The organism is Leptospira noumeaensis, assembly GCF_004770765.1.
In the GTDB taxonomy this organism is placed as follows: Bacteria; Spirochaetota; Leptospiria; order Leptospirales; family Leptospiraceae; genus Leptospira_A; species Leptospira_A noumeaensis.
This window is the reverse complement of the sequence record NZ_RQFK01000026.1, coordinates 576,714-634,384: the sequence shown is the minus strand read 5'-3', so window position 1 is coordinate 634,384 and position 57,671 is coordinate 576,714. Positions and strand designations below refer to the sequence as shown.

Sequence of the window (57,671 nt, the reverse complement as noted above, 5' to 3'; positions counted from 1 at the left end):
CTGGTTCTTGTTCCAAAACTATATTGGATGAGATCGGTGATATCGTTACGAAATACGCTTAAGGATAGTGTCCAAAATTTATAAGGAGTGTATTCGATGTCTGCATTGACGGTGGTCGATTTTTCGGGCCTAAGTTTGTCATTTCCATCTACCACATACCCAACACCTGGGTTTTCAAAGCGTAAATATAATTCTCTAAAGGAAGGAGGACGAAATCCTTTTCCGTAACTGGCACGAAACACTAAATTACTAGTGATATCTACTTTGGTTGCAATTTTTGGAGTGGTTTGTCCACCGAATTGGGAATCCACATCATGTCGAACCCCAGGAACGAGTCGCCAAACAAAACCTTGCCGCCAAATCACCCATTCATCTTGGATAAAAGCAGCTCGTCTTGTTCGGTAAGCATTTCTTCTTTGGAGCCTGTCGGATTGTAATTCTTCCGAATAGGATTCCACCCCAGCGGTGACCATATGATCATTATTGATTTCGTGATCAATTTGAGCGACACCTTGGGAAGAAAACTCATTGGTAATTTCTGTTACATCGAGTTCATTCGAATTTCTTTGATCCAACTTATAGTGGTTTTCCCAACGAGAAAAATTTCCTCGAAAAGAAACCATATTTCGTTTTCCATAAGTATACTCAAGTGCACCTAACCCAAGAAAGTCGTTTGTTAGATTGGTTCGGTCAAAAACACCACCATTGGATCTAGAATCAATCCCTGCTTGGTTTCTGTTTAAATAATTAATTCCAGTTTTTACTTTTAATTGGCCGTCGGGATTGAAGATCATGTTTCCACCAACGTTGGCATCTTGGAATGCATTTCCTGTAGTGGATGGAGTTTTTGGATCTAAGTCGTAAGCCGCTGATTGGTTGAATCCTCCAAAAAAATTGGAAGCAACATATTCATTTCTAAACCCAACATCGGCGATCATATTCTTTTCACCTTGGGAACCAAAATTGGTTTGTCTTCCGTTTCCGTAAGTAGTTCGGAATTGGTAATGTTCTGGTTTTTCAGCTTGTTTGGTGATGATATTGATCACTCCACCAATGGCATCGGCACCATATAAAGAAGAAGAACTTCCTTTTACAATTTCAACTCGTTCGATATTTTGAACTTTGAATCGAGTGAGGTCAATTGTATTGTTCAATCGGCCTGCAATTCGTTGTCCATCTACAAGAAACAATACATACTTAGAATCAAGGCCCAACATTTGGACCTGTGAACCACCAAAAAAAGGAGTTACATTGATTCCCGTTTGAGTTTCTAGCACCTCACCTAAGTTACGTGCTCCTGTTTGTTCGATTCGTTTGCGAGAAATGACTTCTGTAGCTACAGCCGAATCTTTTAAACGGCGTTCCCCACGAGATCCTGTAACAACAATTCCATTTTTATTGTCTAAATCTTTGAATCGATCAACTTCCTCTTGTGGAGTTGTTGGATCCCCATTTCCTGTTTCTGAAACAGGTGCGGTAGTGGTTCCTGTGGATTGAGGAGTTTCCTTTGTCGGTTCCGGTTCTTTCGGAACTACGGTGGTATTTTGTGTTTGGTCAGTTGTTTTGCTATTTTTTCCCGTATCTTTCGGACGTGTTTGGGAATGTACTTCACCAATAAAAAGTACAAAGAGGCAAAGGATGGGAAACAAAAATTGGATGAAAGAATGCATTAGGGAAGTTTTTTCCATCGGATGGTCGGATAACCAGAAGTTCCCGCATCACTATAATAATTTTCAATATGAACGGCGTAAGTAGAAAGACCAGTTCCTCCTCGAATGAGAAAGATATCAGGTTTAGGGGTTAAATTCCCAATCGTGTAATAATACCATTCGGTGACGATTGCATTTCCAATATAAGTGGCTCCAGCTCCACCAATCCCTTGTGTGGTAGTGGCAACATCAACCGTAAAACTGGAACATCCTTGGCTTGCGGCAGAAGTGGAACTAGCAGTACCGAAATCAGTTGTATTACTTGTACAAGCACCACCCAGACCAAAACGGTTGGTTTCACCGGAATTTGTGGCCACCTTGTATCTGTTAAATGCAATGTCCCAGGTAAGGGAGTCTTTTTCTGAAAAAGGAATTTGTTTGTTTCCTTCGAACTGAAAGTAAATATAAAAATCTAAATTGGTCGCATTGAACCTAGTTGTATAACTTCCATCTCCATTGGACTTGGAAAATACAATTTTATCCAAAGCATTGGGATTCCCTGCATTGACCAGGTTGGTGATCAATTGATTTACAAACAAATCTTCGTCGGACAAGGCAGATTCCTGCCTTGCACAAAAGGATGTTAGTAATACAAAAAACCCAATGCTAAGAAAACGAATCACGATTATGGGGTAAATGTGTAAGTAACCGCTGCGGATTGACCGTTTCTTGGAATTGCGTAGATAAATACGTAATATCCACCTGCACCGGAAGTTCCATTAAAAGTTAAAGTAGCTGTTTGGTTTGTGATTTTATAGGAACTTGGAAATTCGCTATTGGAATCAGTGGCACCCGTAATGGAAAAATTCGCAGGCGTTGCAGCAATATTGTCAGTGGTCAAAGGACAAGCTGTCGCTTTATAAACGATAATGAACGCGCTACCGTTAACAGTCAGAGTCGTAGAAGCATCAGAAGTTAGTTTCATAGCAGCTGTAGTATGACCGACGATTGGAACTGAACCTAATTTAGAAAGAGTGGCACCGGTAGTCCCCGTGATGTCAGTTGTCCAAGTATTGATTGTTGCCTTTCCAGAGGCAGAAACAGAACAGTCACCGGAAGAAGTTGTCAATGCTGCAAGACCAATCAAGAGAGTTGTGTCTTTGTCATCGTCCTTTTTCTCACACTGAAGGGTAAGTCCAGCTACCAAACCTAATAGAATGATTAATTTTGTCTTATTTTGAAGGGATTTCATAGAACCTCGGTCTTTTTTATCCAAACTTGAGTACTAGTAATGAGAATCAAATTCATTTTACTTAGAATCTAAATTTTTTAAAAAACTGACAAAAACAGGACAGATCCCTTGGGAATGTCCGAACTTTGGTCTTCAAAATTTTTTTACACTGATACAAGATGGTTTGTATTCATCCGCGAGCATGGTTTCAAAAAAATCAATTGTAAGGAAAACGTTTTTTCGTCTACTATGCCAAGGTCATGTCACTCAAACAAATTACTATCTATATTGAAGAGTCTGATCATGAATTTTATAATCGCATACTACGTGACATAACAAACATTGAATCATGTAACGTTCATAGCTTTCATTCCATCTTAGATATCAAACCGGGAACCATTAAGGAGTCTGCTGTCTTCTTATTTTGGAATGATCCTAAAGTTCTAGAGAAACAAAAATTCATTTTTGAACAATTTCCAGAATCTCCCTACATATTACTCTCAACAACACCATTAACACCGGATGAATTAGAAAAATCTGCTCATCCAACGTTTCTACACCTTGCCGAACCAACCTATTCTGTAGGAATTTTGGATTTAATATTAAACTTTGCAGAACGACTCATTGAAGATATGAACCGTTCGATTGCTTATGATAAAATTAGAGAAAAGGTAATCGTCCTTCAGAATGTTTTTGAAGAGTCATTAGATATATTAATGCAGATCGATCCTGGAACGAATCAGATCATCAACGCCAACAAACAAGCAGTAGTTGTATTAGAGTATCCACTTGAAGATATAGTGGGGAAAGAATTTTCTTTTTTTATGCCTCCAGTGGAGGTAGATGAGGATGAAGAATTTGAAGGTAACCTAATCGAAAGTACCGCCTTAAAAACTAAATCTGGAAAGTTTATACCAACAGAGTCTTCTTTTCGGTTATTTCCAGTGAATGGTAAAATGGCGATTTGGGCAACGTTCCGTGATATCACAGAAAGAAAACGATCCCAAGAACAAGTAAAAAACCAAAAGGCTTTTTATGAGTTCATTTTGGACAACTTGGACTCTGACATTGCGGTGTTAAATTCCAATTATCAATATGAATATACAAACCCAGTTTTTTTATCGAACAAAGAAATTCGTAAATGGTTATTTAAAAAAACAGATGTCGAACTTGCAGAAAAATTAGAACTTCCCGCAGAGTTTCATGAAAAACGAAAAAAATATTTAGATGTAGCTGCCAAAGAAAACGAAATTGTTCAATTTGAAGAACTCATCCAAGATAGTAACGATAAAGTAACGTATTTATTGAGAAAATACATTCCAATTGATGATGCAGAAACTAATAAAAAAAGGTTTATTAGTTTTGGTGTTGATATTACTGAAAGAAAATTATCTGAAGAAAGAATTACGTATTTAGCTTACTATGATGCGTTAACAGGATTATCGAATAGAACTTTATTTATTGATCATGCAAACCAAGCACTAAAAAATCATAAGTCCACTGAGACCTTACTTGCTTTTTACTTTTTTGATATCGATAACTTTAAGTTTATCAATGATAGTTTGGGGCATACCAAAGGTGATATTCTTTTGCAAATGGTTGCCGCAAGACTCAAACGAGTGATGACCGAGGTTGATACTGTTGCTCGGTTTGGTGGAGATGAGTTTGCCATTTTAAAAGTAGATGTTTTGAATAAAAGTGCCGCAGCCGAATTTGCACAAAAAATTTTAGATATTCTAAGCCAACCATTTCATATCATGGGTCGTGATTTATTTACCACCATTAGTATGGGGATTGCTCTTTCTCCCAACGATGGAGTTTCAACTTCTGAATTGTTAAAAAATTCGGATATGGCAATGTACAAAGCCAAAGAACTCGGTAGAAATAATTTTAAATTTTATACCAATGAACTCATCCTTCGTTCTGAAAAAAGATTATACATTGAAAATTCATTACGTAAGGCGATTCAAAACGAAGAACTAATACTTTTTTTCCAACCAAAAATATCGACTGTGACCAATCTAGTTTGTGGTGCGGAAGCCCTCATTCGTTGGAAACATCCGGAACGAGGTTGGGTTCCTCCTGTAGAATTCATTCCTGTTGCGGAGGATTCAGGTATTATCGAAAGAATTGGTGATTGGGTTTTAGAAGAAGCCTGTCGGTTAAAAAAGGAATGGAAGAGCCAGGATTTTCCCAGTTTTCCAGTAAGTATCAACGTAAGCGGAAAGCAATTAGCGCGCGCTAATTGGTCGCATCGTGTCCAAGCAACAATTGCCCAATTTGGTATTCATCCTGAGGAAATCGAGTTGGAATTGACCGAAAGTTCCATCATGGAGAATCCAGAAAAAAGTATCGAAGCTTTTGAATATTTGGCAGGTCTTGGAATCAAGGTATCGATTGATGATTTTGGTACAGGATATAGTTCTCTGAGTTACCTGAAAAAAATCAATGCAGATGTTCTAAAAATTGATAGATCGTTTGTGATTGATTTGGAAATCAACGAGGATGACCGAGCCATTTGTAAGGCCATTATCAATATGGCGCACTCTTTGGGTATGGAAGTCATTGCAGAAGGTGTAGAAAACCCTGTTCAAAGGGATTTGTTGCATGATTTGGGATGCCATATGATCCAAGGTTATCTTTATAGCAAACCTCTACCTGCTGAAGATTTTGTTACTTTCGTTAAAAATTTTAACGAATCTGCTAAAACAAAATAGCCGAAGTTTAAAGAGATGATACGGTTCTTATCTTTTATAGTTTTAATTTTATCTTTTGTTCGTGCTGTTCCTGCGGAATCGCGCGAGGTGAAAAAAAAATCAGTTAAAGTATCTTCTTCCAATTACTTTGTAAAAAAAGAAGAAAAGAATTTTTCGCTCCTGATGGAAGCAAGAAGATTTGGAAGGGGAGAGGTGATTTTCCTTCGATTAACTCCAAAAGATAAAAAATGGATTAACGAATCCTTTAAAGTTAGTTGGCTTGGAAAAGATGTGATCCTCACCAAAAGAGAAAAGAGTATGGTTGCTTTTTTACCTGTTTCTCCTGATACACCGGCAGGAGCTATGACCCTCGAAATTGTATCAAAAATCTTTTTTGTCAAACGAGGACAAAAACAATACCAAATCATCTTAGAACCAACCAAGTTTCAAGTAATCAAAAAAAACCAACAGATCAAAGTGGATGAAAAGTTTGTAACAAAAGAACTTCCTAAAGAAACTTTAGATTTTATCCAAGAATGTAAAACGGCAAAAGAAGCTGCTTTTGCGAAACAAAGTCCGTTACAATTTGCGAGTAACTTCAAAAACCCATTGGAAAAAATCTTTATTACTAGCAAGTTCTATGTTAGGCGAGATTATAATAACAAACAAGGTAGGCCGCATGGTGGTGTAGACTTTCGTGGAAAAATAGGAACACCAATTTTTGCGATCCAAGATGGGGTGGTGGTTCTTGCGAGAAAAACTTATTACGAAGGAAATTTTACCATTGTAGATCATGGGAATAAAATCTTTTCCTTTTATATGCACCAGGATGAGATTAAGGTGAAAGTAGGTGATGTTGTAAAACAAGGTCAGATCATTGGGGCTGTAGGAACCACAGGAATGTCTACGGGACCTCATCTCCATTTGGGTGCCAAAATTAATGACACACTTGTGGATCCACTTTCTTTGATCGCCTTACAGTCGATTGCCGAATCTAATTGAAGCTAAAAATTCACGAATGCCTTGTTCGTGAATTTCTCCTTTTTCTAAATTCTCAGTAATGTGTAGTAAAAGTTTGTCGTGGTTAGAAGTTTCCACTAAAACAAATCCAGTTTTCGCATAACGAGGTCTTAGTAGATCATAAAAAGTCCAAAACTTTGATGTGATAATAAAAGGTTCCAATTCTTTTTGTTGGATTTCCTGGATATCTTCGATATCTCCCTTACTCACTTCTATTTTTAGAAATTCAGAAAATTCTGAGACAGCTTGGTTTTCTTGAAATCCTAAATAATCAGGAAAATAAAAGATCCGCACAAAAGGATATCTGTTGGCATCATGATCACTAAAAGCAAGAAGCCCTGCAATTTGACCTGCACCCGTTTTATTCTCCATAGTTAAATCTTCTGGTTTGAAAAAATAAAATCCTTCAGGTAGAGTAAATCCAAACTGCAATTCCTGGTTCCAATATTGGTTATTGTCTGTGACTTCCCAACCATTCATGTCCTTTTCTTCAATTTGGTATTTGTTTTTGAAGAGGAGATAAGCAGATAATTTTTCTGCACCTTGTAAAGCTTTGAAAGCAATGAGTGCGTTACTAGCAATCAGACAAGCTGCAATCAAAAGGCGCGCATACTCCTCGAGATGGAGGACACGAATGAGAAATGCAATGGCCACAAATATAACTAGGAACACGGCTCCGGCTTCAAAGACCAGAACCTCAGCCAACCATAAAGCGAAAATAAATAATACAACAACACCTAACTCGATGAATGGGTGAAAAGTTTCTGCCCAATAACGATTGATGACATACAAACTCCCATAAGTGATCAAAAGCCCAACGACCAAAGACACTATGCAGAGAACAAAAATATAATGCCATGGCAAATGGGATTCATGATAAATGAAAAAAGGAATGGCAATGATTGAATATAAAATGAGTAAGTTTCTTGGGGATTTGGGAGCCAAGAATTTGATAAAGAAACCACTTGCATGATTTTTGATTTTAGTTAGTGTTTGGAACATGACGGCGATTACAGACTTCTTTCAAAAAATCCAAAACCAAATTGTTGAAATCCAAACTACCATCAACCAGATCAAAACCAGTTGGGAGAATTTTCAAAAGTTTTGGGATTTGTTTTTTACTTTAGTCCCTTGGGAAGTTCTCCTTTTACTTATCTTTTCTGTCATCCTCCTTTCCGTTTTCAATTCAGTTTCTCCCAAAACTCCGAAGGCCAATCTCACCATTGCAATTTTGTTACTCTCTGCTCTTTGGATCTATTTTTGGGGTTTGTTTTCGAAAGAAATCTCTTATGGAAAGGTAATCTTCGCTTCGCTCTACATTCTGATTCCCTTACATGCCATCGGTCTCGGCCAATGGGTTTATGGATTTGGAAAAAAACTCTATTGGAAAAAAAGACGGATCCAACCAAAAATTTGGGAATCTGCCCTCCACCAACTTTCTTCGGATTATCATAAGCTGGTAGGCAATGCCCATTTGTTTCATGAAAATATCCAAGAGAATCGAAATTCTTTGTTAGAAGAGATCAAACGGATGGAAGAATCGATCCAAGGAATCAAATCTTTACTTTTGCAAGAGAAACAAACAGATACTAAAAATCCAGAGGCAAAATAGAAGAAAAATCTAGTACTAGGATTTTCATCTTGGATTACAAATTTCTCGTGAGTATTTTTTCATTCCGTTTGGTTTCATCGAAGGATTAAAGTTCTATTTCCCCACAACTTGTGGATAAAATCCTAGTACAGTTTGTACATCATGGTCATGCGCTGGGATGATTTGCAGTTCTGGATTTTTTTGCCATAAATGGTGCACACGAGAAATTTCTTCTCCAAGACTTTTGGTATCAAAATCTACGATCCATCTAGCACCTCGTGGTTTGTGTTTTTTTTCTGTAAAACCTTCTTTTCGCCAAACAATGTCCCCTGTGAGAAAATAAACTTCTCCATTTTTCGTATGTAAAAATAATCCTACCGAACCTTCGCTATGACCTTTCATAGGAACAAATACAACTGTTCCATCTCCATACCAATCGATACTCTTCGCATAAGACGCATAAGGTTGATTCATAAACTTTAAATGGCTCCAAAGGACGGAATCGCCATCAAACTGAGAAGGGATATATCCTAGTTCGATTTTTGGATTGTTCAATTCATTTGGCAAACTATGAATTTTAGCCAATGGAAAGTCTTTGAGTCCACTGGCGTGGTCCCAATGGAGATGGGAAAAAAATACATCTTGAACGGAATTTGAAAGAACACCATGGGAATCCAATTGTTCTTTTGCCGTTTGGAATGGTTTGTAATCCATTAAAAGTTTTAGATACAAAGGAAAAACTTGAAACTGTTCTTTGACTTGGGTTCCGAGACCTGTATCAAATAAAAAATTTCCTTTGGAATGTTGGATGTAAAAAGCGGAATGGGCAACCGTTACAGTTTTGAATACGGAACCACCTTCTACGACAAAGGCTTCTAATGTAGTCGCCTCTCCTGTTTTGAGAATGGAAAAAACGACATTGGATTTCGCAATTGGTTTGGGGATGAGTCCAGATTCTTTTTGTTCATCAAATACAAAAGGGGGAACTGTTTCTTTTGGGTATCCAAGAAAATAAAGAAAAAAACCGATTCCTATTATTAGGCCAATGCTTAGAAATATTTTTGATTTAGATTTGAGTTTCAATTTTGATTTGTCCTATAAAAAATTAGTTTGGTTTGAAAAGTAATTCAGCAGTTTTTGCGGCCACTCGTAATGGTTCTGGTGATTTTTGTAATTTAGAAAGTAACAAGGCACCTTCCCATAAAGAGAGTAGAGAAAGAGATAGATTTTTTGCCAAACGATTGGTGTATCCTTTTTCCACCAAGTATGTTTCAAAGGTTTTTAACCAAAGTGAATATACCTCAGCACAAACATTCGATACACCAGGAACCGACCCAGAAGTTTCCATAGCAGTTGTGGCAATGGGGCATCCTTTTTTATAACCACTGGAAACAATTCGGTTCTCTAAAGCATGAAACACTTGTTTAATGGCTTGTGCTGGTGAATCCGCTTCCGCAAGAACTGATTGGAAGAACAAATTCAATTGGTTTCCCGAATGGAGGATAGCAAGGTTTGTGAGTTCGTCTTTTCCGCCAGGAAAGTGGAAATAGAGAGAACCTTTGGGTGTGCCAGTTTCCTTTCCTAGTTCGATAATCCCGGTGGCTTCATACCCAGATTCCTCCAAAAGACCAGCCATAACCTCAATCATTTTCTGTTTGGTTTCGATTCCTTTTTTGCCCACAAAGCCAATCCATTACAAAATAATAGACCGGTCAACATAAAAATATGGTATTTCCTAAACACCATGTTTGACCCAAAACATGGCTTTGACAAATCCCTATTTTCAAAGGCAGAAGGAGAAGGGCTAAACCTAAAGTCTCTATTTTTCTCCAAGAATAAATCTCATTGTTTTTTTACGTCTCGGCCGATAAACTAAGTAGTACGGATTTCGGGAAGAAGTATGATCAATAAGAAGCCATCGCTCACAGGAAGACAAAAGGCCGCCATCTTTTTGGTTGCGGTTGGAAACGAAGTGGCCTCCGAAATCTTCAAACATCTTCGTGAAGACGAGATCGAACAAATCACGTTCGAAATTGCTCGTTTAGATAAAATCACACCAGAAGACAAAGAGAAGGTGCTTGTTGAGTTCAATGAACTCATGATGGCCCAAGAGTTTATCACCAATGGTGGTATCGACTTTGCTCGGGGACTTCTCGAGAAAGCCCTCGGTAACCAGAAAGCCATTGATATCATCAACCGGCTCACTTCGTCTTTACAAGTAAGGCCCTTCGACTTTATCAGAAGGACTGACCCGGCCCACCTCCTCAACTTTATCCAGGGGGAACATCCGCAAACCATCGCCCTTATCCTTTCTTATTTGGATCCGCAAAAAGCATCCAATATCTTATCGAACCTTCCACACCAGATCCAAGCGGAAGTGGCCAAACGGATTGCTACGATGGACCGGGTATCACCGGACGTACTCCGCGAGGTAGAACGGGTGTTAGAGCGTAAACTATCCACTCTTGCTTCTGAAGATTACACCTCTGCGGGGGGTATTGATTCTGTGGTGGAAATTCTAAACCTTGTAGACAGGGGAACAGAGAAAACCATCATCGAAGCCTTGGAAGAGGAAGACCCCGAACTTGCCGAAGAAATCAAAAAACGAATGTTCGTATTCGAAGATATCGTTTTACTTGATGACCGTGCGATCCAAAAAGTAATGCGTGAAGTGGATAACACTGACTTGGCGAAAGCACTTAAGTCGGTGGATTCTGAAGTACAAGATAAAATCTTTAAAAACATGTCCAAACGTGCGGCAAACCTACTTCGGGAAGATATGGACTTTATGGGTCCTGTCCGACTCAAAGACGTGGAAGATGCACAGCAAAAGATTGTAAACATTATCCGTAAACTGGAAGAAGCGGGCGAGATCGTTGTGGCTCGTGCGGGAGAAGACGAACTTGTGGTTTAATCCACAAGTTTTTCTTTTAGAACATTCGAATATTGGAAAAATCTATTTGTTGCGATTGCTGAACTTTCCCCATTTAGGAGGAAATTCGATGAGTGCATCTTTGGCGGAAATTTCGTTTCGTTCTAATTTTTGATTTAGAGTGATGAGTTTGTGTAGGTTTCCCATCGAGAAGGATAATTCTGTAATATCAAAATCATCCAAACGAACTTTGGAATTTCGGCAGAAAAGTTTGAGTTCCGATAGAATCAAAGTGACACGTGCATTGGCATAACGGGCCACAATTTCCTCAAATTCTTCTTCGTTAAAAAATTCTTTTTCTAAATCGTAATCGAATTCTTGTTTAATGAGTTCAATCAGAGAAAGTCCCAGTTCTTTGGCGACCAAAACGACATAATCAAATTTTGATCGGATCCAATCATCGGATTCTAAGAGTTCTAGCGCCGAACGAGGTATATCCAATTTCTCAGATAATTCAACTCGTGTTAGCTTTCGTTTCTCGCGATAGGTTCTAAAATAGTTCTGTTTTTCCATGTTGTAAAAAAAAATTCAAAAATACCGTTAATAACGGTCTGAAAAGGCTCCAAAAACGTTCTTAACGTTCTGGATGAATAAGATTCGCATGGAATGGATTGACTTACAGCAGGAAAGAACCGTTAGGCTCAAGTTACGCTAAATTTCCTTTCTGGAGTCCACCACCGAGGTTACCCTAGGCGGTGGACTCGTTTTTTCCACCCTTTTCTTATTTCGATCATTCGAATTCTCTAATTTTACAGCCTTTCCGGGGTAAAACTCTGTCCATTTCTCCGTAATTCTCCTAGATTTAGAAAAAGACAGAGGTTTCTTTTTGAATCGGGAGTATAAAAATTTCTTTATCACCGTCGTAGATGCGTAAGATGGAATCCTTTAGAAAGGATCGAAAGGAAACCATTGATGAACCAAATCCGGAAATTTAGAATCAGTTTAATCATTATTAGTTTGATTGGCTTTTATTTCACTAACTGCGCTACGGTGGAGACCCCAAAGCGATTGCGTAAAGGCTTGGATTTACAAGGCCATCGAGGTGCGAGGGGTCTAAAACCAGAAAATACTTGGCCTGCCTTTGAAGAAGCGATCAAATATAAAATGGTTACTTTGGAACTTGACACCGTTCTTACTAAGGATAAAAAAGTTGTCATCCATCATGATTCGGATACAAACCCAGTGATCTGTCAAAATGCAGATGGAACCGAACTTAAAAAAACTTCTCTTTATGAATTAACATTAGCTGAATTACAATCTTATGATTGTGGATCTAAAAAAAATCCTAATTTTCCGAAACAAATTCCTGTGCCTGGGACCAAACTTCTGTCCTTAGAAGAATTTTTTGAAAAAGTAATTTCTTACGAAAAAAAATCAAAGGAAGTTTATGAATTTAATATCGAAACCAAATTTCCTGATGATGGATCTGCTCCTGATAGTTTGGTAAAAGAACATACAGAAAAACTAATTCAAATCATTGAAAAGTATAAAGTTGTAGAACGTTCTACGATCCAATCTTTTGACCTTCGCACCTTAACTTTTTCCAAAACTAAAAATCCGAAAATAAAAACCAGTGCTTTGTTTGTTCCGACCTATTTTCAAGGTTTTTTAATGACAATAGGATTTGGAAATGGATACCGAGATACAATTGTTTCCGTAGCAAAAGAGAAACAAGCGGACATCATTTCTCCATACTTTTTGTATGTAACTCCTAAGTTTGTAAAAAATTCGCATGACAAAGGTTTGTTTGTAATTCCGTGGACAGTCAATACAGAAAAAGAAATGAAACGTTTGGTTTCTTGTGGTGTGGATGGAATTATTTCTGACTATCCAGATTTGTTGGATGGAGTGGTTCGCAAAGAACCTTAAATTCCCCAAACCACTGTACAAAGTGAAGAATAGAGAGAGAGGTAATTCGTTGCCTCTTTTTCGATTCGATAGATGTCAGAAATCTCACCTGCACTTGCAGCAGATTCAATACTTGCATTTCCTGAAGTGAAAAAGAACCCATAACGTTTTACACATGATTTTCCTTTTTTTAAGGGAAGTTTTGGTAAGTTACGTTCAGACAAACCCAAGGAATAGGAAGCATACAAAAAACCCGTAGGTCCTAGTCCTTGTGGTTGGCCTAAATTAATACAATTGCAAATAGATAGAGTTAAGGCGATGGAAACCAAGATTACGAATGATTTTGTTTTAAATTTGGAATTTAGTTTCATTCGTTACCAGAGATTTCGACACAGAGGTTTGCATAAATTCCAAGAATGGCGAGTGTTGTCCAATTGGTTTCGGTAACATTTTGAATTTTGGATCTAGACTTTAAAAATTCCAAAGAAGCATCTCCAAAAGAAACAAGGCCAAGTACAGAGTGTACGCAAGAAGTGGCTCGTCTTTTGGATGATTCTCCCGTTCCAAAAATTCCAATTTTGGTTTTTGTGTACAAAAATCCCCGGGGCCCAAACCCAGGGGAAGCGCAGTTTTCAAAAAACAAACTAAAAAAAACCACAAGAAGAGTAGAAAAGAAAAAAGTTCGATTCAAAAAATTTCCTTAGTTTGTGATGAGATCTTTATGTTTGTTTTTCATCTGGATGCATTTTTTCTCTGAATCAATTTGTTTCAAAAGAGTTTTTTTGATCGTTGCAGGAAGTTTTGGATGGTTCCCGGTAAACTTTTTTAAAATAAGTAAGGTTTCGTCTGTGCAAAAATCTGGAGCCAAACTTTTAGCAAAGGCATCTAAATAATTTTCATCTTCACCTCGATTGAAGCGGTCGAGGGCATCAAAATAGGTATCTAAAAAACCTAATTGGATGTCTTTTTGGCTTTCGGGGAATAAAGAATAAGAAACCACTCGAAGCGTAGAAGATGAATATTGACTCGACTTAGGGTTGAGAAGGATTTTGATCCATTTGTCTTTTACAGTGCGATTGGGTTCTGCAGCTTCGGCCGCCAAACTAGAGTTTACTCCTCTACTAGAAGGATCTACTTTTTTCTCACGATCGATGATGGATTGGATTTGGGTTCTGTCTGTTTCCAAGGAACTTAGTTTTACGATTAAGTTCCATCTTAAGTCTTGATCGATTTTTAATCCGTTCACGGAGAGTTTGTTTTCCAAAAAGTCGTATAATCGTTTTTTAGCCGTTGTGGAATAAGTTGAATCGATTAAGGAAACAAATAAATATCTTTGTTCATCACTTCCCGGTTTTGATTTATTTAACTCTTCCCAAATAAAACTTTGTAAGGAATCAAAATCACGAATTCGTTTTTCTTCAGGAAACCAATAACGACTGGTGATATATGTGGAACCATTGTCTCCAGCCACACGTGATAAAATCCATCGTTTGATTTTAGTATCAGATTCTTTTGGATACAAACGAATGGCAGTATCTTTAAATTCATCAAAGGTAATATTTGCTAACTGGACTTGTCTAAAATAATCAGTCCACAAAATGAGTTTTCTCATTGGGTCTGTATCATATTCTAAAACATATTCCAAATTTTCTTTATTTGGTTCTGTCCATTTCCAAATGGCAAAGTCATGATCTTCTGCATTGATAAAACGATAATCAGGACAAGTTTTTACAGAAAAAATTGCGTTGGAAGAACGACCAGAATAAACTACAGGAAATTCTTCATAACTAAGTAGTTTGTTTGGTTTATCAAAATAATAAAGTCCCAGTATGGTTTTATGGTCTCTAAGTTTGTTATCCAAACCAGGAGCTGATTGTACAATTTTCCAATACAATTGGTTGTCTGCACAAATCGTCGTTAGTTCCACTTGGTTGGTACCTTTGGTTTCCAACCAATCTTTGGACCATTTTTTCATTGGGAAACCACTCGCAAATTCCAACTCTTTTAAAAAGTCAGTCAGTGTAGAATTCGAATAAGAATATTTACGAAGATAATTTTGTACACCGCGTTGGAAGGCCTCTTCGCCAATAAAATATACTAATTGTTTGAGAACAGAGGCACCTTTTCCGTAAGTGATTCCATCAAATTGGGTGAAGGCTTCTTCCGTGTCAGAAACTTTTGCTTCTACAGGATGGTTCGTAATATAACTATCTTCATCGTAAGCCCATTGTTTCATTTTTTCAAAAAAACTAATCCAAGTTTCTTTGAATTCTGAATTTTTTGCTTGGGCTAGGCTCGCCATATAAGTCGCAAAACTTTCGTTAAGCCAAAGTCCATTCCACCAACGCATCGTAACAAGATTTCCAAACCACATATGTGCCATTTCGTGTAAAACAACATCAGAAAGATTTTCTCTTTGGGATCTTGTCATTGGTGCTCGAGAAACAAATCGTTCCGAAAAAGTTACGGCCCCAACATTTTCCATGGCTCCAAAGTTAAATTCTGGGACGATGATTTGATCATATTTTAAGAAGGGATAGGGGATTCCAAAATAAGAATTAAAAAAAGCAAATCCTTCTTTGGTAAAAGTAAACCAGTCTTTTGGATCTACATACTTTGCGAGAGATTTTCTAACAAGTAATCTTAGAGGGATGGATTCAAAGTTATCTTCCCAAACTTGGTAAGGGCCTGCGTGGAGAGAAAAAACATAAGTCGAAATTTTTGCTGATTCTGGAAAGGAGTAAGAAATTTCCTCTGGGTTTGTTCCTTTGGATTGCCCGTTGGGAAGAGTAGTGGATATGACTCTCCAGTTTTTTGGTGCAGTTGTACTGAGTTTGAAAGTGGCTTTTAAATCAGGTTGGTCAAAACAAGGGAACATTTTGTTTGCATGGAATGCTTCGAATTGTGAATACAGATATACTTCTTTATCATCGGGATCAGTGAATTTATGTAGACCGTTTCCAGTTTTGGCATAAGGAGTTTCAAATTCAACAGTGAGAGTGTTGTTACCAATCATTAGATGGTTTGCAGGCAATTGGATATGACCATTTTCGTAAGGGAGGTTTGTGAGATTTTCTTCGTTTAAAACGATACTTTTGATTTTCCCTTGGTAATAATCCAGTCTCAGGTCTCGGAGTTTTTTTCCCAAAAATCGAATTTTGACCTTTCCTGAAAAACTATCTTCCGGAGTTAAATGGACATCTAATTCGTAGTGTATGTCTTCTATAATTTCGAACCTAGTTTCTGCTTCTGATTGTGTTAGGTGGTAAACTGGTTTTTTCAGACGACAATCCAAAAGCAAAACAAAGGGAATTAAGGTAAAAATTTGTAAAAGTTTTTTCATAGAAGCTCCGTCTCGTTATGGTTGAAAATTACGATATAAAATGGCCCAATCGATCGACTTTCGATTTTTCCATTCTGGTTCGCTAAAGTATTTGCCACCAATCGAATTTAGGATCATTTCCATATAGTCTTCGCCTGGATCAAAGTCTTTTGCGTTTAGGAAAATAGAACCACCCCACTTTTTCTTGGCTTGGGTATGGCTAAAAACACCTGATAAATCTTCCACTTTTTCATTCGAAAGAGGGATTTTATATTTTGATGTGAGTTCAATTACAAGATCTTTCACAGTTTGGATTTGTTCCGGTTGTTTGAGTAGTTCTTCTGTGTCTTTGGCAACAATTTCGATTTGGATACAATTATCGTTCGTGCCGGTAGCAGCCGCTGCTCTATCTTCTAAAACATCAACTAGTTGGTAAGCCTTTCCGTTATTATCGATCATGATAGATGCGGTTAGGTTACGAGCTTCCAGTGTACGAAGGGATTTAAAGTATTCCGAAATGGCAGTGTAGTGTAACACCACACAACTTGGTTTGATTTTTCCTCGGAAAGTGTATTTCACGCGATATTCTTCAGGAGGAAATCCTTTCTCATCTTTTTCAATCTTTGAAAAAACAATTTTTTCTGCTTTGGTTATCCCTCTTCCATTGGTAGGTTTAAAAGTTTCTTTTAAAATATCTTTGTTTTCTTTTTTTAAAACCCAACCAGTTACAAAACGATCTTTCCAATCATCTTCCTCGTAATATTTTCCATCGATTTCAGAAAGAATTTGTTTGAGTGCGAGTTCACTTCCACAAGGAGAAAAATCAACAAATCCGCCAAACCGACGTTTGGTTTGATTATGAGTGAAAACTCCACGTTTAGAAATGACATCATAATTGGATTTGGGAATGTCGAGTTCTTCGGTTAAATAAGAAATGATTTGGTTTAGAACGTTACGTTGTTTGCGATTGTTGTAGAGAGTTTCTTGAGTGCCTTCATAGATAATATGAATGGATTCTAAGTCAATTCCTGGAGCGGCCGACCATTCGTGATTTAAAAATTGCGGATCTCCAAAGATATTTCCTTCCGAGTCCACATAAACATGAAACATAAATTGGTTATCAACGGAAAGTTTGAGAAAATCAGGGAACTTACGTTTTCCCGAATTGTGTAGGATGATGGCGGAAACTGATTTTGGGTCTCGTGATTTGGAGAGAGAACTCCATTTAACATTTTTTACCGACTCCAGTTCGTTATAAGGTACCAAACCTTGGATGCGCATGGACGGAAAGTCGGGGGCCCTTCGAAAAATACCAATACATCCAGTAAAAATAAGGAAAATGAGTGATAATTTTACAAGTTTCTGACACAATGGGTTCAAAAATAAAACAAGGACAAGTGACTTGGAGCCGTATACACCCTTTATCCTATCGCGAAATCGTTTCTTAAAGTTTTCTCTCAAATGTTTTGCCTTAACTGCCGTTTCGATTCAGGGAGTGAATTGTGGTCCTGGACTCTCCACACCTGTTCTCCGGGGAATTTCCCCAGAACAATACCACAGTTTTCGTAGTTTGCAAGAAGTCTTCTTAAGCGACAACCCCATTCCGAATTTTGATTTAGGACTTGCATTGGATAATTATGTGTACGGCCATCCTTATCCCATCGAAACAGAAAGCGTTATACAATTGTTAGCTACTGTTCCTTCCTCCATCTTAGCTGCTATTGCACTTGATTTTTCTTTCACTCCTATTGTGAAACTTCCTATGGAAGAAAGAATCAAACGATTGCAAGAGTGGAAACATTCCTCACTTGGTCTCAAACGTGGGGTTTACGCCATCCTAAGACAAATTTCATTTTTCCTTTTAAGTTCCGACAAAGAGTACCAAAAATTTGTCGGTTATATCCAATAAGGCGGACACCATGGGAATTCCTGTTTTTAACGAAAAAATCATCACACCAAAAAAACACGCAGAGATCATCAAAGAAAACAAAATTGAAAATGGAACTTGGGAACTGAATGCCGATGTTGTCATCATTGGGTCTGGTGCCGGTGGATCCGTTGCAGCCAGTGAACTTGCTAGAAATGGTTGGAAAGTAGTTCTCATTGAAGAGGGAAGTTACTTTACCCCTGCCCAGTTCAATTCTGATGAATTCATTTCGCAAGCTAGACTTTATCGGGATGCGGGGTTCATTGTTAGCGAAGAACAAACACTATCGATTTTGCAAGGGAAGTCCATCGGTGGATCTACAACCGTCAATTGGCAAACCTCACTTTATCCTCCTGACTATGTAACGAATGAATGGAGTGAACGATTTGGATGGCAAGGTTATTCCCGGGATGAAATGGATTCTTATGTTTCCGAAGTTCATGAAAGATTGGGTGTTCACGAAGTTCCGGATAACTTAGTGAATGCGAATAACAATGTCCTTCGTGTCGGTGGAAAAAAAATTGGCCTCACTCCACAGGTACTTCGTAATAACAACCGTGGTTGTATTGGGCTTGGTCGTTGTGGACTTGGTTGTCCTATCAACGCTAAACAATCTGCATTTTTAACTTGGATTCCCGATGCGATTGAAGCGGGTGCGATTGTTGTTTCGAATATGCGAGCGGCAAAAATCAAAGAAGGTAAAATTAAAACGGTTATTGCCGAATTTACACCTGATGCTTATGAAACGGCTCCGAAAGAAGTCATACAAATCATGGAAATCAATGCTCCTGTTGTGATTGTCAGTGCTGGTGCCATTGAAGGTCCTGCTCTTCTACAAAGGAGTGGGATTGGGAATGGATGGGTGGGTAGAAATTTAAAAGTCCATCCAACATCTACCATCTTTGGAAAATTTGATTCGGAAATCAAAATGTTCCAAGGCCCACCACAGTCTATTGTCATCAAAGATGGTCACAATCAAAATGGAACTGGTTATGGTTTTTGGTTGGAAGCGGCGCCTTACCGACCTACACTTGCTTCGTCCCTCGTTCCTTTTTACGGCAAACAACAGTTTGATGTGATGAAGGATTTTACAAAATACAATGCAGGGATTGTCCTTGTTCGTGATGGAGCTGATGGGGAAGCCAATGCGAGTGTGAAGTATAGTTTGGGTAGGCGAAAGGTTTATTTTGAACTAACACCCACAGACGGTCTCAATATGTTACGTGGATTAAAAGCCCTTGCGGAAGTGACTGTGGCTGCCGGTGCCAAAGAACTCATTTTTCCATTCACTCGGTTTACAGAGCCATACAAAGTCACAGGAAACGACAACTTTGATTGGATTTTGAAAGAAAGTACAAAACCTGGGGATCTAACGGTTGGTTCGGCACATCCACATGGCTCCATCCAGTCAGCAAACGATCCGGAAAAGGGCGCAGTTGATTTAAATTTGGAAATTTATGGTCATAAAAACATATTTGTCATGGATGCCTCAGTTTACCCCACTGGACTTTCGGTGAACCCACAGATAACGACGATGAGTATCGTTCTCAGAGCCTCAAGAAATCTGGCTTCTCAGAAAGAAGAAAGAACGAAGATCTAACTTTTTTCCAAAAATCCCTTTCATTCCCATGGGTTCCAACTAGTTTGGAATCCGTGCGGAAATATCTTTCCTTAGTTTTTATCTTTGTAATCTTTCAACCTACACTCTTCGCGATTGATAGCGATGCGATGAAGGAAGGAAAAAAGGCTTTTTCAAAAAAAGCTTATGGCGAAGCGATTAAAAAATTTACAAAACACGCCGACTCACACCCGCAAGACGGTGAAGCTTATATGTATTTGGGTTATATCTATGAATATAAAAAAGATTATCCCAAATCCATTCAAAACTTTAGAAGGGCTGCCGATTTGGATTTGGACAAAGACCAAAGAAAAACTGTCCTTCTCAAACTTGCATTATTTTTTAATTACCACCAAGACTGGAATTTATCAGCAACATACTCTTCTCGTTATCTGAAATATGATCCTAAAAACGAAGAAGTACAAAAGATTTACAACCGTGCTGTTGGAAACAAAGGAAATCCTTCATCCACACATTCTTATTCGCACCCAACAAAAGTAGAAACGAAACCCACTGAGACAAAACATTCGGAAACCAAAAAGGATAATCCTAAAAAAACTGAGGATGTATCGGAATCAGGAGAAACTACGAAACCAAGTGAATCCTATGAACCAATTTTGGCAAACCAACCTCACCTAGAGGATGTTCGTTGGGATTATGTTTTGGCATTGTTTGAGGAAAAAAAATACGATAAAGCGGAAGCAAACCTCAAAATCCTGATCGAAAAAAATCCGTCCAGATCTAGATACCATTACAAACTAGGAATCGTGAAATTACGACAGGACGATCCTAAGTCAGCGATAGAATCTTTTGAGCGGGCCAAAAAAAATCCGTTTTCCAAAGATACAAATGTATTTTTATATTATGTATATTTGAATGAAGGATTTGCCTTCCAAAAGTTAGCCGAGATTGATAAAGCGGAAACATCTTTCCAACAGGCTTACAAACAATTACAAAAAGATCCTCCCCTTTTGGCATTGGCAAGATTGTACGAACAAAAATCGGATTGGGAAAATTGTATTTCATCGGCCGACAAAGCCTTATCACTCAATCCCAACCAAGTAGAATCTCATATGTTTCGTTTTGTTTGTATGTTTGAGGCAGGCAAAAGAACAAAAAAATTTGATGCAAGTTTTGCTAAGTATGCCGAATTCATTGATTCTAAATTTTCAGATTTAACACAAACTCCAGAAAAATACCAAGTTGGGTTTATCAAACTAGCAAGACGTTATACGGAAACGAATGCCTTTGACAAAGCGGAAACCTATTTTTCAGTTTTAGAAAAAGATCCTACTCGGGCAGAATCTCGGGAATTTTTGTTCTATCGTGGGCGTAATTATTTTTATTCAGGGAAAGTGGACTCTGCCATTTCTATCCTTCAAAAAGTAACAGGTTCCTCCTCGGGACATTATCTACTGGCTAGATGTTATTCCAAAAAGGGTGACGTTCCTAAAACCAAAGAACAGTTTAAGTTAGCGGCTGATTTAAAACCAGAGTATTGGACATCTGAATCTTTAGAGAAAGACTTTAAAGAGGTATGGAAGGATTCTTCGTTTCGAGAATTTATTGGCACCAAAGCTGGAACTGTGAGTGCCCAAGTAAAACCTTAAAATCGATTAATCTTCTTTAGAATCTTTTCCAGAACCTGGGCTTCTAAACAAATCTGCGCGTAGTTTTTTAAAAGTATCTACGGAGATTTGGCCTGGGGCTTTTGGTTCACCGAGTGTCATATAGGTGAAAGTAGAATGAAACTTATCACCGAACACTCTCGAAATTAAGCCAAGTTCACCCATACAAATTCCAATCATGGTATTTGATTTAGATAAAAGTTTGATATCGTTTAGAAAATCTGCAGTTTCTTCAATGTCTTCCGGTGTGATCGCAAACTTAAAAATTGGATTTTTCTTTTTAACGGGTTTTGCTTTGTTTATGAAATTGGTCATTTCATTGGCAAGGATAGACTTTTTAAAAGAATGATACGAATAAATGATTCTATAGTTTAGAGTTTCGTAATTTCGAAAGATGGTATCTTCACGATTGAGTTCAATGTCTAGATAGTTGGCGTTATCATTAAAATCTTTTAAAATTCCTTCCACATCTTCATGGAAAAGTTTTACATAAGACCTAACACTACTATCTTCTGCTCTTCTATATGTGAATAGAACGGGAAGACCGAGTGCCTTCAGTTTTTTTTTCATTTCTTTTTGGATGTAATTTCTAGAAAAAAGATCCAATCGGACTTCGATGACATCGACATCTTTTACATCTTTTTTTTGTAAATGGCGAAGGTCATCTTCACCAACAGAAGCTACGATTTTATAAGAATCTGGCATAATAATTTATAATCCTCTTTGTAATAAATCGTGAAGGGATACCATCCCCACAAATAAACCCTTTTCATCCACAACAGGAGCCACGGAGATAGGTCTTTCGCGGCCTTCCATTTTGATGAGAACATCATAAGCCTTCTCTTCGGGTCTGAAACTATTTGGATTTGCATTCATCATTTCTTTAGCAGTGACCGAAGGTGAAAGTGTATTTTTTGTAAGGTACTTTCTAATGTCATAATCGGTAATCAGACCTACTAGTTTGGAATTTGAATCCACAACGCCTGTAGCACCGATCCCTTTCTCTGTAATTTCTTTGAGAATGGTTTCAAGATTTGCATCTAAAGGAATAGAGGCATTTCTCTCTCCCTTTCGCATAACATCTGATAGATACAAAGAAAGTCGTTTTCCCAGTCTTCCTGCTGGATGGTATAATGCAAAATCATTGGCTTGAAAATTCTTTAGTTCCATAAGAGCCACGGCAATGGCATCACCTAGAACTAGAGCAATGGTTGTACTGGAAGTGGGAGCTAAATCCAAAGGACAGGCTTCTTTTAAAACAGGGGTAATGATGACCACGTCGGAAAGGGAGGCTAACTTTGATTTGGCGTTTGCTGTGATCCCAACAATTTTTGCTCCAATTTTGCGAAGGGTAGGAAGAATGTAATTGAGTTCTTCTGATTCCCCACTTTTTCCAATGGCAAGTACCACGTCATCTGGCCCAACAATTCCAGAATCTCCATGAGATGCATCTGTTGGATGTAAAAAATATGCAGAAGTTCCTGTAGAAGAAAGTGTATGGGAAATTTTTTTGGCAATGTCACCCGACTTACCAACACCTGTGACGATTACTTTTCCATTGGAATTTAAAATGAGATCAATACAATCTTTGACGGAAGGATCAAGTTTGTCACGAAAGTGAACGAGAGATGAAATTTCATCATCTAGTGCTTGTTTTACGATTGATATAGTATCTTTTTCTGTCATACGAGCAATTCCTCCCAGGCCAAATCATCCACTTTGATTTCATAAGAAAACGCAGTTTCAACTCCTGGAATCCTTAGAACCACTAAGGTTTTATTTTTAACTTTTAAAATTTCCATTGTTTTTCCTTGGAGTGGCCCACTGATGATTCGAACCATTTTCCCTTTTTCTAAAACGGATTCAGGACGTACCGTTAAGGAATCAGCATACTTTCTAAGGCCTTCTTCTAAAATATCTAAATCGTCCTGAGATACGGTAGCAGGTTGACCCTTATGAAATACAAAATGATGAGAACCCGGTAATTGGAGGACTTTATTTTTATCTCTCCAGAAGACAATATGAACAAAAATATAAGAAGGTAGGATTGGGACATGGATCCATTTAAATCGGTCGGTCCATTTTTTCCTTTCTTTACGGATGGGGAGATAGTTCTCCAAATGATATTTTTTTAGAAGTTCACTGAGTTTTTTTTCCGCTCTTGGTTTTGTATACACAATGTACCAAGCACTCTCTTCTATGGGGGGGTTAGTCTCGGACATCTAAGCGGAACCTAATGGGTAGAACAAATTCTTTACCTTTGGAATATTGAAACTGCCAATCGGCGAGTTGCCGACGCACCTGTAAATCAAAGACCTCATACCTGCATGGGGTGACCACTGCAATTTTTTCCAGAGAACCATCTTCTTTGATCGTAAGTTTGTACGCGCAAACATCTTCTAATTTTTGTTCCAAGGCGAGAGCTGGATAACTCAGACAATTTTGAAATTCGGTGATTTCGTCTTCCCAGGTTTTGGTACCGTCCACCTCGGAAGCATTTGCCGCCGATGAGGTTGTGGTATTTCCAAATCCGGAAGAAAATTGTAATCGGATGGAAGAAACAGCTCCTCCTTCTGTCAGGTGGAGGAGTGGCGAATCTATGTCACTTTGAAGGTTATAGCTAACGAGGGCCAAAACTAAGAATAGATGAGATCCAAAAGCAATGAGTAATGCCTTATATTTCGGACCTTCAAAGAGAATGTGCATTCCAAGTTCATGAAAAACTTTATTGGAGAGAATGCAATCTCCATTTTCATTGTCCGTATATGCCTTCAAGTTGGGGAAAAATTTTCAGAGTGTCTACCTATGGTGAATCCCACGGAACTTCCGTCGGTGTGGTTGTGGATGGAGTCCCAGCTGGTTTGCCTTTTCCCGAAGAAGAAATCCAAAAAGATTTAACGCGCCGTAGACCAGGTCAAAATGATCTCACCACTCCAAGAGATGAAAAGGATCGGATGGTAGTGGAATCAGGTGTTTTCCAAGGAAAAACAACGGGAAGTCCGATCCTAATGAAAGTGAACAACCAAAACACCATTGGGAGTGACTACGATGAAATGGCCCATGTCTTTCGGCCTTCTCATGCAGATTATACTTATTCAGAAAAATATGGCCACCGGGCCCATGTGGGTGGTGGTCGGTCTTCAGTTCGAGAAACGATTGGTAGAGTTGCTGCCGCAGGCCTTGCCCGAGTCATCTTAGAACGCGAGTTAGGAATCTCAACAGTGGGTTGGGTGGATTCTATCGGTCCAATTGATTCCAATATTGGTGAATCTGAATTTCCTATGACAAGAGATATTGTAGATAATTTTCCAACAAGATGTCCTAAACAATCTGTGAACGATGAAATGGAAGTTCTCATTCGTAAACTTAGAGATGAAGGAGATTCTGTGGGTGGGGTTGTAAAAATTGTGGTTCGCAATTTACCTCCTGGCCTAGGTGATCCCGTCTATGACAAGTTAGATGCCGATTTGGCAAAAGCAATATTATCAATCTCTGCGTGTAAGGGATTTGAAGTGGGTTCGGGATTTTCTGGTACTCGCCAAACAGGAAGAGTTCACAACGATGAATTTTATATTGAAGAAGGAACTGGAAAAGTAAAAACAAGAACTAATAATTCTGGTGGAATCCAAGGTGGAATTTCCAACGGAATGGATTTGATTCTCCGTGCGGCTTTCAAACCTACTTCTACCATCAAACTAGAACAAAAAACCATTAACGATAAAAAAGAAGAAACCATTTTAAAAGCGAAAGGTCGTCATGATGCATGTGTTTTGCCAAGAGCAGTTCCCATTGTGGAAGCTGTGGTAAACCTTGTGCTTGTGGATGCTTATCTTTACCAAAGAGCATTACAACCAAAATGGTTTATGAAATATGCTAATTTAGATTCGATTCCAGAACAATAAAGGTAATCTAATAAAATGAACCGTCCAAAAGTTTATAAAGTCCTTTTACTCGAAGATGATGAAAGTAGTGCCAAACTACTGTTACATACTTTGGAAAGATATAACTTTGATGTCACTCATGTTGTGGATGGGATGTCTGGCCTTAGTAAAATCAGAAACAATACTTATGATTTGGTCATTAGTGATGTCAATATGCCCTATCTCGATGGAATTAGTTTTTTAGAAAAAGGGAAAGAGATGTTGAAGATGACTCCTGTCATCATGTTGACGGCTGTTGGTGAAAAAGACCAAGTGCGAAGAGCTGCTCTCAGTCATGTGACAGCTTATCTTTTGAAACCAATTGCCAACCAAGCTCTTCTTGAAAAAATCGCACAAGTATTGCAGTTAAAACCAGAGAATATCATTGATAAAAAGGAATATCCTTTGGTGATCAATGTCTCGGAACTTTCCATTTCGCAAATGCTTTTGGAGATTAAGGGTTGTCCTGGTAAAAAAGCCTTAGAAGAGATCTATGACCGGTTTATGTTATCTCTTGGAGGCCGAGGGACATTCACCAATTTGAGAATCAATCTCGATAACACCTTCTTTTATGAAGTTCGATCCTTACAAGTTTTGGATGATCTCATTGCAAAAATACTCAAACAGACCAATATCCGAGCCAGTTCCTTGTTTTTGGATTCTGAGTTCTTCAATAATCATGTAGTGGATTTACAGCCGTACTCCTATCTTTCTGAGGTAAATATAATTTCAAAATGAAGGTTTGACAAAAACAAAAGACCTAGGTCTAATCAAACCTAGGGGGCCTGTTCTTTGGTTAAGATAAAGATAGACGGAGTCGAATACGAAGTCGACGAAAAGAAAAACCTCATCGACGCCACAAAAGAAGTAGGAGTCGAAATCCCTTACTTTTGTTACCACCCAGCACTCAGCATTGTTGGTATGTGCCGCATGTGCCTGATTGAAATTGAGGGTGTTCCGCGTTTACAAGCGGCATGTAATACTCCTGTAAAAGAAGGAATGGGAATTGTTACTAAATCAGACCGAGTGATAGAAGCTCGTGCTGGTACAATGGAATTTTTACTCGCAAATCACCCGTTAGATTGTCCTGTTTGTGATAAAGCTGGAGAATGTCGTTTGCAAGACAACGCATTTGGTTCTGGTTCTGGACATTCCAGATTTGAATTTGATAAACGAAATATTCCACAAGAAGAGATTGGAACCAATCTCATCATCAATCATAATCGTTGTATTGTTTGTTATCGTTGTGTTCGTTTTGAAGAGGAAAAGGTGGGTGAGTCCAATCTTGGTCTTTTTGAACGAGGAAACCATTCCATCATTGGTCTTGCCAAGTCAGAACCAATCGATCATAACTACCAAGGCGCTTTGGCGGATATTTGTCCTGTTGGAGCACTCCTTAATAATAAAACATTGTTTAAGTCTCGAGTTTGGTGGTACAAATCACATAAATCGGTATGTCATGGATGTTCCACTGGTTGTAATGTAACAACGAATGTGCGAGACAATAAAATGTATCGTTATATGGTTCGTGAGAACTATGACCAAGGTATGTTTTTCCTTTGTGACAAAGGCAGATTTGATTTGGATTGGATGAATGAAAATCGCCTCCATAGTTATTTGGAAGCTGGTAATCCTTCTACATCAAAAGAAGTTCTTTCTAAAATCGCGGATCGAATGAAAGCAGCTAAGTCCATTGTCGTTTTGGGCGGAGCCCATGAATCCAATGAAACGTTAGAATCTTTGAAAAAAGGTTTTGAATTGATATCACGTGAGTTAGGTGGTAAGTCCATCCAATGGGAATCACGTGTGATCGAGGCTCAAAACAAAGATACCGAACAAGTGGATTTTTTACTCACAAAAGACAACCACCCGAATACAAAAGGAGCTGTCGACTTAGGTATCACTACAACTTCAGGAATTTCTGGAATCATCAGTGCTGTTAAGTCCGGTGTCATTGATTTGGTGATTGTTTTGAAGGAATCCATTCCTGAAGGAATTGATCCATCTAAAGTGATTGTTTTTGATACCAATTTGACAGATGCAGCGAAAAACGCAAGTTTGGCGGCACCAATTCAAATTTTTGCAGAATCGGCAGGTAGTTTTACCAATAAAACCGGGCTCAAACAAAACTTTGAACAGTCAATGAATCCAATCAAGGGATTAGAATCGTCTGCTGGTGTTGTGAATTTGATTTTCCAAAAGTTAACTGAAAAAGTGGAGGCATCCGTTGGGAACCGTTAATGTAGTCAACGTCGCCAAAAAACACCAGTTTTCTTGGTATGAGAAGTTCTATTTTTGGTCCATAGGCAAAGGCCTTTGGATCACGCTGAAACATTTCATTAAGGTAGCTTTGTTCAACAAACAAGTGACCATCGAATATCCTGATAAAAAACGTCAGTATTCGACTCGGTTTCGTGGAATGCACTCCATGAAACGAGATGAAAAAGGTCGGGAAAGATGTACGGCTTGTTTTTGTTGTATGTGGATTTGTCCGGCCAACGCGATTCATATCGAAGCGGCAGAAGTTCCTTCGGATCGTCAACACCTTCACCCAGAAGATAAGTTTGCTAAGAAGTTTGAAATCAACTTACTCCGATGTATTTTCTGTGGTCTTTGCGAGGAGGCTTGTCCTAAGGGTGCGATTTACCTAGATGGAACTGGGGAAATGGCTGCCGACAACCGTGAAGATTTATTTTTAACCAAAGAAAGAATGATGGAAAAAACTGGCGGATCAATTCTCGGCCAAAGGAATTAAGTTTATTTTTTCTTTTTGATCAGATCACCCGGTTTTTGTTTTTTAAAGAATCAATACCGGGTTTTTTTAGTAATACCAACTTTATTATAACTTCCGTGAATTCACTTTCTTTGATTCAAAAATCCAAATACAGTTTTTCTTATATAGAATTTGTAAACCAATTGATAGTCATCAAAAGTTTGAAAATTCTTTTTAGTATTTTTGTTTGGATACTTTTGTTTGGATTTCATTTTGCACTTTCTGCAGAAACAACCATCATCGAAAACGAAGAAGATGAAAGACGCGTATTAGAGAATCATGCTTTCGAGAAATTACGATTTGGTCTCGCCAATCATATCCATTATTATAAAGTAAAAAAAACAAAAAATACGGTGGTGGAACAACGATCGGGTCGCAAACGATTGTATGATCATAATTTGATTTTGAGATCGATCTTTCGGAATCGAATTTTACATCATCAATATGGTTCCATTGGGCGACTGTTAGATGGTGCGAGTTTTATTGATTTTGGAAGTGCCATTTTGTATGAAGAAGGTGCTGTTACGGTTAGAGATTTGTACGAAGACCAGTTTCTTTCAAGGTACATCAAAAAAATTGTGGCAACCGACATCAATGACCCGGAATACGATCACACTCGTTATATAGAAATCCATATGACGGAAAGAGATCCTTTTCCTTTTGCTTTCAACGAAATACCTTACCGATTGGACGACCCTGAATACATTCGAGTCCTCACAAGGATCTACACACCGAATGAATTTTCACCGGTGATCTTTCGTAGTACCAATTCTGGACCTGATTTGTTTTATACTGTAGAAGAAATGCGGGATCATTTCCGATCGGTTCTCGATGCCAATCCCCACCGCACCATTTTGTATTTCTTCAATCGTTACATTTTCTTTCGGACTCCCTGTGAATCCAAATTCCAACTCCTCGGAACCATCGATGAAAAGGTGGGAGTGAACCATAGTTTCAGTGCCTGGCGTTATGTGGACTGGAACAAAAGGGAATTTTCCGAGGCCATCGAACCCAACAACCGATACATCCGGATTGCTGAAGAACGCAATGAAAGTAAGGCTGACAGGCTTGATTCGATGATTTCGGGGTTTGGGTGCCAATTCCGAGCAAAAATGATCTACTACCGTCACAAATTCATGAAAACTATGACGAAATGATGATTTTTTTACTTTTCTTGTGAGGCGAACTCTGTACGTTTTTCCTAGAACACCCAGAGAGAGGTAAACCCATGGGGAATTCCTATATTATTGATGCTGTCCGAACTCCGAGAGGAAAGGGCAAAAAACGTGGGACACTTGCATCCGTCCACCCACAAGAATTAGCTGCTGCCACTTTAAAAGCCATCCAATCACGTACCGGAATTGATCCCAAAACGGTTGAGGAAGTTGTAATGGGTTGTGTATCCCAAGTTGCTGACCAAGCTGCATGTATCGCGCGTTATGCGGTTATGGCGGCTCATTGGCCAAAAGACGTTCCAGGTTATACTGTGAATCGTTTTTGCGGATCTGGATTACAAGCACTGAACAACGTAGCAAACCATGTTGCTTCCGGAGCAATGGAACTTGGAGTTGGTGGTGGAGTTGAATCCATGAGCCGTGTGAAAATGGGTGATGATATGATTGGTCGTGATTTTAACGTTGGTAACGATAAAATTGCTGCACATTACAACCTAGTTCCACAAGGGATTTCTGCTGATTTAATCGCAACTAAGTATGATATTTCTCGCGAAGAAGCAGATCGTTTTGCAGAATCTTCACAACAAAAAGCACATGCTGCCATTCAAAACGGATACTTTAAAAAATCCGTGATCCCAATTACTTTGGATGATGGAACCGTTGTAACCGAAGAAGAGAACCCACGTTTGGAATCAGACTATGCTTTCCTTTCTAGTCTTGGTCCTGTATTCAAAACTATCGGTGAAAAAGAATTGGATGCGATTGCATTACGTTCTTACCCAGAAGTAACAAAAATCAATCACATCCATACACTAGGAAACTCTTCCGGTATTGTTGATGGTGCTGCTGCGATTCTAGTGACTAATGATGATGGACTCAAAAAATACGGTTTGAAACCACGCGCAAAAATTCTTGCAACGGTAGCAACTGGTGAAGATCCAACAATTATGTTAACTGGTCCTGTTTCTGCTTCACAAAAAGCATTGAAACAAGCTGGCCTTAGTGTAAAAGACATTGACCTTTGGGAAATCAACGAAGCATTCGCATCTGTAGTGTTATACGTAAAGAAAACACTCGGAATTGATGAATCCAAAATCAATGTGAACGGAGGAGCGATTGCTCTCGGACATCCACTCGGAGCAACAGGTGCGATTCTTACAGGAACCGTTCTTGACGAGTTGGAAAGAAGAGACCTTCGTTACGGACTCATCACTCTTTGTATCGGTGGTGGTATGGGTATCGCTACGATCATCGAAAGATTGAAGTAAGATAAAACTTTAAGAATTTAATAAACACGTTTGGATCTCGTAAAACCGGGGTTTAAACGTGTTTTTGTTTTTTTGCTCCCTATCCTGCTTGGTTTGCAGATTGTTTTTTTAATTTCCGTGTCATTACCTTTATAAATTCCTCTTTTCCCTTTTTTACTTCTTTGAGTTGAGATTTGATTTCTGCGGGAATTTCAAAATACTTTTCTGCCCACAATTGTATTTCTAGAAGGATTGGTAAAAGTTCGATTGCTTTGTTTGTCAGTTGATAAAGGACTTTTGCTTTGCTAGTTGGATGGTCTGTTTTTTCAATGAGTTCGTTTTCTTCTAAACTTTGGAGTCTCGCAGCCAAGATGTTTGTAGCGATCCCTTCCTCTGATTTCAAAAAATCTCCATAGGTTGATTTATTAAAGAACATCATATCTCTAATGATGAGTAAAGACCATTTGTCACCAAATATGTCTAACGAGCAGCTGAGAGGGCATTCTGACCTTTTTTTGGCTTTTTCCATTCATTTTCCTCCAATAAAAATTTAAAAAATATTACAAAATAATCACTTGCAAAATAAAAGTGATATTTTTACTTGCAAATTGCAAGTAAAAATTAAAAAACAGAGTCCAATCTATCATGAAACAAACAATTTTAATTACCGGTGCTTCCTCAGGTTTTGGTTTGATTGTCGCAACGAAACTTCACGAAAAAGGTTACAATGTCATAGGCACAAGTCGTAACCCAAACAAAGTAAAAGTGCCTTTTCAAATGTTGCCTTTGGATATTGCCGATGATAGTTCTATCAAGGTTTTTCGTAATGAATTGTTCAAGCATATTTCCCATTTAGATGTTTTGATCAATAATGCCGGCTTTTATTTGTCGGGACTTGCAGAAGAAACTTCCATTGAAGAAGGTAAAAGACAATTTGAAACAAACTTTTGGGGAACTATCAAACTGACTAAAGAATTATTACCTGACTTTAGAAAACAAAAATCCGGCAAAATAATTACCGTTGGATCCATTATGGGTCTATTGAATTTTCCAAGTGCTTCTTATTATGGTGCTTCCAAACATGCGTTAGAAGGTTTTTTTAAATCATTACGTTTTGAATTAAATGAGTTTAATGTTAAAGTGGCAATGGTGGAACCAATGGGTTTTAAAACCAATATCATTACTAATGCTATGAAAGCTGAAATCAAAATTGATGACTACAACCAATACCGAGGTAAAATCGAAAGATTTGCAAAAGATTTGTTTGGAAATGCACCTGAACCAACTCCAGTAATTGATACTTTAATCAAATTGGTTGAAACTAAAAATCCAAAATTTAATCATCCAGTAGGGAAAGGTGCTTCTGTTATATTGACAATACAACATTTCGCATATAAATTATTTGAAAATTCAATGATTAAAAACATCAATCGATTTAAGGGATAAAACGATGAAGGCTTTTCAAGTAACACGTTACGGTAAAAAAGAAAAACTGGTACTTTCAGAAGTACCAGAACCAATTATCAAAGATAACGAAGTTTTGGTGCAAATTCATGCAACGGCCATCAACCTACTGGATTCGTTGGTAAAAAATGGTGATTTTAAAATTTTCCTCCCTTATAAGACACCATTTACAAACGGACACGATTTGGCAGGTGTCATAACAAAAGTGGGTGCCAATGTTTCCAAATTTAAAGTTGGTGATGAAGTTTATGCGAGGCCTTCTGATTTTCACATCGGAACCTTTGCAGAGTTTATCGCTATTTCGGAAAATGATTTAGCCTTGAAACCTAAAAATGTTAGTATGGAAGAAGCAGCATCCATTCCACTTGTTGGACTAACTTCTGTACAAGCACTTGTAGAGATAGCAAATCTTAAAAAAGGGCAAAAGGTATTTATCCAAGCAGGTTCCGGCGGTGTTGGGACATTTGCGATCCAACTGGCAAAACTTTTGGGTGCCTATGTAGCAACTACAACAAGTTCGGCAAATACGGAATTGGTGAAAAGTCTTGGAGCTGATTTAGTGATTGATTACAAAAAAGAAGATTTTTCCACTATATTAAAAGATTATGATTTTGTGTTACATAGCAACCGAGAGTCTAAAATCCTTCATCAATCTTTGCAAATTTTGAAACAAGGCGGAACTTTAGTATCTCTTACGGGGCCACCAACCAGTGAATTTGCAAAAAAAATCGGCTTAGGTTGGCCTTTCCAATTTTTGATGAGTTTGTTAAGTATGTCGGTAAAACGAAAAGCAAAAAAGTTAAATGTTAATTTTGAATTTTTGTTTATGAGGGCAGATGGAAATCAGTTAAGTGAAATTACGACATTCATTGAAGCTGGAAAAATTCGACCAGTCATTGATAAGGTGTTTCCGTTTGAACAAACAAACGAGGCCATATCTTATGTAGAAACAGGCCGTAGTAAGGGCAAAGTGGTTGTAAAACTCAAATAGTTTGGATTTTGATTAGGAAAGTTCTGGATTATTTTTCTGAATTTCACCTAACAATAATTTAAACGTATTGCAAATTATTCTAGATTAAATGAGAAATGTATTATGAATGTAACCCAAACCTTCGCTGGCACTGTTTGTAACCAATGTAACTTTAAAGTGGCCGAAGTTTTACAGGGTTGCCCCTCCTGTGGGAGTGAATCCACTGAAAAAGTGAACTTAAAAGAGAACGGAACCATCCATTCCTTTACTGTTGTGTACGTTGGGTTTGGACATATGGCAAACCGTGCCCCTTACGTTTTGGCAATTGTACAAACGGAAGAAAATGTAAAACTGACAACTGTGATTGAAGGTGTTAGTGATTTTAACGCTGTAAAAATTGGCGATAAAGTTCGTTTCAAAGGTATGGATGATAAGATCGGCCCTGTATTTCAATATTAGAAATTTCAAGTAACATTTATCTTCCCTCGAATTTTAGAGTGCGAATGAATAAAAACAAAAGGTGTAAGTTTTGAAAATCATATAGCGAAAAATGAAACCTACTTCTTCCAAACAAAAAACCAATCCAAAGCCAGCTGCAAAGTCCAAATTAAAATCGAAAATCAAATTTCCCTCGGAAGAAATTTCCTCTTATTATTTTAATTTAACACCTGTAATGTTTGATTTGTTTATGGAAATCCGAACCTGGATCTATGAATTGTCGAAATCAGATGAAAAAATCGGTGAAATTGAAGAATGTTTAAAGTGGGGGGAACCTAGTTTTTTAACTCCCAAAACAAAATCGGGTTCTACCATTCGGATGGCAAAAGTCAATGAATTCGAATTTGCACTTTATTTTAATTGTAAAACTACGATTGCCCAAGAAATCGCAATGGAGTTTCCAGAATTAAACTGTGATGGGAGAAGAGCAGTATATTTTTCTGTCAGTAAAAAACTTTCTAAAGCAAAATTGATTGCATGTCTAAAGAAAGCATTGTTATATCATAAAAGATAATAACTAATTATAAGCTGATTCTACAAACGTACTCGCAACAATATATTATCTTAATACTTCGATAAATTTATCGAATATATCTTTTTTTGAAACAGGTTTGGATAGAAAACCATTAAATCCTGCCTCTTCTATTTCACGTTGTTCCTCCAAAGTTACATTTGCCGTAAATGCTATTATGGGAGTAAATTTAAATCGATCAGCGTCTATTTTACGAAAAATTTTTAGTAATTCGAATCCATTTAAAGTCGGCATTTGAATATCCATTAATACAATATCAAACAAATTTTCATCAAATAAAGTGACGGCTTCATAACCACCGGAGGATAGCGAAATACGAAACGCTACTTTTTCTAAGAATTTTTTTACGATAAGCAAATTTTCTTGAACATCATCTACGATTAGAACTTTTAAATTATGAAATTGTTCTTTTGTTTGTTTGAGTTGAGAATTTTCTAAAATAGCAGAGGTAGAAATGATTAATGGGATTTTAAATACAAATTCTGATCCTATACCTAAGGTACTTTTGACAGCGATATTTCCATTCATAAGTTCAACTAGTTTTTTAGAAATTGCTAAACCTAATCCTGTGCCTCTTTGAAAAATTTGATTCGATTCATGAGCTTGGTAAAATCTTATAAATAAGTTATTAATTTTTTCCTCAGTCATACCAATACCAGTATCTTTGACTGTAAAAACAAAATACTGATTATTTTCTAAGCTAAGTGATAAACTAACTTGTCCATCATTCGTAAACTTAAATGCATTACTCAGCAAATTAAACAAAATTTGAGAAATTCTATTTGAATCACCTTTAACAAGCAAAGGAACATCTTTTTCAATTTGTATATTAAATGTTAACAGCGTTCCTTTAGTTTTGAATTGAAAAATTTTATTTAAATCATTTAATAAATGATCAATTCTAAATTCATGCGTATCAATCGAAAGAAATCCTTGTTCCAATTTTGATAAGTCTAAGACGTCATTAAGAACGTTTAATAATGTTTTATTGGCTATATTGAAAATGGATACATATTCTTTTTGTTCAGGTTTTAATTCTGATTCATCAAGTAGCTCCGCCATACCTGAGATTATGTTCATTGGAGTCCGAATTTCATGGCTCATGTTTGCTAAAAAATCATTTCTAGCTTTAACGGACTTTTCCATTCGTTCGATTGCTGAATTTAATTCAATTGTTCTTTCATTCACCTTATTTTCTAGGTTTTCATTGAACAAAGTTAATTCATTTGTAAGTTGTTCATTTGTGCTGAACGCTTCGGAGTGTCTGACTGCTAATATGATTCCTTGAGTAAAAATCATAAAAATTAAACCATAAGAAGCGGTAAATGGTATTTGTATTTTCTCCTGAATAATTAACATATCAATAATGATAGTGACTAGCGCCACGAACATACTGCCTAATGATAACCAAGAATGTTTTATCTTTTTAGTTATTGCAAGAACGTTGAGTCCGATAGCAGATAGGCTCAAAATTAATACAATATATTGAAAATGTAATACTGTATTTGAAATTGATAAAGTATCAACTATTAATGCGTAAACAAAGTAGCCTATAGAAATGGTATAACAAGAAATTATGATTTTATTTTTAAATCTAAATTCGATTGGTAAAGAGAAAAAATGAATTGCTAAACTTGGTGCAAAATACATCGCACTATACTCAATTAGCAAAAAAAGTTTATAATTCCCATTCGGAAAATATTCGCGTAAAATTTGTTCATTTTGCACTAATGCTCTTATTAGTAAGAACAAACATAAAATTGAGAAGATCAAACTAGACTTATCTGAATTTCTAATTAAAAAATAGAAAAAATAATATAAACTTATAATAAATAGAACACTAATTGAAAATAGATCCGAAATTCTTCGTTCGTTTGAAATTGAATTGATTGCTTTTGGAAGACCAAGGTATATTTCTCTGCCAATTCCTCCAACCCTATGTTCAAAATTAGATTCGTGGATAACAATGTTTAGAATATCCGAATTCGAATAAATATATCCTATCGAAGGTGCATGAACATTTTTTGAAGTTTCCTTCTTGGTTCCGAACATCCCCACTGATTGTGATAGTAATCCGTTAACAAATAATTCATAAGCACCCGCATGGTAATCTGCTCTCAGTAATAAAACTTTATTTTTCCAATCTTCTGGTATTTTAACTTGGAGGTAATAAGTTGCATATCCGGTGCTGCCTAATTTTTTCCCATGAATCATTTTTTGGTTCCAAGAACTGGGAACTACAATGATTTCTGATTCGGATTCTAAATTTTGCAGTTGGTTTGGATTTTTAGATTCGTTCCAAAAAAATTTCCATTCACCTTTTAAATTCGCGAATTCATTTTTAATAATTGGATCATTTTGAATCGACAAATCAAGATACCCATTCTTAGCTACTGGTGAATTTGAGTGGGATTTAAATAGGTTGCACTGCAAAAAAGGAAGTTGGTTTAGTAAAAATAGAAATAATAAGATTAACTTTCGATTTTTTAAAACCACTACTTTTCGAAAATTTGATATTAATCATTGTTTGTCTACTAGAATTAGCAGATTATTCTTGAAGTATTGATTTCTCCTTAAAATGATATAAGAAAAACGGGTAACTTAGAAGTTACTCGTTTTTCTTTCGCCTTCTGGTTCTTTTTGTCCTCGCCAACCGCCACCAAGTGCTTTATACAAACCGACGTTAGATTCTAATAGACTATATTTTAATTCATAAACTTCGATCTGAGCTTCTAGGAAGTCACGTTGTGTGAATAAAACATCAATGTAGTCAATGCGGCCAGCCTTAAAGAGAATGTTTGAAATTTCTACAGACTCTTTTAGGTTTTGGACTTGTTTTGTTTTTGCCTCGAACTTTTGGTTTAGGTTGTTAATTTTTACGATTTGGTTGGTGACTTCTGTAAATGCTTTGAGGAGTGACACTTCATAATTGTATAAAGCTTGGATCTGCATATTGTTTGCCGTTGCATAGTTTGCTTCAATGGCCTTTCTGTTGATGAGTGGAGCAATGATTCCACCACCTATTCCATATGCTAACGAAACGGGTGTTCCTTTGAAATGTTTAGAATTAAAGGCTTCATATCCAATATTTCCATCAATCATCAGTGATGGATAAAATTTGGCCCGGGCAACTTCGACATCTAACTTTCTAGATTCTAAAATTAAAGTAGCTTGTTTGATATCTGGTCTATTTTCCAGAAGATCCACTGGCACTGACTTTTGAATTTCAGGAAGTGTAATCTCTAAAAAATCACCCGATTTCCTTGTGATTTTTTCTGGAAACCTTCCGAGTAAAAAATTCAATCGGTTTTCTGTGATGGCGATTCGTTGAACGATATCATACTTTCGTGCTAAGTTTTTAGAAACTTCTGCTTCAAACCGTTTGACTGCTAGAGAAGTAGTTCGACCCGCTTCTCGTTGTAGGACTACGATTTCTTTGACTTTGGTTAGAACTTCAATGTAGTTCTCGACCAATTGGAGTTGGTTGTCTAGGGCAATCAGTTCAAAATAAGTATCAGTAATTTCTGCGACTAAGTTTGTGACAACATATCGTTTTCCTTCAATTCCTGCCAGATAACGAAGGTAAGCTGACTTAGTAGCGTTTCTTAATTTTTTCCAGATATCGATTTCCCAACTCATCACAAGGCCACCGTGGGCAAATAGAGTTGGGGAATTGGCATTGGGTGTACTGAAGCGTTCTTTTTGTTCGCTTCCACCGTCAGCTTGGAGAGATAACTTAGGAAGGTATTCCCCTTGTCTTGCAAACACTTCGTTATTAGAAATGTTAATTTCTTGTTCTAAGATGGCAAGTTCCTGGTTATTTTCAATTGCAACGTCAATGAGTTCGACTAACTGTGATTCTTTGAAAAATTCCTTCCAAATTTGATTAGCCAACTTCTCCGATTTTTCTGAGTTTTCCCAATTTAAAAATTCATCTGGAAGTTTTAAATCTTCTTTGTCTCTTTCTAAAAGAGCGGGAATACAAGAAAATGTGAATAAAAATACAGAGGCAATGATAATTCGTTTCATCTTATTTCTTTCCCCTTTTTGATTGTTTTCTTTCGAGTTCTGAAGTTAAGTAACTCTCTGGTGATTCTGAGAGTGGCATATTGTCTTCTTTGTAGATTAAAGTTTTACCCTTTGCAATGTTTGCAAAAATAATGTATAATCCCGGAACGATGATCACACCAAAGATGGTTCCAAATACCATTCCACCTAACGCACAAGCACCGATGGTATGGTTGGCGATGGCTCCTGGACCTGTTGCAAAAACGAGAGGTAACAAACCCGCAACAAAGGCAAACGATGTCATAAGGATGGGCCTAAATCTTGCTTTGGCTCCTTCGAGAGCAGCATCAAATACGCTTAAACCTGCTTCCTGTCTTTGCCGCGCAAATTCTACAATTAACACCGCATTTTTTCCAAGTAAACCAATCAACATGATCATCCCGATTTGTGCGTAAATGTCGTTAGCAAGACCTAACAATTTCAAAAGAAAGAAGGTTCCAAAAATTCCTGGTGGGAGAGAAAAGATCACCGAAAATGGAATGATAAAACTTTCATATTGAGCAGAAAGAACTAAGTAAACGAAGACAATCACCGCTAAAAAGATAAAGATGGCTTCGTTTCCGCGCGCGGCTTCATCATAAGAAAGACCTTCCCAACCCACTTCAAATCCAGCCGGAAGATTTTTAGATGCTTCTCTGATACCTTTGATGGCGTCACCAGTCGTATAACCTTTGTTTGGCAAAACGTTGATTACCGATGATGTATAAGCATTGTACCTCGTAATTTCATTGGCTCCTTGTTTTTGTTCAAGGGACAAAAATGCAGAGTAAGGAACCATTTCACCTTTGTCGTTCGGAGTGAATAAACTCAAGATGTCCGATGGCAATCTTCGAAATTCAGGAAGGGACTGGACATAAACTTTAAAGAACTGGTTAAAACGAATGAATCCTTGCTCATAAGTACTACCAACAAGGATATCCAAATTGTCCATTGCTTCTCCAATGTTGACACCTTTTTGCATTGCCAGTTTTCGATCCAACTTCACTTCGAGTTGTGGAAACTTGGCTGAATAAAAAGAGAATAGTCCTGTTAATTCTTCTCTTTTGCGAAGTTCACCCATAAACTCCTCGTGAACTTTGTCAAAGGCCGTATAATCCCCGCTATTTGTTTTGTCTAACAATCGAAACATCACACCACCGGCCGCCCCAAATCCAGGTACTGCGGGAGGTTCAAAAAATTCAATGATGGCACCAAAGTTTTTTGTATTGTGTTCGAGTTCTTCCATTACATCGTGAACGGAATTTTTTCTTTCAGACCAATCTTTTAAACTGATCAGACAAGTTCCTGCGTTGGAACCTTCTCCCTCTGTTAAAATCTCATAACCAGCAAGTGACGCAACTGAGTCCACACCTTCAATTTTTAATGCGACCTCTTGAAGTTTGCGAGCAACATCATTTGTTTTTTCAATCGTAGATCCAGGAGGAGTTTGTATGACAACGTAAATCATACCTTGGTCTTCTCCGGGAACAAAACCTGCGGGAACAATTTGTGTTAATAACAAAAATCCAACAGTAAAACTGAGAAGGATAGAAACGATAAACACCTTCGATCCAGAAAAACGGTGCATTAAATTCACATACTTTTCCGTAACGATATCAAAATAGAAATTGAATTTGTTTAAGAAGATATCAATAGGATTGTGAGTTTTTTTATCATGAGTATGGGATTTCAGAATCATAGCTGTAAGCACTGGTGTGAGTGTTAATGCTACGAATCCTGATAACACAATGGACGTTGCCATCGTGATCGCAAACTGCCTATAAAATACTCCCACAGGTCCCGGCAAAAAAGTAACCGGAACAAAAACAGCAGTCATAAGGAGCGTGATGGCAATTACGGCACCACTAATTTCACCTAAAACCGTTTTTACCGATGCATAAACACTTAAATGTTCTTCGGCCATTTTTGCATGCACTGCTTCCACAACCACGATGGCATCATCCACAACAATTCCGATGGCAAGAACCATAGCAAAGAGTGTGATTAAGTTAATGGTTAATCCTAAGGCCATCATAAAAGAAAAGGCACCAATCAAAGATACGGGAACTGCTATGATGGGAATGAGAGTGGAACGCCAGTCTCCGAGGAAGATAAAGACTACAATAGCCACTAAAACAAAGGCTTCCACAAGAGTATGAATTACTTTTTCAATCGCGGCATCGATAAAGTTTGAAACATCATAACTGAGTTTGTAATCCATTTGTGGAGGAAATGTTTTTTTCAGTTCCTCTAACTTGGCTTTGATGTCTTCAATAACTTCTTTTGCATTACTCCCTTCCGTTTGTTTGAACATGATGGCTGCAGCGGGATGACCATCCACATCGGAATAAATATTATAAAACTCGCTATCAAGTTCTACTTTTGCTATATCTTTTAAGTATAAAACCTCGCCGCCATTTTTAGCTCGTATGATGATGTTTTCATACTGCCCAGGTTCATTATACCAACCTTCATAAGTTAAAGTATATTCTAAAGATTGTGCTTGTTTTCCAGAACTTTGACCAAGCCGACCAGGTCTTGCAATGATACTTTGGTTTTTGATGGATTTCATCACTTCGTCAGTGGTTACATTGTATGCTCGCATTCGATCTGGATTTAACCATACACGCATAGCATATTGTCTTGTTCCAAGGATCTTTGCTTGTCCAATTCCATGAATACGTTTTAGTTCCGGAAGTAGGAATACTGTCGCATAATTATAAAGAAACTTTTCACTGGCATTCGGGTCTTTGCTGTATAAATTCACATACAACAACATACTCGGTTGTACAGGTTGTACAAAAATACCTTCTAGTCGTACTAACTCAGGAACTCGGTACATCATCTGATCCACCCGAGTTTTTACTTGTACAAGGGCATCATTTGGATTGGTTCCTGGTTCAAATAAAACTTGGATGATGGCATCACCAGAACTGGTAGATGATGAAATCATATACCTCATCCCTGCAACCCCATTGATCGCTTGTTCGAGAGTTGTGATGGTTGATTGCACTAATACTTGTGCACTTGCACCTGGAAAGGATAAGGTGATGGTTACCCTTGGTGGTGCAATTTCAGGAAATTGTGATACAGGAATGTTTTTGATGGAAATCAATCCAACAAAAACAATTAACACGGATAAGACGATGGCAAGGACGGGCCTTTGGAGGAATTTAGTAAACATAAATTGGTCTCCTAATGCGCAGCTAAGTCAAAACTTTTTAAGATATTCTCACGAGACTCCACTTTGTATTTAATTACATCGTCATCGTGAACTTTACCAAGACCTTCTAAAAGTATGATATCATTTTCGGAAATTCCAGATTCTACAACGAATAGATGGGGAATTTCATTTGCTATTTTGATCTCAGTGGCTTTGATTTTACCTTTAAGATTAATTATATAAACATAGTGTTTATCTAGAACTTCGAAGGTTGCCTTTTGTGGAATGATCAAAGCATCTTTTAGTTTTTCATGAACTACAACGTTACCAGTTTCTCCGTGGCGGAGTAGTCTATCGGGATTGGGGAATGTGGCACGAAAGGGAATGGTACCTGTTTCACTATCGAATTCACCTTCAATGGTATCGGCGATTCCTTCCTGTTGAAAAAATTGGTTATTCGCCATTAAAAATTTAACCTTTAATGGTTTATCACCTGCTTTCTTCTCACTCGTGAAATTCAGATAATCCTTTTCTGATACATTGAAATAAACCCAAAGTTTGGAAATATCAGAAATGGTTGTAAGGAGAGTTCCTTCTTCTACTAAACTTCCCAATCGAACTTGGAACCTGTCGGTAATTCCTGTAAACGGTGCAGTCACTGTAGCTAAGTTAAGGTGAATTTGAGCCAGATCCATGGCGGCTTTGTTTTTTTTCAGCCTAGCTTTAATGAGTGATAATTCTGTTTGAGATACTACATTTTCTTTAAAAAGTTTTTCTGTGTTTTCGTATTCGATGGAAGTAGATTCATACTCTGCTTTTGCTTTTTCATATTGAGCATTGACAAGCATGGGCATCACTTGAAAAAGTTTTTGTCCTTTTTTAACCACTTTCCCTTCATCCATATAGATGTTGGTTAAGTAACCTTTTTCAAACGCTCTGACTTCAATTCGTTGGATTGCTTTTACTTGGGCCACATAACTTTTTTCAATGGTTACATCTTGTTTCCAAGGGTATGCCGCCATAAGAGAGTTTTTTTCTTCGTGGTCTCGGGAATGGCAGTTAACCAAAATAATATTGATTAAAGTGATGCTAACGATCAGTATAAAAAGTTTACGAAAATACGAGTTTGTTTGTTTCAAAGAAAATTCCATGGTATCCTCACTTTGTCCAATCCGAAGTCGGAACAAATGATTAAGATCTTAATTCAACCGGCAGCATTGGTATGCGCCTTTAAAGATAAAAGATGTTAGATGGAAATTTTGGGTGGGGCGCGGTTCTTCTGTTTTTTTAAGATTTCGTAAGAAACGGGTTCCAGAAGGTGGAAACTTAAAAATTCAGAGGAAATGACAATCGTTTGGGGAATATACGAAGATAAAGAAGAATGAATGTGATTTTGATGTAGCGAATCTAACTTAGCTTCTTCTTCTGTAGGTTCAGAAAAATTGCTAATGAATCGGTTGAAATCGTACAAATTTGAAGTATTGTAAGATTGAGTTTTTGTGTAGTGAGTGAGGTTCGACTGATACCCTTCAGTGGTTGTACTGATGAATACTAGTGAGAATAGTATAATGGCTATTCTACTTAGGAGTGTATTTGAAATAACTCGAACCATCTACTGCCAGCGAATTCTTGAAAGGAGAATTGTCAACAGTTTAAAACAATTCTAAATTCAATTCTAATTTAATGATACGAAACGATTTCATGGATTGTTTCATAATAATTTTCTATTTTGCAAAAATAACTGCCTCATTCGGGAACAAAAGTAATCCACCAGTGTCCAACTCCTTTTCTAATTCAAAAGAAGAGGTTCTATTCTTTGTGCTGAATAAAATTTGATTCAAATCCCATTTTCTTGGGTAAGAAACATTTACTGGTTTTGAAGAGAAGTTTAAAAATATATATGTCTCTTCTTTTCCTTCTCTTCTTCTGTAATATAATACTTGTTTGTCGGAACTTAAGTGTATTTTTAATTTTCCCTTTCTTAAAGACTTTCTATCCTTCCGAAGTTGGATCAGTTTTTTATATGTAAAAAAAAGTGAATCCGGATCTTCTTTTTGTGATTCTACATTGACAGTGTTTGCATCCTCATAGAGTGGAAGCCATGGTTTGCCTGTTGTAAATCCAGTGGTTTCTGATCCATTCCAAGGCATAGGAATTCGTTCTGGGTCACGGCCAGGATGGAAAGGCCAATACCTTTTTCCCACAGGGTCTTGGATTTTCTTATAAGCAACTTTCTGACGTTTCATCCCAATTTCTTCACCGTAATAAAGAAATGGAGTTCCACGAAGAGTTAACATCATACAGGCGGCAAGTTCTGCTCGTGCTTTTGTATCGACTCCTTTTTCGTACCTTGTGATGTGACGTGGGAAATCATGATTGGAAAGAGTGTAGTTCGGCCAATTGTCCTCCCCTAGGGCCGATTCAAAATCTTTTACAATTTGGAAAAATCGTTCGGCCTTCCACGGCGAAAATAGGAACATAAAATTAAATGCAAGGTGTAGCTCGTCATTACGTCCACAGTAGGTAGCAGGAAGGAGGACATTTCCTGGAAAATCTTGCATGATTTCACCAACAAACATTCGTTTTTCGGAATAGGAATCGAGTAGTTTTCTCATCCTACGTAGGATTCCGTGCATCTCTGGGCGATCCCGATCATAAGCATGCACTTGTTTGTCATAAGGCCTTGGCCCCTTCATAAAATAAGAAACATTGTTACGTAAAAATTCATCTTTTACATATAAGTTAACAACATCGAGTCGGAATCCATCCACTCCCATATCCAACCAATACTTCATCATTTTGAAAATGGCATCTTCTACATCGGGATTACGCCAATTGAGATCTGGTTGTTCTTTGAGAAAGGAATGGAAATAATACTCACCGGTTCGTTTGTCATATTCCCAACCAGAACCACCAAATGCACCAAGCCAATTGTTAGGTGGCCCACCTTGTTTTGGTTCCTTCCAAATGTACCAATCTCTTTTAGGACTGTTGACTGAAGATCTGGATTCGACAAACCAAGGGTGAAGATGGGAAGTATGGTTGACCACAAGATCCATGATGATTCGAATTCCACGTTTGTGTGCTTCTTTCAACAATCGTTTAAAAGTTTGGATGTCTCCATATACGGGATCAATTTCTTCATAGTCAGATATATCGTATCCAAAATCAAACATAGGAGATGGATACACGGGCGATAACCAAATGGCATCAATTCCAAGAGAGTCTTTGGAACCTGCAAGGTAATCCAATCTGTTTATGATTCCTTCTAAATCACCAATTCCGTCTCCATTGGAATCTTGGAAACTACGTGGGTAAATTTGATAGATGACTGCTTCTTTCCACCATGCCATATTAAAAGTTAATCTCCATGATTCCTTGGTTTTCTTTCACACGTGCTACGGATAAAATTCTTTCTTTGATTGCGAGGAGTAAACCCGTGTCTTCAATTTTTCTACCGTTTTTAGTTTGAATATGAAATGAGTCATAAGCAAAATCTGCACTGGTTGAGATCCTAACAAAAATGACTTCTAACTCAAAGTCGAGTAATGTTTTCAAAATTCGATACACAAGTCCAATAGAATCGGGAACTCGAACTTCTAATACGGAATAAGATTCTGATAGATCGTTAGCAAATTTTACTAGTTCTTCTACCATTCCATCGGGAATTTGTGGTAATGTTTTCCAAATGTTGGTTGTGGATGCAAGGTCTTCGATATTGGTTTTACCTTCGATACAATCCGTTAAAGTAGATTCAATATCGGATATTTGTTTTTCTGCAATTTCTCCACTTCCAAATTCGTCAGTGATTTGCGCTTGTAAAATGAGTTGGTTTTCTTCGGTTCGAAAAAGTCGTAATCCTACCAAACTAAGTCCTAAAGAAGATATGGTTCCAGATAAATAAAGTAACATTTGTTTGTCTGCATTGGCAAATATAGACAAGGTAACAAAGGCCGGTTCTCGTTCTGTAATCATTCGGAAAGGTAATCCAGAATTTTTCCATTCATAAAGTAATCCAAAATGTTGGAAAACACGTCTAGGAGTGTTGTAGTTCAAATAAGAAGTCGGTCTTATTTTCATCCCAAAGGTTACAATGTGTTCGGATTGTTCTGCGGTAAGTCCTTCTTTTTCGATTAAGTAAGTTTCTAAAGTGGTTTCGATTCGTTCTTGGGTGTCGGTTAGATTTTCTTTTTTTTGTAAATAGGCAAGTGTAGAAGTAAATAGAAAGTGTAAAATTTCCTTTTTCCAGTTAGTCAGGATTCCTTGGCCTACCGATTTTGTATCAATGATGGTAAGGATGTACAAAAGCCTCAGAGTGTTTTCGTTAGAAAATTGTTTTGCAAAGGAAGAGATTAGTTTGGGATCGTAAATGTCTCGTTTGGAAGATAATTCCGACATAACAATATGTTCGGCAACAAGGAATCGTAAAAGTTCAGTATCTTCTTCTGACAACCGAAACCTTTCCGCAATGATGAGTGCAAGTTCTGCTCCGTATTGGCTGTGATCTCCTTCCTTTACTTTTCCCGCATCATGGATGAGAATGGCGAGTGCTAAAATTTCAATTTTTTCACAAACATTAAACACATCTTGGACTTGTCTATCTTCCCATAAGTCAGCAATGAGAACATCCAATTCTCGCAAAATCAGAAGAGTATGTTCATCAACAGTGTATTGGTGGTGATAACTAAAAAGAGGAAAGTTTGTACAAGCTCCAAACTCTGGAATGAGTTTTCCAAGAATGTTACATTCATGCATCAAAGTGAGTGTGTGCCCAATTCGATTTTTTTTGCGTAACATTCCCATAAAAGTATCTAAAACAGATTTTTGATTTTTGAAATCATCATCTAAGAAGTGTGATGCGAATCGAATTTGGTTTAAATCAATACGAGATGGTTCTTCTGCGTTTCCTTGGGACTCATCAAAAAATTGGATGATATCATCATACAAACTATCTGGATTCGAAAGTTCTTTTTGGATTCTTTTTTTGTTAAAATTGGTTTTTTCATCCAAATAAGTTCCAATATAAAAATACACATCCTTTTGTGCTTTGTAAAATTGGCTCATAAAGGATTCGAGAGTTTTGATTTCGTTTTTTGGACCAAATCCTAAAAACTCAGCAACTTCCGGTTGGAGTCCTAAATCCAATCTATCATTTTTTCGCCCACTGACGATGTGAAGTGCTGATCTGGTTAAAAGTAAAAAATCATAAGCAGATAAAAGAGTTAAACTATCTCCAATCAAATAAAAATCAAAAATGCCACCATCAGCGGAATCTGCGAGTGGATTTGTTTTTTCGATCCAATACATATGTTGGATATCACGAAGTCCTAATGGATCTATTTTAATATTGGGTTCAGAAAGTAAAATGGGGTTATAAGAATTGATGATTCGTTCGCGAAGATAAGAAAGTTTCCATTCATTAAAAACTTTGATGGTTTTTTCAGGAATTTTTCCGAGGAACTCTGTTTTGTATTTTTGGAAAAGGACTTCGGAACCTACAAGGAACCTGGAATCAAGAACCGCATGAAAAGTTTCAATTTGATCCAAATACAAAAAAGATTCTTTGATGGTGCGGCAAGAATGTCCTACTTCCTTTTCATTGTTATATAAAAAAGTATTAATCTTGGAAATGATTTGCCCAAGGACTTTGTCAGATAATTTTCCATCGTGAAGGTAGAGAATGTCGATGTCAGAGTAGGGTGCGAGTTCTCGCCGGCCATACCCACCAACGGCAATCAAACAAAGATGATCTTTTAAAGGGATACCATCGGATACTTCGTTAAAAAGAGAACGAATGGACTCGTCGACAAGATTACTCAACTGGCGTGTGAATAAACGACCGGAAGAAACTGTTTTGGCTTTTGGAAACGTCCGTTGCAGTTTTGCCTTGAGTTCTGATTTCATCATGTTAAGATGTGTTCCTACCTTATTGGACAACTTTAACATGAATCCGAAGATTAAAATCACAATTCAGTTTATTTTCAGCCATCTTTCTGCCTACCTACTGGTTTCTATCCCTTATTTCCAGTTAGTGATGAAAGATTATTATGAAGGAGAAACTGCGGTTTTTCCATTGTTTCTTGTCACTGCAAACGATGGTGCTGCTTGGGCGAGGGCCATGTCTTGGTTGTTTCCTACACTTATTTTCCAAGCCATCCTTATGGTTAGTTTTTTAATTGTGATTTGGGATTGGTTTCGATTGCAAACCTTCGGCAAACAGATGTTTGTTTTAGTTTGGATGAGGACTGTGCTTGGTGGACTTGCGGCCATTTCCCCGGCTGTAGGAAGTTTGGAAGGAATGGTATTTTTAATTCCGGAAGTGACCATCTCCATTCATCTATATGTAGTGTTTGAAATTTTTTTGCAATCACTGGTCCAAGCAGGGATTTTTTTAGGTTTGGTGAACCGGTGGAATCCAAAAACATAGATTTGCTAACTTCAATACCAAAATAGAATTAAACTTTGAAACATTAAATAATAAATTAAGTTGAGATCTTGTTTTATGCACATTCGTAATTTTCAAATTCCAATTGTTTCGATTCCAAACTTGTTTGGTTTCACAAATAAAAAAGTAATGATTCTTTTTATCGGAATTTTTTACCTTTCCACCAATCTTTTATTTGCTGATGGATGGGAGACTTCTATTTGGAAAGATAAAACCTATCGCAACCAAAGAGTGTCAAGTGCAGATCCAACCAACGGAAACGATGACTTCATCAAAATTCCAAAGAAAAAAACAATCGCGATTGCAGAGATCAAAACAAGGGGAGTCATCAAACACATTTGGATGACCCTTGCCAGTAAAGATCCCATGGCCAGAAAAAATGCGGTGATTCGGATGTATTGGGACAACCAAACCCATCCATCCGTTGAGGTTCCGTTAGGCGAATTTTTTGGTCAAGGTTGGGGAGAAGAATACATAATGAATTCATCACCTCTTGTGGCCGCTCCCAAAAAAGGAAAGTCAATGAACTCTTACTTTCCTATGCCATTTGAATCTGGGGCCAAGATAGAAATTGAAAATGAATCGGACGAAGACATCAGCAATTTTTATTTTTATGTTGATTATGAAGAATGGAAAGAACCTTTAAATTCCAATTTACGTTTCCATGCGCAGTGGAATCGTTCGGTGACACAACCTAACACAACGAATGGGAAAGAAAATGAGTGGGGTCTTCTCGGAGAAACAGAAAAAACAGTTTTTAAAAAGGAAAATTACTTTTCTGTTCTCGAAACGGAAGGCAAAGGCCAGTTTGTTGGTCTCAATTTGTATCTCGATTCCCCTACACCACTTTGGTATGGAGAAGGGGATGATTTGATTTTTATCGATGGAAATCAAACGGAGGCCAATTTAAAGGGAACTGGAACCGAAGATGTTTTTAACACAGCTTGGTCACCAAAAGAAATCTTTATGCATCCATACTTCGGATATCCACGAGTTTCTGATTCTGTGGGTTGGTTAGGCAGAACTCATTTATATCGATTTTGGGTGGAATCCCCTATTCGCTTTGAAAAAAATTTCCTATTCTTATTAGAACATGGGCATGCAAATTCCTTGACCTTAGATTTAATCTCTGTTGCTTATTGGTATCAGAGTCTGAATTCAAAACCAATGAAGGTTTTGCCGAAAAAAGAATTCCGAACCAATAAACCGGAAATTAATTTTCGTCACATCCATAAGTGGCGGGATTCATTCCGAAGCGAAAAAGGTTATGGGGAAATTTGGGGTTATGAATGAGATTTATTCAGATATGTTTGCGAGAGAAATTGTCTCTCAATCCATCGATGCAATCGTAGTTTTAGATACGAATTACAAAATACTTTTTAGTAATTTAGCATTACAATCGTTAACTGGTTTTTCCGAAGACGAGTTAAATCAAAAAACGTTTTCTTTTCTTTTTCCTCCTAATGAAAAAGGGGAACAAAGTTCTATAGAATCGTTTATTAGTTCGAAAGATTCCCACTACATCGCTGGGTTTTTAAAAGAACTGGAACTGGTCACGAAACCAAAAGGCACCATTCCTGTGGAAATTCGAGCCTTTACCATTCATAACGAAAACCAAATGTTTTATGCGGCCATCATTCGCGATGTGCGGGAACGTAGACGTCTGGAAGAACAAAAAAATGTTCTCATTAGTAGTTTGAAACGTTTGGCCTATATGGATGAACTCACCATGTTACCGAACCGCCGATCCTTCTCTGAAAGTTTACAAAAAACAGTGGCTACAGTCAAACGTCGCAACAGGGAATCAGTGCTTGCCGTTCTTGATATCGATCATTTCAAAGTCATCAACGATACCTATGGACATGACATCGGGGATTTGGTTCTCAAAAAAATGGCCAATATCTTTGTGGATTGCCTGAGAGAAGAGGATACAGTGGGAAGGATTGGCGGAGAAGAGTTTGGTTGTATCCTTCCTGACACAACCACTGACGGCGCAACGATTGTACTCGATCGCCTACGAGAATCCGTGGAGAACCACAGGTTTTTTATTTTTGATAACTATTACCTCAACATAACCCTAAGCATTGGCTACACTAAGGTTCATCCCATCCAAAAACCGGAAGAGATTTTGAAATTGGCAGATATCGCACTCTACCAAGCGAAGAATCATGGCCGAAATCGGATCCAAGTCTACCCTGTGTGACATAATTTTAGCAGATTCTCACAAACTCTGCTAAAATTCCAGACTCCAATCTTCTTCCTGCTTGACGAAAAAATCCCAAATCCATAAACTTTAAGCATAGATTGGCACTCTAATCATCAGAGTGCTAAAGGAAGTGCCAGAAGGATATGGATCTATCCCCTAGACATCGATCTATTTTGAAAGCCTTGGTTGAGGAATTTGTATCGGACAACAAACCGGTCGGATCCAAAACCCTTTCTGAAAAATACGATATCGGTGTTTCCCCAGCCACCATCCGCTCTTGTTTGGCGGAACTGGAAGAGATGGGTTTCATCGTGGCAAGGCATACATCTGGCGGTCGTGTTCCCACAGAACGTGGCTACCGGTTGTATGTGGATAGTTTGGTGACTCTTTTTGAGTTAACCATGCGGGAGAAACAAAGGATCCAGGAAGAGTATCTTCGGATGCAATTTCGATTGGACCAAGTTCTCATTGCCACATCTAAAGTTTTGGCTTCCCTTTCGCAATCAGCGAGTGTGGTTCTTGGCCCTGAAGGGTCACTGGATACACTCAAACATATAGAACTCATCCACGTAAACGGTGGAGAAGTTCTTATGATCCTTGTGATGCGGTCAGGTACTGTGCTCAATCGAAATATATTTTTCGATTATCACATCTCACAAGAGACCCTGTATCAAATTTCAAGATATTTGAATGATAACGTCAAAGGTTTTGATGTTCATGAAATTCAAAGTAATCTGATCCCTCAGATGATGATGAAAAAGGAAGGTCCAGAAGGATTTTCACAATTTGCACCATCAATTGCAAGAGCCATGGGATCGGACAGTTTGTCCGTTGATAACCTGTATATCGATGGATTAAAAAACTTATACGAAAACTTTAAGGATGAAGAGGAACAATTAGAAAACATCCTGCATCTATTTGATGAAAAACAGTTCCTCAAAGAGTTTTTTAGCGATTATGTTCCGATGGATGGTGTTTATACCATTATCGGAAAAGACGGTAATGAAAAGTTAGGTGGTGTTACCATCATCACTACTAATTACCGAATGGGAGAGAAGAGGATTGGTTCCATGGGAATCATAGGTCCTCAGAGGATGAATTACAACAAGGCATTACCTTTGATTGAATTCACTTCAAAGTTAGTTTCAGAAATGATTACGAAGTTAAGTAGATAAGTAGGAGGAAAAATGGCAGAAGAAACAAACGGATCCGTTGATGAACAAAATGTGTCAGTCGAAGAAGGGCAGGCCATTACGGATGAAGCCATTGAACAAGCGGTAGAGGGTGCTGAAAAAGAACTCGATAACGCTAAAAAGGAAATCGAAACTTTAAAAGATTCTTGGTTAAGAGAACGTGCGGAGTTTCAAAACTACAAACGTAGAACCGCAAACGACTTGTTAAATGCAAGAAAAGAATCTATTAAAAAATTCGCGGAAGGACTCACTGGTGCTTTGGATAATTTGGAACGAGTATCAAATGTTCCAAACCAAACTCCGGAAGTGGTGGCTTTCGTAGAAGGTATCAAGATGGTTCAAAAGGAATTTTATTCCGTATTGGAAAAAGAAGGAATCAAACGTTTGGATCCGAAAGGAATGGCGTTTGATCCAATGCTTATGGAAGCAATTGCTTCTGAGGAAAGTGCAGAGTTTACGGAAGAGACGGTTGTGGAAACTTACCAAGCTGGTTATTACCATGAAGAAGGTGAAAACAAACAATCCATTCGTCCTGCACGTGTGAAAGTGGGAAAACCACAAAGTTAATATTAGTAAGAAGGAGAAGACTATGTCTAAGGAAAAAATTATAGGTATCGATTTAGGAACCACTAACTCTTGTGTGGCGGTTATGGAAGGTGGAGATCCTGTTGTCATTCAAAACTCAGAAGGGGCAAGAACCACTCCTTCGATTGTTGCCTTTACCGCAAAGGGTGAAACCATTGTGGGTCAGTTCGCAAAGAACCAGGCAATTACGAATGCAGTAAACACAATCCGTTCTGCGAAACGTTTTATCGGTCGTCGTTTTAACGAAGCTGGTGACGAATCCAAGATGGTATCTTACAAAGTGATCCGTGCTGGAAATGATGGTGTGAAATTTGAAACCGTTTCTGGTGAATTCACTCCACAAGAAATTGCGGCTCGTGTTCTTCAAAAAATGAAGAAAACTGCCGAAGACTTTCTTGGCCATGAAGTAAAAAAAGCAGTAGTAACTGTTCCTGCTTACTTCAATGACGAACAAAGACAAGCAACAAAAGACGCAGGTCGCATTGCTGGTCTCGAAGTAGAACGTATCATCAACGAACCAACAGCAGCAGCTCTTGCTTATGGTTTTGATAAGAAAAAAACCAGTGCAAAGATCGCCGTATACGACTTAGGTGGTGGAACTTTTGACGTTTCTATTCTCGAACTTGGTGACGGTGTATTCGAAGTAAAATCCACAAATGGGGACACTCATCTTGGTGGTGACGACTTTGATAACGTAGTTATGCAGTGGATGATCGACGAATTCAAAAAACAAACTGGAATTGATATTTCTGGAGATAAAAACACAGTACAACGATTGAAAGAAGCTGCTGAAAAAGCAAAAATCGAGTTGTCTGGAACATCTTCCACTCAAATCAACCTTCCATTCATCACAGCTGATGCTTCTGGTCCAAAACATTTGGATATGACACTCACCAAAGCAAAGTTTGATGAAATCACAAGATCTCTTGTCGAAAGAACTCGTATTCCATGTATCAATGCATTAAAAGATGCAGGTCTTTCTGCTAGCGAAATTGATGAAGTCATCCTTGTGGGTGGATCGATTCGTATCCCTGCGGTGCAAGCTCTTGTAAAAGAAATTTTTGGTAAAGAACCAAACAAATCTGTAAACCCTGATGAAGTGGTAGCCGTTGGTGCTGCGATCCAAGGGGGAGTTCTTGCAGGTGATGTTACTGATGTATTGTTACTCGATGTAACTCCACTTTCTCTTGGGATTGAAACTCTCGGTGGTGTGATGACAAAACTCATCGAAAGAAACACTACCATCCCTACAAGAAAGTCACAAGTGTTCTCTACTGCTGCAGACAGCCAAACAACAGTTTCGGTTCATGTATTACAAGGGGAACGTGAGATGGCTAGTGCCAATAGAACCCTCGGTCGTTTTGACTTAGTGGGAATTCCATCGGCGCCAAGAGGTGTACCTCAAATCGAAGTAACATTTGATATCGACGCAAACGGTATCGTCCATGTATCTGCGAAAGATTTAGGAACAGGAAAAGAACAAAAGATTCGTATTGAATCTTCTTCGGGACTCTCTGAAGAAGAAATCAAAAAGATGGTGAAAGATGCAGAAGCTCATGCGGAAGAAGATAAAAAACTTCGCGAAGCTGCTGATACTAAAAACGAATTGGAAGCTATTGTTTACCAATTAGAAAAAACCATCGGTGAATCTGCTGACAAACTCGACGAATCAGAAAAACAAAGAGCACAGGACGAAATCAAACGCGGCCGTGAAGCTATGGAATCTGGTGATGTAGAAAGAATGAAAGCTTCAAGAGATTCTATCCAACAAGTAGCAATGCAAATTGGACAAAAGATTTATTCACAAGCAGGCCCTGAAGCAGGAGCTCCAGGTGCAGACCAAGCGGGTGCTGCAGGTCAAGGTGCAAGTGAATCTTCTGCCGGTGGCGAAAAGGTCGTTGATGCGGATTACACCGTAGTTGATGAAGATAAAAAATAAATAGAGAAAAAGAAGTAAAACTATGAGCGACCGTGGTTACTACGAAGTATTAGGCGTTTCGAAAGGTGCCTCTGATGATGAGATCAAGAGCGCCTATCGTAAGTTAGCCATTAAATATCACCCTGACAAAAATAAGGGTGATAAAGAAGCGGAAGAAAAATTCAAAGAGGCAACAGAAGCCTATGAAGTGTTACGTGATGCGCAAAAACGTGCAGCTTATGACCAATTTGGTAAAGCAGGCGTAAACGCTGGAGCCGGTGGAGGATATGGTGCAGGAGCTTATACAGACTTCTCCGATATCTTTGGTGACTTCGGTGATATCTTCAGTGAGTTTTTCGGAGGCGGAGGTGGTGGCGGTAGCCGCGGTGGTGGAAGAAGGTCCGGTCCTCAAAGGGGATCGGATCTCCGTTATAATTTAGAAGTTAGTTTAGAAGACGCTGCTCTTGGAAAAGAATATAAAATTGAAATTCCAAGACTTGAAACCTGTGTGGATTGTTCAGGTTCAGGCGCATCAAAAGGATCTTCACCTACAGTTTGTCCCGATTGTTCGGGAACAGGCCAGGTGCGAAGAACCCAAGGTTTCTTTAGTGTGACAACCACTTGCCCTCGTTGTAAAGGAAAAGGAAAGGTTATTTCCAATCCTTGTAAAACTTGTAAAGGTGAGGGCCTAACAGAGAAAAGACGAACCATTCATATTAAAATTCCTGCAGGTGTTGAATCGGGTAGCCGACTCAAAGTTTCTGGCGAGGGAGAGTCTGGTCCTAACGGTGGTCCAAGTGGTGATTTGTATGTAGTCACTCATATCAAAAAACACCCAACATTCGAACGCCAAGGGAACGATTTAATTGTTCAAAAAACAATTTCATTGTCCATGGCTTGCCTAGGTGGTGAGATTGAAGTGCCTTCCATTGACGGAAAGACCATCAACTTGAAAATTCCAGAAGGAACAGAAAGTGGACAAATCTTCCGATTGAAAGGACATGGAATTCCTTACCTTGGTTCTTATGGCAAAGGGGATCAACACGTAATCATTAAAGTAGAAATTCCTAAGAAACTTTCTAAAAAACAGAGAGAACTGATGGAAGAATTTGCCCGTGAGTCCGGCGAAAAGGTCGGCAGTGGCGGAAAATCTAAGTTGTTTTTCCGCTGAACTTTTGGAGTATTGAGAGCATCTATGGATAAAAAAGTCCGACTCGGAGTCATAGGTACTGGCCATATGGGCCAATACCACGTAAACGTTGCTAAACAGCTTTCTGATGCTGAACTCATCGGAATTTTTGATGCCAACTTGGAACGTGCAAATCAAATTGCTGAAAAACACAAAACAAAAGCATTCGCAACAATTGAAGAATTGTTAGCGGAAACAGATGCTTTGGTCATTGCAGCACCAACGTTCCTACATCACAAAATCGCTAAACAAGCGTTAACTGCAAAGAAACATGTATTGGTAGAAAAACCAATTTCACAAACTGTAGAAGAAGCCAAAGAACTTGTAAACCTAGCAAAACAAAACAATTTGATTTTGCAAGTGGGACACGTGGAAAGGTTCAATGGTGCTGTTTTGGAACTTGGAAAAATTGCTGAACACCCACTCCTCATTGAATCTAGAAGGATTGCACCTTATAACAGTCGTATCACTGACGTCGGTGTGGTTTTGGATATGATGATTCACGACATTGACATTGTTTTGAACTTAGTAAAGTCTGAAGTAAAAGAAGTGAAGGCTGTTGGATCTTCTGTTGTTTCAAATCACGAAGACATTGCAAGTGTGGTTTTAACTTTTGCGAATGGATGTGTTGCATCTCTAAATGCATCGCGTGCTTCCCAAGCAAAAATAAGAACTCTAAATATTTCTCAAAAAGATTCATATGTATTTTTAGATTTTACAAACCAAGAAATTGAGTTACATAGACAAGCAAGTTCAACCACTCAACTCGGAAGTGGTGAAATCAAATACAGACAAGAATCCATCGTGGAAAAAATCTTTGTTCATAAAGATAACCCTCTCAAACAGGAACATGAACACTTTGTTAAATGTATCAAAGGAGAATCCGATCCTATGGTGAAGGGTGATTCTGATATTAAAACATTAGAAGTGGCTTACAAAATCCTGGAAGAAATTCACGGAAAAAAATAATGACAAATAATCCTGATTCAACTCGCGGAAAGTTACTGATTTCCAATTCTAGTGTGATTCAGGATTTTTTTCACAAATCCGTTGTCCTTATGGTGGATCATGACGACGACGGGGCCTTTGGTCTGGTTTTAAACAAACCAACTGACCAAACCATGGAATCATTAATCAAAAATCTTCCAGAAACGGCTTATGCCAGCAAACAAGTGTTCTCTGGTGGCCCAGTGGACAATATGTTCGTATCAATCCTTCATAACGGAAAACAAACAGAAGATCCTGGTGTAGAAATTGTTCCTGGCATTTATATGGCCAGAAGTTTTGACACGATGATTGAAGTTTTATCCTCAGATCAAATTCAGTTTCGTGTTTTGCAAGGATATGCAGGTTGGTCGTCGGGCCAATTGGAAAGTGAATTTGAAAGGTTATCTTGGGTTGTATCGGATTTAGTAGACGAATCGATCGTTTTTAGCGAAGGTGAGTCTGAGGTTGTTTGGCGAGAGGCCCTCCGCAACAAAGGTGGAATCTACAAATACTTTGTTGACCATACAAAAGATCCATCTCTCAATTGATCCACTTATTGACTCCGTGTTATGAAACTTTCGTCGAAAAAGATTGTACTTTGTTCAGGTTCTTCTCTTTTGGGAAAAGAACTTTTGCCACTTCTTCTAAAAGAAGGTGCATTAGTTGTAGTCGGCGATTTAAACCCTGAGGAAATTCCCAACCATCCAAATCTACAAAAGTACAAAATCGATCCATCCAAACCCGAACAGATGGAACGGTTGATTGAATCGGCCATCGAAACATTAGATAAAATTGATGTTTTTATTTTAAACTCCGAACAAATCACTTATGCGGAAGACGAAAAAGAAGATTGGAACAGATTAAAAATCCTTTTTAACGCAAACACCTTAGCTCCCATCCACACCATACAACGATTAACCAATTTAATTTCTGTGGGGCTTCATATAGTCGTAGTTAGTTCTGATTTAAGCAAAACTCCAACCCCTGGATTTGGACTTTATGGTTCTTCTAAATCTGCTTTGGATTATTTTTGGGATTCTTTCCGTGGACAAATGGGAAGAGAGTTTCGGTTCTCCCGAATCATTGCTCTGGAACCAAAACTTTCCAATCCAAGCCGATTGGCAAAACGAGTGTTTCAATCAGTCCTACGCCCGAAAAAAAGTAGATATGAACATTTTTACCAATTCGGAAATCGAATTTTATTAAATTTTTTGCCATTTTTACATTTTTTCCGAAGTTTAGCCTACGTATTTCGACTCAAACAGGAGAAAAAAAGAAAAATTGCGCCCTCTGATTTGGCCCCGACCTCTGAAAATTAGTCATTTCGTACTCTTTATATACACCGTCTCCTTCGATTCTTTACTGGTGCTTACTTTTTAAACAGATACAACCCTTCGTTTAACGGACTTATGTCGGATGGGGAAGAAATCCATCCTTTCTGGTCATTTCATCCATTTGGTACAAATATTGCTAACTAAGTAAGCAGAGGGTACCCCCATGTTTATCGCCGACTATAGTGCCAAAAATATATATGATGAGATGTTTTCCAGCGAAGGTTTTCCTCGCAAAAGTTATGACTTCGTAAAAACAAAAATGGAGAGTTTGGGTGGGATCGAACTCGTAAAACGCAGTAGCTCGGCGGAAAGGGCTTTAATGTCACTAGGGATCACCTTTACTCTGTATGGTGATGGTGGAGAACAAGAAAGGATTATGCCATTTGATGTCATCCCTCGTATTGTTCCAAGTGAAGAATGGATCAGTATGGAAAAAGGACTGAAACAAAGAATCCAGGCTCTCAATTTATTTTTAACAGATATTTACGGTGAAGGAAAAATTTTAAAAGATAAAATCATTCCTCGGGAATTGATTGAATCGAGTTCTGGATACCTCAAGCAGT

52 protein-coding genes (2 of these 52 cut by a window edge) are annotated in these 57,671 nt (G+C 38.0%); 29 read left to right on the top strand and 23 right to left on the bottom strand.

From position 1 onward, the window contains the following. From EHQ24_RS11075 to EHQ24_RS11065, 3 genes are all read right to left on the bottom strand, one after another. On the bottom strand, nt 1-1,670 hold the 5' portion of the coding sequence (locus EHQ24_RS11075; protein WP_135601690.1) for a TonB-dependent receptor plug domain-containing protein. 508 nt of this gene lie to the left of the window's left edge; only the first 1,670 of its 2,178 coding nucleotides appear in the window; its start codon is at nt 1,668-1,670; the stop codon falls past the left edge of the window. Next, nucleotides 1,670-2,263 carry an HmuY family protein gene (locus tag EHQ24_RS11070; protein WP_135601689.1) on the bottom strand — a complete coding sequence of 198 codons (594 nt, stop codon included), beginning with the start codon at nt 2,261-2,263 and terminating at the stop codon, nt 1,670-1,672. Before EHQ24_RS11070 ends, EHQ24_RS11075 begins: the two co-directional genes overlap by 1 nt. A gap of 71 nt (nt 2,264-2,334) precedes the next feature. Further along, on the bottom strand, nt 2,335-2,901 hold the full coding sequence (locus EHQ24_RS11065) for an LIC20153 family lipoprotein (protein WP_135601688.1): 567 nt from the start codon (nt 2,899-2,901) through the stop codon (nt 2,335-2,337). Nucleotides 2,902-3,140: 239 nt separating this feature from the next. On the opposite strand from EHQ24_RS11065, the gene EHQ24_RS11060 reads away from it, so the two are divergent. Then, nucleotides 3,141-5,597, top strand: a complete 2,457-nt coding sequence (locus EHQ24_RS11060; RefSeq protein WP_135601687.1) for a sensor domain-containing protein — start codon at nt 3,141-3,143, stop codon at nt 5,595-5,597. A 15-nt stretch (nt 5,598-5,612) separates the two neighbouring features. Then, a complete protein-coding gene (locus EHQ24_RS11055) occupies nt 5,613-6,578 on the top strand; it encodes a M23 family metallopeptidase (RefSeq protein WP_135601686.1) in 966 nt (321 codons plus the stop codon). On the opposite strand, the gene EHQ24_RS11050 is transcribed toward EHQ24_RS11055, so the two are convergent. Next, nucleotides 6,552-7,598 carry a hypothetical protein gene (locus tag EHQ24_RS11050; protein ID WP_135601685.1) on the bottom strand — a complete coding sequence of 349 codons (1,047 nt, stop codon included), beginning with the start codon at nt 7,596-7,598 and terminating at the stop codon, nt 6,552-6,554. The two genes, EHQ24_RS11055 and EHQ24_RS11050, sit on opposite strands and share 27 nt — an antisense overlap. Here EHQ24_RS11050 and EHQ24_RS11045 point away from each other — a divergent pair. Next, nucleotides 7,597-8,208: a hypothetical protein gene (locus EHQ24_RS11045; protein WP_135601684.1), complete on the top strand. Its 612-nt coding sequence runs from the start codon at nt 7,597-7,599 to the stop codon at nt 8,206-8,208. The two genes, EHQ24_RS11050 and EHQ24_RS11045, sit on opposite strands and share 2 nt — an antisense overlap. A 93-nt stretch (nt 8,209-8,301) precedes the next feature. Here EHQ24_RS11045 and EHQ24_RS11040 read toward each other — a convergent pair whose 3' ends face one another. Both EHQ24_RS11040 and EHQ24_RS11035 read right to left on the bottom strand, forming a co-directional pair. Then, entirely contained in the window at nt 8,302-9,270 is a 969-nt protein-coding gene (locus tag EHQ24_RS11040) for an MBL fold metallo-hydrolase (RefSeq protein WP_135601683.1), read from the bottom strand. 22 nt (nt 9,271-9,292) lie between these two features. Beyond that, nucleotides 9,293-9,868 carry a TetR/AcrR family transcriptional regulator gene (locus EHQ24_RS11035; RefSeq protein WP_135601682.1) on the bottom strand — a complete coding sequence of 192 codons (576 nt, stop codon included), beginning with the start codon at nt 9,866-9,868 and terminating at the stop codon, nt 9,293-9,295. 219 nt (nt 9,869-10,087) lie between these two features. Here EHQ24_RS11035 and fliG point away from each other — a divergent pair, with 219 nt between their 5' ends. Then, complete coding sequence (gene fliG, locus EHQ24_RS11030; protein WP_004785217.1) at nt 10,088-11,101, top strand: flagellar motor switch protein FliG; 1,014 nt, start codon at nt 10,088-10,090, stop codon at nt 11,099-11,101. Between the two features lie 42 nt (nt 11,102-11,143). Here the strand turns inward: fliG and EHQ24_RS11025 are convergent, their stop codons facing one another. Next, a complete protein-coding gene (locus tag EHQ24_RS11025) occupies nt 11,144-11,632 on the bottom strand; it encodes a helix-turn-helix domain-containing protein (protein ID WP_135601681.1) in 489 nt (162 codons plus the stop codon). Between the two features lie 399 nt (nt 11,633-12,031). On the opposite strand from EHQ24_RS11025, the gene EHQ24_RS11020 reads away from it, so the two are divergent. After that, complete coding sequence (locus EHQ24_RS11020; RefSeq protein ID WP_135601680.1) at nt 12,032-12,988, top strand: glycerophosphodiester phosphodiesterase; 957 nt, start codon at nt 12,032-12,034, stop codon at nt 12,986-12,988. Here the strand turns inward: EHQ24_RS11020 and EHQ24_RS11015 are convergent. The 4 genes from EHQ24_RS11015 to EHQ24_RS11000 are packed head-to-tail and all read right to left on the bottom strand — an operon-like array spanning nt 12,985 to nt 17,750. Next, nucleotides 12,985-13,338, bottom strand: a complete 354-nt coding sequence (locus EHQ24_RS11015; RefSeq protein WP_135601679.1) for a TRL domain-containing protein — start codon at nt 13,336-13,338, stop codon at nt 12,985-12,987. The genes EHQ24_RS11020 and EHQ24_RS11015 overlap by 4 nt on opposite strands. After that, nucleotides 13,335-13,658, bottom strand: a complete 324-nt coding sequence (locus EHQ24_RS11010; RefSeq protein WP_135601678.1) for a TRL-like family protein — start codon at nt 13,656-13,658, stop codon at nt 13,335-13,337. Before EHQ24_RS11010 ends, EHQ24_RS11015 begins: the two co-directional genes overlap by 4 nt. A 9-nt stretch (nt 13,659-13,667) precedes the next feature. Beyond that, nucleotides 13,668-16,310 (bottom strand): aminopeptidase N, encoded by a 2,643-nt coding sequence (pepN, locus tag EHQ24_RS11005; RefSeq protein WP_135601677.1) that lies wholly within the window; start codon nt 16,308-16,310, stop codon nt 13,668-13,670. Between the two features lie 15 nt (nt 16,311-16,325). Continuing rightward, nucleotides 16,326-17,750 (bottom strand): peptidoglycan recognition protein family protein, encoded by a 1,425-nt coding sequence (locus tag EHQ24_RS11000; RefSeq protein WP_135601676.1) that lies wholly within the window; start codon nt 17,748-17,750, stop codon nt 16,326-16,328. On the opposite strand from EHQ24_RS11000, the gene EHQ24_RS10995 reads away from it, so the two are divergent. The 3 genes from EHQ24_RS10995 to EHQ24_RS10985 are packed head-to-tail and all read left to right on the top strand — an operon-like array spanning nt 17,692 to nt 21,444. After that, nucleotides 17,692-18,198 carry a hypothetical protein gene (locus EHQ24_RS10995; protein ID WP_208725752.1) on the top strand — a complete coding sequence of 169 codons (507 nt, stop codon included), beginning with the start codon at nt 17,692-17,694 and terminating at the stop codon, nt 18,196-18,198. The two genes, EHQ24_RS11000 and EHQ24_RS10995, sit on opposite strands and share 59 nt — an antisense overlap. Before the next feature lie 10 nt (nt 18,199-18,208). Beyond that, entirely contained in the window at nt 18,209-19,816 is a 1,608-nt protein-coding gene (locus EHQ24_RS10990; RefSeq protein WP_135602446.1) for a GMC family oxidoreductase, read from the top strand. A 44-nt stretch (nt 19,817-19,860) separates the two neighbouring features. Beyond that, complete coding sequence (locus EHQ24_RS10985) at nt 19,861-21,444, top strand: tetratricopeptide repeat protein (RefSeq protein WP_135601674.1); 1,584 nt, start codon at nt 19,861-19,863, stop codon at nt 21,442-21,444. A gap of 6 nt (nt 21,445-21,450) precedes the next feature. Here EHQ24_RS10985 and EHQ24_RS10980 read toward each other — a convergent pair whose 3' ends face one another. From EHQ24_RS10980 to EHQ24_RS10965, 4 genes are read right to left on the bottom strand one after another with little or no spacing between them, the layout of a single operon-like run. Then, complete coding sequence (locus EHQ24_RS10980; RefSeq protein ID WP_135601673.1) at nt 21,451-22,167, bottom strand: type I 3-dehydroquinate dehydratase; 717 nt, start codon at nt 22,165-22,167, stop codon at nt 21,451-21,453. A gap of 6 nt (nt 22,168-22,173) precedes the next feature. Next, entirely contained in the window at nt 22,174-23,148 is a 975-nt protein-coding gene (locus EHQ24_RS10975; protein WP_135601672.1) for a KpsF/GutQ family sugar-phosphate isomerase, read from the bottom strand. Further along, the gene (locus tag EHQ24_RS10970) at nt 23,145-23,684 is read right to left on the bottom strand and encodes a UpxY family transcription antiterminator (RefSeq protein ID WP_135601671.1); all 540 of its coding nucleotides are present in this window, start codon (nt 23,682-23,684) and stop codon (nt 23,145-23,147) included. The genes EHQ24_RS10975 and EHQ24_RS10970 overlap by 4 nt, the downstream gene beginning before the upstream one ends. Continuing rightward, nucleotides 23,671-24,168, bottom strand: a complete 498-nt coding sequence (locus tag EHQ24_RS10965; protein WP_244310390.1) for an LIC_10042 family TonB-like protein — start codon at nt 24,166-24,168, stop codon at nt 23,671-23,673. The genes EHQ24_RS10970 and EHQ24_RS10965 overlap by 14 nt, the downstream gene beginning before the upstream one ends. Nucleotides 24,169-24,227: 59 nt before the next feature. Here EHQ24_RS10965 and aroC point away from each other — a divergent pair, with 59 nt between their 5' ends. The 6 genes from aroC to EHQ24_RS10935 all read left to right on the top strand — a co-directional run bounded on the left by aroC (nt 24,228) and on the right by EHQ24_RS10935 (nt 30,598). Beyond that, nucleotides 24,228-25,364 carry a chorismate synthase gene (aroC, locus tag EHQ24_RS10960; RefSeq protein ID WP_135601669.1) on the top strand — a complete coding sequence of 379 codons (1,137 nt, stop codon included), beginning with the start codon at nt 24,228-24,230 and terminating at the stop codon, nt 25,362-25,364. Nucleotides 25,365-25,379: 15 nt separating this feature from the next. Next, a complete protein-coding gene (locus EHQ24_RS10955; RefSeq protein WP_135601668.1) occupies nt 25,380-26,120 on the top strand; it encodes a response regulator in 741 nt (246 codons plus the stop codon). A gap of 54 nt (nt 26,121-26,174) precedes the next feature. After that, nucleotides 26,175-27,623 carry an NADH-quinone oxidoreductase subunit G gene (locus tag EHQ24_RS10950; protein ID WP_135601667.1) on the top strand — a complete coding sequence of 483 codons (1,449 nt, stop codon included), beginning with the start codon at nt 26,175-26,177 and terminating at the stop codon, nt 27,621-27,623. Next, the gene (locus EHQ24_RS10945; RefSeq protein ID WP_135601666.1) at nt 27,610-28,137 is read left to right on the top strand and encodes a NuoI/complex I 23 kDa subunit family protein; all 528 of its coding nucleotides are present in this window, start codon (nt 27,610-27,612) and stop codon (nt 28,135-28,137) included. The genes EHQ24_RS10950 and EHQ24_RS10945 overlap by 14 nt, the downstream gene beginning before the upstream one ends. Nucleotides 28,138-28,322: 185 nt before the next feature. Next, nucleotides 28,323-29,312, top strand: a complete 990-nt coding sequence (locus EHQ24_RS10940) for a hypothetical protein (RefSeq protein ID WP_341867245.1) — start codon at nt 28,323-28,325, stop codon at nt 29,310-29,312. Nucleotides 29,313-29,383: 71 nt separating this feature from the next. Next, complete coding sequence (locus EHQ24_RS10935) at nt 29,384-30,598, top strand: acetyl-CoA C-acetyltransferase (RefSeq protein WP_135601665.1); 1,215 nt, start codon at nt 29,384-29,386, stop codon at nt 30,596-30,598. Between the two features lie 79 nt (nt 30,599-30,677). On the opposite strand, the gene EHQ24_RS10930 is transcribed toward EHQ24_RS10935, so the two are convergent. After that, complete coding sequence (locus EHQ24_RS10930) at nt 30,678-31,106, bottom strand: winged helix-turn-helix transcriptional regulator (RefSeq protein WP_135601664.1); 429 nt, start codon at nt 31,104-31,106, stop codon at nt 30,678-30,680. Nucleotides 31,107-31,222: 116 nt separating this feature from the next. On the opposite strand from EHQ24_RS10930, the gene EHQ24_RS10925 reads away from it, so the two are divergent. From EHQ24_RS10925 to EHQ24_RS10910, 4 genes are all read left to right on the top strand, one after another. Then, nucleotides 31,223-32,023, top strand: coding sequence for an SDR family oxidoreductase (locus tag EHQ24_RS10925; RefSeq protein ID WP_135601663.1), 801 nt, complete (start codon nt 31,223-31,225; stop codon nt 32,021-32,023). Between the two features lie 4 nt (nt 32,024-32,027). Beyond that, nucleotides 32,028-33,032: an NADP-dependent oxidoreductase gene (locus EHQ24_RS10920; RefSeq protein ID WP_135601662.1), complete on the top strand. Its 1,005-nt coding sequence runs from the start codon at nt 32,028-32,030 to the stop codon at nt 33,030-33,032. Nucleotides 33,033-33,134: 102 nt separating this feature from the next. Beyond that, the gene (locus EHQ24_RS10915) at nt 33,135-33,470 is read left to right on the top strand and encodes a Zn-ribbon domain-containing OB-fold protein (protein WP_135601661.1); all 336 of its coding nucleotides are present in this window, start codon (nt 33,135-33,137) and stop codon (nt 33,468-33,470) included. 91 nt (nt 33,471-33,561) lie between these two features. Continuing rightward, nucleotides 33,562-34,023, top strand: a complete 462-nt coding sequence (locus EHQ24_RS10910) for a hypothetical protein (protein WP_244310388.1) — start codon at nt 33,562-33,564, stop codon at nt 34,021-34,023. A gap of 45 nt (nt 34,024-34,068) precedes the next feature. Here the strand turns inward: EHQ24_RS10910 and EHQ24_RS10905 are convergent, their stop codons facing one another. From EHQ24_RS10905 to EHQ24_RS10875, 7 genes are all read right to left on the bottom strand, one after another. Beyond that, nucleotides 34,069-36,411: an ATP-binding protein gene (locus EHQ24_RS10905; protein WP_135601660.1), complete on the bottom strand. Its 2,343-nt coding sequence runs from the start codon at nt 36,409-36,411 to the stop codon at nt 34,069-34,071. 231 nt (nt 36,412-36,642) lie between these two features. Continuing rightward, nucleotides 36,643-38,070, bottom strand: coding sequence for a TolC family protein (locus tag EHQ24_RS10900; protein ID WP_135601659.1), 1,428 nt, complete (start codon nt 38,068-38,070; stop codon nt 36,643-36,645). Nucleotide 38,071: 1 nt separating this feature from the next. After that, nucleotides 38,072-41,272 (bottom strand): efflux RND transporter permease subunit, encoded by a 3,201-nt coding sequence (locus EHQ24_RS10895; protein ID WP_135601658.1) that lies wholly within the window; start codon nt 41,270-41,272, stop codon nt 38,072-38,074. 11 nt (nt 41,273-41,283) lie between these two features. Further along, nucleotides 41,284-42,390 carry an efflux RND transporter periplasmic adaptor subunit gene (locus EHQ24_RS10890; RefSeq protein WP_244310387.1) on the bottom strand — a complete coding sequence of 369 codons (1,107 nt, stop codon included), beginning with the start codon at nt 42,388-42,390 and terminating at the stop codon, nt 41,284-41,286. A gap of 107 nt (nt 42,391-42,497) precedes the next feature. Next, nucleotides 42,498-42,863 carry a hypothetical protein gene (locus EHQ24_RS10885; RefSeq protein WP_135601657.1) on the bottom strand — a complete coding sequence of 122 codons (366 nt, stop codon included), beginning with the start codon at nt 42,861-42,863 and terminating at the stop codon, nt 42,498-42,500. 112 nt (nt 42,864-42,975) lie between these two features. Continuing rightward, nucleotides 42,976-44,604, bottom strand: a complete 1,629-nt coding sequence (locus tag EHQ24_RS10880) for an alpha-glucosidase (RefSeq protein WP_135601656.1) — start codon at nt 44,602-44,604, stop codon at nt 42,976-42,978. Between the two features lies 1 nt (nt 44,605). Then, on the bottom strand, nt 44,606-47,158 hold the full coding sequence (locus tag EHQ24_RS10875) for a [protein-PII] uridylyltransferase family protein (RefSeq protein ID WP_135601655.1): 2,553 nt from the start codon (nt 47,156-47,158) through the stop codon (nt 44,606-44,608). A 37-nt stretch (nt 47,159-47,195) separates the two neighbouring features. On the opposite strand from EHQ24_RS10875, the gene EHQ24_RS10870 reads away from it, so the two are divergent. The 11 genes from EHQ24_RS10870 to EHQ24_RS10820 all read left to right on the top strand — a co-directional run. Beyond that, the gene (locus EHQ24_RS10870; protein WP_135601654.1) at nt 47,196-47,678 is read left to right on the top strand and encodes a hypothetical protein; all 483 of its coding nucleotides are present in this window, start codon (nt 47,196-47,198) and stop codon (nt 47,676-47,678) included. Nucleotides 47,679-47,753: 75 nt separating this feature from the next. Further along, entirely contained in the window at nt 47,754-48,989 is a 1,236-nt protein-coding gene (locus EHQ24_RS10865; protein ID WP_135601653.1) for a glycoside hydrolase family 172 protein, read from the top strand. Continuing rightward, on the top strand, nt 48,982-49,899 hold the full coding sequence (locus tag EHQ24_RS10860) for a sensor domain-containing diguanylate cyclase (protein ID WP_135601652.1): 918 nt from the start codon (nt 48,982-48,984) through the stop codon (nt 49,897-49,899). Before EHQ24_RS10865 ends, EHQ24_RS10860 begins: the two co-directional genes overlap by 8 nt. Before the next feature lie 146 nt (nt 49,900-50,045). After that, nucleotides 50,046-51,077, top strand: coding sequence for a heat-inducible transcriptional repressor HrcA (hrcA, locus tag EHQ24_RS10855; RefSeq protein ID WP_100743742.1), 1,032 nt, complete (start codon nt 50,046-50,048; stop codon nt 51,075-51,077). A gap of 12 nt (nt 51,078-51,089) precedes the next feature. Next, nucleotides 51,090-51,662 carry a nucleotide exchange factor GrpE gene (grpE, locus tag EHQ24_RS10850; protein ID WP_135601651.1) on the top strand — a complete coding sequence of 191 codons (573 nt, stop codon included), beginning with the start codon at nt 51,090-51,092 and terminating at the stop codon, nt 51,660-51,662. Nucleotides 51,663-51,684: 22 nt separating this feature from the next. Further along, the gene (gene dnaK, locus EHQ24_RS10845) at nt 51,685-53,619 is read left to right on the top strand and encodes a molecular chaperone DnaK (RefSeq protein ID WP_135601650.1); all 1,935 of its coding nucleotides are present in this window, start codon (nt 51,685-51,687) and stop codon (nt 53,617-53,619) included. Between the two features lie 22 nt (nt 53,620-53,641). Next, a complete protein-coding gene (dnaJ, locus tag EHQ24_RS10840) occupies nt 53,642-54,769 on the top strand; it encodes a molecular chaperone DnaJ (protein WP_135601649.1) in 1,128 nt (375 codons plus the stop codon). 24 nt (nt 54,770-54,793) lie between these two features. Next, entirely contained in the window at nt 54,794-55,756 is a 963-nt protein-coding gene (locus tag EHQ24_RS10835) for a Gfo/Idh/MocA family protein (protein ID WP_135601648.1), read from the top strand. Further along, the gene (locus EHQ24_RS10830) at nt 55,756-56,322 is read left to right on the top strand and encodes a YqgE/AlgH family protein (RefSeq protein WP_135601647.1); all 567 of its coding nucleotides are present in this window, start codon (nt 55,756-55,758) and stop codon (nt 56,320-56,322) included. The genes EHQ24_RS10835 and EHQ24_RS10830 overlap by 1 nt, the downstream gene beginning before the upstream one ends. 21 nt (nt 56,323-56,343) lie before the next feature. Next, complete coding sequence (locus tag EHQ24_RS10825) at nt 56,344-57,093, top strand: SDR family NAD(P)-dependent oxidoreductase (RefSeq protein ID WP_135601646.1); 750 nt, start codon at nt 56,344-56,346, stop codon at nt 57,091-57,093. Between the two features lie 178 nt (nt 57,094-57,271). After that, a protein-coding gene (locus EHQ24_RS10820) for a circularly permuted type 2 ATP-grasp protein (protein ID WP_100743749.1) crosses the window boundary here: on the top strand, nt 57,272-57,671 show its 5' end (the start). The gene runs 1,025 nt beyond the window's last position; only the first 400 of its 1,425 coding nucleotides appear in the window; it begins with the start codon at nt 57,272-57,274; its stop codon lies off the right edge, out of view.

Excerpts from the sequence above, each read along its gene's own strand:
- EHQ24_RS11065 (WP_135601688.1), bottom strand. The coding sequence starts at position 2,901 with ATGAAATCCCTTCAAAATAAGACAAAATTAATCATTCTATTAGGTTTG.
- EHQ24_RS11060 (WP_135601687.1), top strand. The coding sequence starts at position 3,141 with ATGTCACTCAAACAAATTACTATCTATATTGAAGAGTCTGATCATGAA.
- EHQ24_RS11055 (WP_135601686.1), top strand. The coding sequence starts at position 5,613 with ATGATACGGTTCTTATCTTTTATAGTTTTAATTTTATCTTTTGTTCGT.
- EHQ24_RS11045 (WP_135601684.1), top strand. The coding sequence starts at position 7,597 with ATGACGGCGATTACAGACTTCTTTCAAAAAATCCAAAACCAAATTGTT.
- EHQ24_RS11050 (WP_135601685.1), bottom strand. The coding sequence starts at position 7,598 with ATGTTCCAAACACTAACTAAAATCAAAAATCATGCAAGTGGTTTCTTT.
- fliG (WP_004785217.1), top strand. The coding sequence starts at position 10,088 with ATGATCAATAAGAAGCCATCGCTCACAGGAAGACAAAAGGCCGCCATC.
- EHQ24_RS11025 (WP_135601681.1), bottom strand. The coding sequence starts at position 11,632 with ATGGAAAAACAGAACTATTTTAGAACCTATCGCGAGAAACGAAAGCTA.
- EHQ24_RS11020 (WP_135601680.1), top strand. The coding sequence starts at position 12,032 with ATGAACCAAATCCGGAAATTTAGAATCAGTTTAATCATTATTAGTTTG.
- EHQ24_RS11015 (WP_135601679.1), bottom strand. The coding sequence starts at position 13,338 with ATGAAACTAAATTCCAAATTTAAAACAAAATCATTCGTAATCTTGGTT.
- pepN (WP_135601677.1), bottom strand. The coding sequence starts at position 16,310 with ATGAAAAAACTTTTACAAATTTTTACCTTAATTCCCTTTGTTTTGCTT.
- EHQ24_RS10990 (WP_135602446.1), top strand. The coding sequence starts at position 18,209 with ATGGGAATTCCTGTTTTTAACGAAAAAATCATCACACCAAAAAAACAC.
- EHQ24_RS10980 (WP_135601673.1), bottom strand. The coding sequence starts at position 22,167 with ATGCCAGATTCTTATAAAATCGTAGCTTCTGTTGGTGAAGATGACCTT.
- EHQ24_RS10975 (WP_135601672.1), bottom strand. The coding sequence starts at position 23,148 with ATGACAGAAAAAGATACTATATCAATCGTAAAACAAGCACTAGATGAT.
- EHQ24_RS10970 (WP_135601671.1), bottom strand. The coding sequence starts at position 23,684 with ATGTCCGAGACTAACCCCCCCATAGAAGAGAGTGCTTGGTACATTGTG.
- EHQ24_RS10965 (WP_244310390.1), bottom strand. The coding sequence starts at position 24,168 with ATGCACATTCTCTTTGAAGGTCCGAAATATAAGGCATTACTCATTGCT.
- aroC (WP_135601669.1), top strand. The coding sequence starts at position 24,228 with ATGCCTTCAAGTTGGGGAAAAATTTTCAGAGTGTCTACCTATGGTGAA.
- EHQ24_RS10955 (WP_135601668.1), top strand. The coding sequence starts at position 25,380 with ATGAACCGTCCAAAAGTTTATAAAGTCCTTTTACTCGAAGATGATGAA.
- EHQ24_RS10935 (WP_135601665.1), top strand. The coding sequence starts at position 29,384 with ATGGGGAATTCCTATATTATTGATGCTGTCCGAACTCCGAGAGGAAAG.
- EHQ24_RS10930 (WP_135601664.1), bottom strand. The coding sequence starts at position 31,106 with ATGGAAAAAGCCAAAAAAAGGTCAGAATGCCCTCTCAGCTGCTCGTTA.
- EHQ24_RS10925 (WP_135601663.1), top strand. The coding sequence starts at position 31,223 with ATGAAACAAACAATTTTAATTACCGGTGCTTCCTCAGGTTTTGGTTTG.
- EHQ24_RS10920 (WP_135601662.1), top strand. The coding sequence starts at position 32,028 with ATGAAGGCTTTTCAAGTAACACGTTACGGTAAAAAAGAAAAACTGGTA.
- EHQ24_RS10915 (WP_135601661.1), top strand. The coding sequence starts at position 33,135 with ATGAATGTAACCCAAACCTTCGCTGGCACTGTTTGTAACCAATGTAAC.
- EHQ24_RS10910 (WP_244310388.1), top strand. The coding sequence starts at position 33,562 with ATGAAACCTACTTCTTCCAAACAAAAAACCAATCCAAAGCCAGCTGCA.
- EHQ24_RS10900 (WP_135601659.1), bottom strand. The coding sequence starts at position 38,070 with ATGAAACGAATTATCATTGCCTCTGTATTTTTATTCACATTTTCTTGT.
- EHQ24_RS10895 (WP_135601658.1), bottom strand. The coding sequence starts at position 41,272 with ATGTTTACTAAATTCCTCCAAAGGCCCGTCCTTGCCATCGTCTTATCC.
- EHQ24_RS10885 (WP_135601657.1), bottom strand. The coding sequence starts at position 42,863 with ATGGTTCGAGTTATTTCAAATACACTCCTAAGTAGAATAGCCATTATA.
- EHQ24_RS10880 (WP_135601656.1), bottom strand. The coding sequence starts at position 44,604 with ATGGCATGGTGGAAAGAAGCAGTCATCTATCAAATTTACCCACGTAGT.
- EHQ24_RS10875 (WP_135601655.1), bottom strand. The coding sequence starts at position 47,158 with ATGATGAAATCAGAACTCAAGGCAAAACTGCAACGGACGTTTCCAAAA.
- EHQ24_RS10870 (WP_135601654.1), top strand. The coding sequence starts at position 47,196 with ATGAATCCGAAGATTAAAATCACAATTCAGTTTATTTTCAGCCATCTT.
- EHQ24_RS10865 (WP_135601653.1), top strand. The coding sequence starts at position 47,754 with ATGCACATTCGTAATTTTCAAATTCCAATTGTTTCGATTCCAAACTTG.
- EHQ24_RS10860 (WP_135601652.1), top strand. The coding sequence starts at position 48,982 with ATGAATGAGATTTATTCAGATATGTTTGCGAGAGAAATTGTCTCTCAA.
- hrcA (WP_100743742.1), top strand. The coding sequence starts at position 50,046 with ATGGATCTATCCCCTAGACATCGATCTATTTTGAAAGCCTTGGTTGAG.
- grpE (WP_135601651.1), top strand. The coding sequence starts at position 51,090 with ATGGCAGAAGAAACAAACGGATCCGTTGATGAACAAAATGTGTCAGTC.
- dnaK (WP_135601650.1), top strand. The coding sequence starts at position 51,685 with ATGTCTAAGGAAAAAATTATAGGTATCGATTTAGGAACCACTAACTCT.
- dnaJ (WP_135601649.1), top strand. The coding sequence starts at position 53,642 with ATGAGCGACCGTGGTTACTACGAAGTATTAGGCGTTTCGAAAGGTGCC.
- EHQ24_RS10835 (WP_135601648.1), top strand. The coding sequence starts at position 54,794 with ATGGATAAAAAAGTCCGACTCGGAGTCATAGGTACTGGCCATATGGGC.
- EHQ24_RS10830 (WP_135601647.1), top strand. The coding sequence starts at position 55,756 with ATGACAAATAATCCTGATTCAACTCGCGGAAAGTTACTGATTTCCAAT.
- EHQ24_RS10825 (WP_135601646.1), top strand. The coding sequence starts at position 56,344 with ATGAAACTTTCGTCGAAAAAGATTGTACTTTGTTCAGGTTCTTCTCTT.